General features: G+C 73.2%; 54 protein-coding genes (1 of these 54 cut by a window edge). 33 read left to right on the top strand and 21 right to left on the bottom strand.

What is annotated here, in order from left to right; translation table 11 throughout:
- A protein-coding gene (locus ACRWND_RS10470; protein WP_431948346.1) for a selina-4(15),7(11)-diene synthase crosses the window boundary here: on the top strand, positions 1 to 536 show its 3' end. The gene continues 598 nt to the left of window position 1, outside the view; only the last 536 of its 1,134 coding nucleotides appear in the window; its start codon lies off the left edge, out of view; it ends in the stop codon at positions 534 to 536.
- Between the two features lie 39 nt (positions 537 to 575).
- On the opposite strand, the gene ACRWND_RS10465 is transcribed toward ACRWND_RS10470, so the two are convergent.
- Entirely contained in the window at positions 576 to 1,808 is a 1,233-nt protein-coding gene (locus ACRWND_RS10465; protein WP_431948344.1) for a S8 family serine peptidase, read from the bottom strand.
- A gap of 175 nt (positions 1,809 to 1,983) precedes the next feature.
- On the opposite strand from ACRWND_RS10465, the gene ACRWND_RS10460 reads away from it, so the two are divergent.
- Positions 1,984 to 3,189, top strand: coding sequence for a DUF2786 domain-containing protein (locus ACRWND_RS10460; protein WP_431948342.1), 1,206 nt, complete (start codon positions 1,984 to 1,986; stop codon positions 3,187 to 3,189).
- 64 nt (positions 3,190 to 3,253) lie between these two features.
- On the opposite strand, the gene ACRWND_RS10455 is transcribed toward ACRWND_RS10460, so the two are convergent.
- From ACRWND_RS10455 to ACRWND_RS10445, 3 genes are all read right to left on the bottom strand, one after another.
- On the bottom strand, positions 3,254 to 3,766 hold the full coding sequence (locus ACRWND_RS10455) for a pyridoxamine 5'-phosphate oxidase family protein (protein ID WP_431948340.1): 513 nt from the start codon (positions 3,764 to 3,766) through the stop codon (positions 3,254 to 3,256).
- Positions 3,767 to 3,784: 18 nt separating this feature from the next.
- Complete coding sequence (locus tag ACRWND_RS10450) at positions 3,785 to 5,323, bottom strand: YfbK domain-containing protein (protein ID WP_431948338.1); 1,539 nt, start codon at positions 5,321 to 5,323, stop codon at positions 3,785 to 3,787.
- Positions 5,324 to 5,577: 254 nt separating this feature from the next.
- Entirely contained in the window at positions 5,578 to 6,855 is a 1,278-nt protein-coding gene (locus tag ACRWND_RS10445) for an APC family permease (RefSeq protein WP_431948336.1), read from the bottom strand.
- 997 nt (positions 6,856 to 7,852) lie between these two features.
- On the opposite strand from ACRWND_RS10445, the gene ACRWND_RS10440 reads away from it, so the two are divergent.
- From ACRWND_RS10440 to ACRWND_RS10420, 5 genes are all read left to right on the top strand, one after another.
- Positions 7,853 to 10,432, top strand: coding sequence for a nitrate- and nitrite sensing domain-containing protein (locus ACRWND_RS10440; protein WP_431948334.1), 2,580 nt, complete (start codon positions 7,853 to 7,855; stop codon positions 10,430 to 10,432).
- A gap of 58 nt (positions 10,433 to 10,490) precedes the next feature.
- On the top strand, positions 10,491 to 10,916 hold the full coding sequence (locus ACRWND_RS10435) for a roadblock/LC7 domain-containing protein (protein WP_431948332.1): 426 nt from the start codon (positions 10,491 to 10,493) through the stop codon (positions 10,914 to 10,916).
- A 19-nt stretch (positions 10,917 to 10,935) separates the two neighbouring features.
- Entirely contained in the window at positions 10,936 to 11,286 is a 351-nt protein-coding gene (locus tag ACRWND_RS10430; protein ID WP_431948330.1) for a DUF742 domain-containing protein, read from the top strand.
- Between the two features lie 84 nt (positions 11,287 to 11,370).
- Complete coding sequence (locus ACRWND_RS10425) at positions 11,371 to 11,991, top strand: GTP-binding protein (protein ID WP_431948328.1); 621 nt, start codon at positions 11,371 to 11,373, stop codon at positions 11,989 to 11,991.
- A 120-nt stretch (positions 11,992 to 12,111) separates the two neighbouring features.
- Positions 12,112 to 12,519 carry a hypothetical protein gene (locus ACRWND_RS10420; protein ID WP_431948326.1) on the top strand — a complete coding sequence of 136 codons (408 nt, stop codon included), beginning with the start codon at positions 12,112 to 12,114 and terminating at the stop codon, positions 12,517 to 12,519.
- Positions 12,520 to 12,681: 162 nt separating this feature from the next.
- On the opposite strand, the gene ACRWND_RS10415 is transcribed toward ACRWND_RS10420, so the two are convergent.
- A complete protein-coding gene (locus ACRWND_RS10415) occupies positions 12,682 to 13,710 on the bottom strand; it encodes a rod shape-determining protein (RefSeq protein ID WP_431948324.1) in 1,029 nt (342 codons plus the stop codon).
- 409 nt (positions 13,711 to 14,119) lie between these two features.
- On the opposite strand from ACRWND_RS10415, the gene ACRWND_RS10410 reads away from it, so the two are divergent.
- The 3 genes from ACRWND_RS10410 to ACRWND_RS10400 all read left to right on the top strand — a co-directional run bounded on the left by ACRWND_RS10410 (position 14,120) and on the right by ACRWND_RS10400 (position 18,721).
- Positions 14,120 to 15,172: a peptidoglycan DD-metalloendopeptidase family protein gene (locus tag ACRWND_RS10410; RefSeq protein WP_431948322.1), complete on the top strand. Its 1,053-nt coding sequence runs from the start codon at positions 14,120 to 14,122 to the stop codon at positions 15,170 to 15,172.
- 224 nt (positions 15,173 to 15,396) lie between these two features.
- Entirely contained in the window at positions 15,397 to 17,076 is a 1,680-nt protein-coding gene (locus ACRWND_RS10405) for a hypothetical protein (RefSeq protein WP_431948320.1), read from the top strand.
- Positions 17,066 to 18,721 (top strand): hypothetical protein, encoded by a 1,656-nt coding sequence (locus ACRWND_RS10400; RefSeq protein ID WP_431948318.1) that lies wholly within the window; start codon positions 17,066 to 17,068, stop codon positions 18,719 to 18,721. The genes ACRWND_RS10405 and ACRWND_RS10400 overlap by 11 nt, the downstream gene beginning before the upstream one ends.
- A gap of 115 nt (positions 18,722 to 18,836) precedes the next feature.
- Here the strand turns inward: ACRWND_RS10400 and ACRWND_RS10395 are convergent, their stop codons facing one another.
- Together ACRWND_RS10395 and leuE are read right to left on the bottom strand one after the other, a co-directional pair.
- Positions 18,837 to 20,294, bottom strand: a complete 1,458-nt coding sequence (locus ACRWND_RS10395; protein WP_431948316.1) for a glutamate decarboxylase — start codon at positions 20,292 to 20,294, stop codon at positions 18,837 to 18,839.
- A gap of 76 nt (positions 20,295 to 20,370) precedes the next feature.
- Positions 20,371 to 21,027 (bottom strand): leucine efflux protein LeuE, encoded by a 657-nt coding sequence (gene leuE / locus ACRWND_RS10390; RefSeq protein ID WP_431948314.1) that lies wholly within the window; start codon positions 21,025 to 21,027, stop codon positions 20,371 to 20,373.
- Between the two features lie 54 nt (positions 21,028 to 21,081).
- On the opposite strand from leuE, the gene ACRWND_RS10385 reads away from it, so the two are divergent.
- Complete coding sequence (locus tag ACRWND_RS10385) at positions 21,082 to 21,855, top strand: MerR family transcriptional regulator (protein ID WP_431948312.1); 774 nt, start codon at positions 21,082 to 21,084, stop codon at positions 21,853 to 21,855.
- Here ACRWND_RS10385 and ACRWND_RS10380 read toward each other — a convergent pair.
- The gene (locus ACRWND_RS10380; protein WP_431948310.1) at positions 21,836 to 22,207 is read right to left on the bottom strand and encodes a YbjQ family protein; all 372 of its coding nucleotides are present in this window, start codon (positions 22,205 to 22,207) and stop codon (positions 21,836 to 21,838) included. The two genes, ACRWND_RS10385 and ACRWND_RS10380, sit on opposite strands and share 20 nt — an antisense overlap.
- Before the next feature lie 193 nt (positions 22,208 to 22,400).
- Between ACRWND_RS10380 and ACRWND_RS10375 the strand changes: the two genes are divergently transcribed.
- The 3 genes from ACRWND_RS10375 (at position 22,401) to ACRWND_RS10365 (ending at position 26,377) form a co-directional block, all read left to right on the top strand.
- The gene (locus tag ACRWND_RS10375; protein ID WP_431948308.1) at positions 22,401 to 23,132 is read left to right on the top strand and encodes a DedA family protein; all 732 of its coding nucleotides are present in this window, start codon (positions 22,401 to 22,403) and stop codon (positions 23,130 to 23,132) included.
- Positions 23,133 to 23,214: 82 nt separating this feature from the next.
- Positions 23,215 to 24,837: a threonine/serine ThrE exporter family protein gene (locus ACRWND_RS10370; protein ID WP_431948306.1), complete on the top strand. Its 1,623-nt coding sequence runs from the start codon at positions 23,215 to 23,217 to the stop codon at positions 24,835 to 24,837.
- Positions 24,838 to 25,000: 163 nt separating this feature from the next.
- Positions 25,001 to 26,377 carry a wax ester/triacylglycerol synthase family O-acyltransferase gene (locus ACRWND_RS10365; RefSeq protein ID WP_431948304.1) on the top strand — a complete coding sequence of 459 codons (1,377 nt, stop codon included), beginning with the start codon at positions 25,001 to 25,003 and terminating at the stop codon, positions 26,375 to 26,377.
- Positions 26,378 to 26,588: 211 nt separating this feature from the next.
- On the opposite strand, the gene ACRWND_RS10360 is transcribed toward ACRWND_RS10365, so the two are convergent.
- On the bottom strand, positions 26,589 to 27,083 hold the full coding sequence (locus ACRWND_RS10360) for an inorganic diphosphatase (protein WP_431948302.1): 495 nt from the start codon (positions 27,081 to 27,083) through the stop codon (positions 26,589 to 26,591).
- A gap of 85 nt (positions 27,084 to 27,168) precedes the next feature.
- Here ACRWND_RS10360 and dacB point away from each other — a divergent pair, with 85 nt between their 5' ends.
- From dacB to ACRWND_RS10305, 11 genes are all read left to right on the top strand, one after another.
- Complete coding sequence (gene dacB, locus ACRWND_RS10355) at positions 27,169 to 28,635, top strand: D-alanyl-D-alanine carboxypeptidase/D-alanyl-D-alanine endopeptidase (RefSeq protein WP_431948300.1); 1,467 nt, start codon at positions 27,169 to 27,171, stop codon at positions 28,633 to 28,635.
- A 262-nt stretch (positions 28,636 to 28,897) separates the two neighbouring features.
- Positions 28,898 to 30,076, top strand: coding sequence for a zinc-dependent metalloprotease (locus tag ACRWND_RS10350; RefSeq protein WP_431948298.1), 1,179 nt, complete (start codon positions 28,898 to 28,900; stop codon positions 30,074 to 30,076).
- Positions 30,077 to 30,254: 178 nt separating this feature from the next.
- Complete coding sequence (tilS, locus tag ACRWND_RS10345; RefSeq protein WP_431948296.1) at positions 30,255 to 31,241, top strand: tRNA lysidine(34) synthetase TilS; 987 nt, start codon at positions 30,255 to 30,257, stop codon at positions 31,239 to 31,241.
- Positions 31,242 to 31,277: 36 nt separating this feature from the next.
- Complete coding sequence (gene hpt / locus ACRWND_RS10340) at positions 31,278 to 31,817, top strand: hypoxanthine phosphoribosyltransferase (protein ID WP_431948406.1); 540 nt, start codon at positions 31,278 to 31,280, stop codon at positions 31,815 to 31,817.
- 192 nt (positions 31,818 to 32,009) lie between these two features.
- On the top strand, positions 32,010 to 34,061 hold the full coding sequence (gene ftsH, locus ACRWND_RS10335) for an ATP-dependent zinc metalloprotease FtsH (protein WP_431948294.1): 2,052 nt from the start codon (positions 32,010 to 32,012) through the stop codon (positions 34,059 to 34,061).
- Positions 34,062 to 34,193: 132 nt separating this feature from the next.
- On the top strand, positions 34,194 to 34,802 hold the full coding sequence (folE, locus tag ACRWND_RS10330; RefSeq protein WP_431948292.1) for a GTP cyclohydrolase I FolE: 609 nt from the start codon (positions 34,194 to 34,196) through the stop codon (positions 34,800 to 34,802).
- Between the two features lie 107 nt (positions 34,803 to 34,909).
- The gene (gene folP, locus ACRWND_RS10325; protein WP_431948290.1) at positions 34,910 to 35,764 is read left to right on the top strand and encodes a dihydropteroate synthase; all 855 of its coding nucleotides are present in this window, start codon (positions 34,910 to 34,912) and stop codon (positions 35,762 to 35,764) included.
- Positions 35,761 to 36,246 carry a nuclear transport factor 2 family protein gene (locus tag ACRWND_RS10320; protein ID WP_431948288.1) on the top strand — a complete coding sequence of 162 codons (486 nt, stop codon included), beginning with the start codon at positions 35,761 to 35,763 and terminating at the stop codon, positions 36,244 to 36,246. The genes folP and ACRWND_RS10320 overlap by 4 nt, the downstream gene beginning before the upstream one ends.
- A gap of 230 nt (positions 36,247 to 36,476) precedes the next feature.
- Entirely contained in the window at positions 36,477 to 36,836 is a 360-nt protein-coding gene (gene folB, locus ACRWND_RS10315; RefSeq protein ID WP_431948404.1) for a dihydroneopterin aldolase, read from the top strand.
- Positions 36,833 to 37,423, top strand: coding sequence for a 2-amino-4-hydroxy-6-hydroxymethyldihydropteridine diphosphokinase (folK, locus tag ACRWND_RS10310; RefSeq protein ID WP_431948286.1), 591 nt, complete (start codon positions 36,833 to 36,835; stop codon positions 37,421 to 37,423). The genes folB and folK overlap by 4 nt, the downstream gene beginning before the upstream one ends.
- 55 nt (positions 37,424 to 37,478) lie before the next feature.
- Positions 37,479 to 37,973, top strand: coding sequence for a DUF3180 domain-containing protein (locus ACRWND_RS10305; protein WP_431948402.1), 495 nt, complete (start codon positions 37,479 to 37,481; stop codon positions 37,971 to 37,973).
- Positions 37,974 to 37,990: 17 nt separating this feature from the next.
- On the opposite strand, the gene ACRWND_RS10300 is transcribed toward ACRWND_RS10305, so the two are convergent.
- On the bottom strand, positions 37,991 to 38,335 hold the full coding sequence (locus ACRWND_RS10300; protein WP_431948284.1) for an ArsR/SmtB family transcription factor: 345 nt from the start codon (positions 38,333 to 38,335) through the stop codon (positions 37,991 to 37,993).
- Positions 38,336 to 38,519: 184 nt separating this feature from the next.
- Positions 38,520 to 39,731: an ABC transporter ATP-binding protein gene (locus ACRWND_RS10295; RefSeq protein WP_431948282.1), complete on the bottom strand. Its 1,212-nt coding sequence runs from the start codon at positions 39,729 to 39,731 to the stop codon at positions 38,520 to 38,522.
- Positions 39,732 to 39,900: 169 nt separating this feature from the next.
- Here ACRWND_RS10295 and ACRWND_RS10290 point away from each other — a divergent pair, with 169 nt between their 5' ends.
- The 4 genes from ACRWND_RS10290 (at position 39,901) to ACRWND_RS10275 (ending at position 43,416) form a co-directional block, all read left to right on the top strand.
- The gene (locus tag ACRWND_RS10290; protein ID WP_431948280.1) at positions 39,901 to 40,581 is read left to right on the top strand and encodes an ABC transporter permease; all 681 of its coding nucleotides are present in this window, start codon (positions 39,901 to 39,903) and stop codon (positions 40,579 to 40,581) included.
- Positions 40,581 to 41,291 (top strand): ABC transporter permease, encoded by a 711-nt coding sequence (locus ACRWND_RS10285; RefSeq protein WP_431948278.1) that lies wholly within the window; start codon positions 40,581 to 40,583, stop codon positions 41,289 to 41,291. Before ACRWND_RS10290 ends, ACRWND_RS10285 begins: the two co-directional genes overlap by 1 nt.
- On the top strand, positions 41,288 to 42,253 hold the full coding sequence (locus ACRWND_RS10280) for an ABC transporter substrate-binding protein (protein WP_431948276.1): 966 nt from the start codon (positions 41,288 to 41,290) through the stop codon (positions 42,251 to 42,253). The genes ACRWND_RS10285 and ACRWND_RS10280 overlap by 4 nt, the downstream gene beginning before the upstream one ends.
- Before the next feature lie 170 nt (positions 42,254 to 42,423).
- Positions 42,424 to 43,416, top strand: coding sequence for a hypothetical protein (locus tag ACRWND_RS10275; protein ID WP_431948274.1), 993 nt, complete (start codon positions 42,424 to 42,426; stop codon positions 43,414 to 43,416).
- 67 nt (positions 43,417 to 43,483) lie between these two features.
- Here the strand turns inward: ACRWND_RS10275 and ACRWND_RS10270 are convergent, their stop codons facing one another.
- Together ACRWND_RS10270 and ACRWND_RS10265 are read right to left on the bottom strand one after the other, a co-directional pair.
- Positions 43,484 to 44,626, bottom strand: coding sequence for an NADH-quinone oxidoreductase subunit D (locus ACRWND_RS10270; protein WP_431948272.1), 1,143 nt, complete (start codon positions 44,624 to 44,626; stop codon positions 43,484 to 43,486).
- Between the two features lie 20 nt (positions 44,627 to 44,646).
- Complete coding sequence (locus ACRWND_RS10265; protein WP_431948270.1) at positions 44,647 to 45,660, bottom strand: SAM-dependent methyltransferase; 1,014 nt, start codon at positions 45,658 to 45,660, stop codon at positions 44,647 to 44,649.
- A gap of 228 nt (positions 45,661 to 45,888) precedes the next feature.
- On the opposite strand from ACRWND_RS10265, the gene ACRWND_RS10260 reads away from it, so the two are divergent.
- Positions 45,889 to 46,938 (top strand): carbohydrate-binding protein, encoded by a 1,050-nt coding sequence (locus ACRWND_RS10260; protein WP_431948268.1) that lies wholly within the window; start codon positions 45,889 to 45,891, stop codon positions 46,936 to 46,938.
- A gap of 35 nt (positions 46,939 to 46,973) precedes the next feature.
- Here ACRWND_RS10260 and ACRWND_RS10255 read toward each other — a convergent pair whose 3' ends face one another.
- The 3 genes from ACRWND_RS10255 to ACRWND_RS10245 form a co-directional block, all read right to left on the bottom strand.
- Complete coding sequence (locus ACRWND_RS10255; protein WP_431948266.1) at positions 46,974 to 47,915, bottom strand: 1-phosphofructokinase family hexose kinase; 942 nt, start codon at positions 47,913 to 47,915, stop codon at positions 46,974 to 46,976.
- Positions 47,916 to 48,005: 90 nt separating this feature from the next.
- The gene (nagA, locus tag ACRWND_RS10250; protein ID WP_431948264.1) at positions 48,006 to 49,199 is read right to left on the bottom strand and encodes an N-acetylglucosamine-6-phosphate deacetylase; all 1,194 of its coding nucleotides are present in this window, start codon (positions 49,197 to 49,199) and stop codon (positions 48,006 to 48,008) included.
- Positions 49,142 to 50,056: an ROK family protein gene (locus ACRWND_RS10245; protein ID WP_431948262.1), complete on the bottom strand. Its 915-nt coding sequence runs from the start codon at positions 50,054 to 50,056 to the stop codon at positions 49,142 to 49,144. Before ACRWND_RS10245 ends, nagA begins: the two co-directional genes overlap by 58 nt.
- Before the next feature lie 183 nt (positions 50,057 to 50,239).
- Between ACRWND_RS10245 and ACRWND_RS10240 the strand changes: the two genes are divergently transcribed.
- The 3 genes from ACRWND_RS10240 (at position 50,240) to ACRWND_RS10230 (ending at position 52,204) form a co-directional block, all read left to right on the top strand.
- Positions 50,240 to 50,500, top strand: a complete 261-nt coding sequence (locus ACRWND_RS10240; protein WP_431948260.1) for a DUF3263 domain-containing protein — start codon at positions 50,240 to 50,242, stop codon at positions 50,498 to 50,500.
- 287 nt (positions 50,501 to 50,787) lie between these two features.
- Entirely contained in the window at positions 50,788 to 51,660 is an 873-nt protein-coding gene (otsB, locus tag ACRWND_RS10235; protein ID WP_431948258.1) for a trehalose-phosphatase, read from the top strand.
- 331 nt (positions 51,661 to 51,991) lie between these two features.
- Positions 51,992 to 52,204, top strand: a complete 213-nt coding sequence (locus tag ACRWND_RS10230; protein ID WP_431948256.1) for a hypothetical protein — start codon at positions 51,992 to 51,994, stop codon at positions 52,202 to 52,204.
- An 84-nt stretch (positions 52,205 to 52,288) separates the two neighbouring features.
- Here ACRWND_RS10230 and ACRWND_RS10225 read toward each other — a convergent pair whose 3' ends face one another.
- The 5 genes from ACRWND_RS10225 to ACRWND_RS10205 form a co-directional block, all read right to left on the bottom strand.
- Entirely contained in the window at positions 52,289 to 52,702 is a 414-nt protein-coding gene (locus ACRWND_RS10225) for a hypothetical protein (protein WP_431948254.1), read from the bottom strand.
- 247 nt (positions 52,703 to 52,949) lie between these two features.
- Positions 52,950 to 53,366, bottom strand: coding sequence for a PIN domain nuclease (locus tag ACRWND_RS10220; RefSeq protein WP_431948252.1), 417 nt, complete (start codon positions 53,364 to 53,366; stop codon positions 52,950 to 52,952).
- The gene (locus tag ACRWND_RS10215; protein WP_431948250.1) at positions 53,363 to 53,578 is read right to left on the bottom strand and encodes a type II toxin-antitoxin system VapB family antitoxin; all 216 of its coding nucleotides are present in this window, start codon (positions 53,576 to 53,578) and stop codon (positions 53,363 to 53,365) included. Before ACRWND_RS10215 ends, ACRWND_RS10220 begins: the two co-directional genes overlap by 4 nt.
- 50 nt (positions 53,579 to 53,628) lie before the next feature.
- On the bottom strand, positions 53,629 to 54,555 hold the full coding sequence (locus ACRWND_RS10210) for a hypothetical protein (protein WP_431948249.1): 927 nt from the start codon (positions 54,553 to 54,555) through the stop codon (positions 53,629 to 53,631).
- 108 nt (positions 54,556 to 54,663) lie between these two features.
- The gene (locus tag ACRWND_RS10205) at positions 54,664 to 54,888 is read right to left on the bottom strand and encodes a DUF397 domain-containing protein (protein WP_431948247.1); all 225 of its coding nucleotides are present in this window, start codon (positions 54,886 to 54,888) and stop codon (positions 54,664 to 54,666) included.
- Positions 54,889 to 55,558 lie beyond the last annotated feature (670 nt).

Raw genomic sequence — 55,558 nt, 5'->3', positions numbered from 1 at the left:
AGCCGCTGGAGCGGGACCTCACCGCGGTGCGCGCCGCAGCGGAGATGGCGTACTTCGTCATCTGCTGGGACAACGACATCTTCTCGCACCACAAGGAGAAGCGAGCCGGCGGCTTCTACCTGAACGCGGTACGCGTCCTCGCCGAGGAGCGGGGTCTGTCACAGGACAAGGCCCTCACCGTGGCCATCGCGCAGCGCGACCGCGTGATGAACCTGTTCCTGCGCGTCTCGGAACATCTGAGGATCTTCGGCAGCCCCCAGCTGCGGCAGTTCCTCGACAGCCTCGGCCACTTCATCCGCGGCGCCCAGGACTGGGGCGTCACCTCGATCCGGTACACCACCCCCGACGACCCGGCGAACCTTCCCTCGACCTTCTGCGACGTCCCCAGCGACGACAGTCTCGAGCCGCTGGACATTCCGGCGATCGCGTGGTGGTGGGATCTGCTCCCCGAGCGGGACCCCTCACGTCCGCACGAGTTCACCCAGGCGCCGACCGCCGACTCCCTGCTGCACCCGTTCGCCCAGCGCACGGCGTAGTGCCCGCAAGGACATGGGCGGCGCGTCGGCGGCGGGAGCTCAGAGGTCGCCGGTGAACGCCACCAGCCGCGGGGTGCCCCATGGTTCCGGGACCGCGGTCCGGGTGGCGTGGTCGAGGAGCCACTGCTTCAGCTCCGCGAAGCCGACGTCCCCATAGGTGTCCTTGTAGAGCGCCGCGATGCCGGTGACGTGGGGCGCCGCCATCGAGGTGCCGCTCATGACGGCGTAGAGGCCGCCGGGGAAGGCGGAGGCGATGTCGACCCCGGGCGCGTTCAGATTGACGCAGCTGCCGAAGTTGCTGAACGGCGCCCGGTGGTCGGCCCGGTCGGTCGCGGCGACGGTGAACGCCTCCGCCGCGCTCGCCGGTGAGATGGCGCAGGAGCTGACGTCGTCGTTGCCGGCCGCGACCACCGGGAAGACCCCGGAGCGGGCCAGCGCGTCCAGGCTCTCGTTCAGAGCCGGCGAGTAGACCCCGCCGAGCGAGATGTTGGCCACCGCGGGTCTCACCGCGTGCAGGGCGACCCAGTTGATGCCGGCGATGATCCCGGAGTTCGGGCCGCGTGCCTCGCAGTCCAGTACGCGCACGGAGACCAGCGAGACGCCCCGGGCGACGCCGGTGTTCTCGCCGCCGACCGTCCCGGCGACGTGCGTGCCGTGCCCGGCGCAGTCCGCCGCACCGCGGTCGTCGTCCATCTCGTCGATGCCGGGCCTGGCGCGGCCGCCGAACTCGGGGTGGGTGAAGTCGATGCCGCTGTCGATGATGTAGGCGGTGACCTTGGCGCCGGTCGCCCGGACGGTGTAGCCGTGGGTGGCCGGGGCGCGGTTGTTCACCCGTTCCAGGCCCCAGAACCGGCCTGTGCCGCCGGGCGGAGGGGGTGGGCCCACGGGAATGCTGCGGCTGGTCGCCACCGGGACCCGGTCCTCGAGAGGCAGGGCGACGGTGGTGTCCTGCTCGACGCCGCGCACCGAGGGCAGGGCCCGCACCCGCGCCAGCTGCGGCCCGGTGAGCGGGGCGGCGAAGCCCCGCAGCACGCTCTCGTAGACGTGAGACGGGGTCACCCCGGCCGCGCTCGCGACGGCCGAGGGGTCGCTGCCCGGGGCCACGGTGACGATGTACCGGCCGGGGATGGAGTTCGGCGACCCCGCGCCGAGCAGCGGGGCCAGGGCGAGCTGGTCGTGCGCCTGCGCGGGCGACGGCACGGGGAGGGCGGCCAGAAGGGGGGAGACGGTCATCAGCACCCCGGCGAACATCCGGCGCAGGGACACACGCATGCGTCGATCTCCTCGGGTTCCGCGTACAGCGCGACCGACGGACCGTCAGTCGGCCCTCCTCTCCACCCTGTCAGCCGGGACCGGCCGCGGGCGCGCCCTGGTACGCCATCCGGGCCCGGGGCGGGCGACGGCGCCGGTGCTCCGCGCGCGGTGTGCCGGTGCGATCCTGAACGGTGTGCGAGATGCGATGACGGTGGTCGAGGCAGCGTTCGCCGGCGTCCTGGGGTCGTCGGCGGCAGACGTCGAGACGGCGCTGGACGCCGGGGCGTCGGCCATGGCGGCGGCGGAGGCCGGATGGGACGAGGTCAGCCGGGCGGTGGGGGCCGCGGTGGGCGGACTGCTGCGGGGCTGCCGGGCGCGTGGCTGGGAGGACGCGGACCTGCTGCGCATGGTGCGCCGTGAACTGCGCCCGGAGCACGTGCGGCTCGCCGAGCGCCTGACCGCGGACGGGGACGGGGGCAGAGACGCGGACGCGGAGCCGCAGGGCCTCCTGACGGCTTTCGGGGCGGCCGAGCGGTGGGACCGCTTCACCGTGGCGACGGCCGTGCTGGAGCTCGTCCGCCTGCTGGGGCGGCTGCCCGGGATCACCCCGCTGGCCGCCCCCGCGACGGCGGCGCCCGGTGGCTCGGGGCACCCCATGCTGCGCCGCATCAGGGCGCTGCTGGCCAAGGCGGAGTCCACGGCCTTCCCGGAGGAGGCGGAGGCGCTGAGCGCGAAGGCCCAGCATCTGATGGCCCGGCACAGCGTGGACGAGGCGCTGGTCGCGGGCTCGGCTCCGGGCGCCGGCCCGGGTGCGCGGCGGATCGGCGTGGAGCGCCCGTACGAGGCCCCGAAGGCGCTGCTGCTCGACGCGGTGGCGGCGGCCAACCGCTGCCGCGCCGTGTGGTCGGCGGAGTTCGGCTTCTCGACGGTCGTCGGCTGGGAGGCCGATCTGGACGCGGTGGAGGTCCTCTACACGTCTCTGCTGGTGCAGGCCGAGGCGGCGATGCGGCACGGCGGCGCGCCGGGGCCGGCCGCGGGCACAGGAGGGAAGGGCGGCAGGGGCGGGAGGGCCGGAAAGGGCGGTAAGGGCGGGGGCCCCTCCCGGGATTTCCGCGAGTCCTTCCTCATCGCCTACGCGGGCCGGATCGGCGAGCGCCTGGCCGGCGCCGCCCGCGACGCGGCGGAGGAGGCCGCGGAGGGGCCCGAGGGCCCCGGGGTGCTCCCGGTGCTCGCCGCCCGCGAGGTCGCGGTGGGGCGGGCCGCGGACGAGATGTTCCCGCAGACGAGAACGGAGCGGCTGAAGGGCCGAGACCGCGAGGGCTGGGAGCACGGCACGGCCGCGGCCGACCGGGCGGCCTTCCACGGCCCGGTCGGCCGCTCCCGGCTTCCCCGCGAGTGAGGGGGCGTCGGCCTGGGGGAACGGCCGGCGGGTGGGCGTCGGCGACGCCCCCCGCCGGGCGCGCCTAGAACACCCACCGGGTCTGGCTGTACACGGTGCCGCGGGCGTAGGCGAAAGCGGCGGTGGGCTCCACCTGGTAGACGAGGGCCTCGTGACCGTCGCCGACGAAGACCTGGTCGCGTACGTCGAAATGCCGTGCCGAGCCGTACTTGGCTTCGTACGCCTCCGCGATCCGGCGCAGTTGCTTGTCGCTGCGCACGCGGGCGGCCTTGCCCTCGAGCACCACGTCCAGGCCCTCCTCGAGCGCGTTGTTGCCGGTGGTGAGGGCGACCCGGTGGTTGTGGGCGAGGTTCCGGGCCTTGCGCTCGTCCACACCCGTGCAGAAGTGCAGGGCGTCGTCGAACCAGACCCCGATCAGCGGGGTGACGTGGGGGCGGCCGTCCGGACGGACGGTGCTCAGCCAGTAGATCTCGGCGCCGGCCAGTTGTTCGCGGGCGTCGTGCCAGGTCGTGGGGGCCGCACCCGCGCTGCTGTGGCGGGCGTCGAGCTCGGGCTCGGGTTCCTTCTCTTCTGCCATACCTCAACTGATACCGCGTCAGCCCGCGCGGAGCGCGTACGCGCTGTCGACGGCGCGCGCCAGGTCGCGTACCGCCGGGTCCTCGGTGATCTCGGCCAGGGCGTGCGCGGTCTCACCGAGCTCGGCGAGACCGGGCGCGCCGGGCAGCTGCCTGTCTCCCGTGTCGTAGGTGCGCAGCGCGTCGGCGAAGTACGCGGCGACCGCGTCCACGCGGAGCCTCGGGGAGGTGCCGGAGTCCCACAGCCGCCCGGAGAGCCGGTCCGCCTCGACGGCGCCGGCGGCCTCGTGAGGGGAGCGGTCGTGCGGGTCGAGCCAGCGCACGGTGGCCGTGGCGACGTGGCCCCGGGCGCCCTCCTTCAGCCGCACGGCGTAGAGCGCGGTGACGGTGTGGCCGGGACCGACCTCGCCGCCGTCCACGCGGTCGTCGCGGAAGTCCTCGTCGGCGACGGCGCGGTTCTCGAAGCCGATCAGGCGGTAGCGCTCGACCGTGCGCGGGTCGAAGGAGACCTGGGCCTTGGCGTCGCGGGCGCGCAGGCCGATGTTGACCGGCAGCCGGTCCACGAACAGGGCGCGGGCCTCCGCCGGGGTGGCGACGTACGAGGTGTGGCCGTCGCCCTTGTCGACCAGTTGCTCCATCAGCTCGTCGCCGTACTCGCTGCCGACGCCGACCCCGAAGAGCGCGACGCCGTGTTGTGAGCGGGCCCGGTCGATCCGCTCCAGCAGGGCGTCGGGTTCGGTCTCCCCGGTGTTGGCGAGGGCGTCGGAGAGCAGGACGACCCGGTTGGTGGACCCGCGCCGGGCGCTCTCCAGGGCCACGTCGTAACCGGTGCGTAGGCCCGCTTCCAGGTTGGTGGAGTCCTCCGGCTCGAGACGGTCGACCACCGAGCGGGCGTGCTGCCGGGCGCCCTTGGCGCCGAGCCTGGTGTGCGGCAGGACCACCCGGGCGCGGTCGCTGAAGGCCACGACGGCGAGGGAGTCGTCGTCCCGCAGTTCGCCGATCGCGGCGCGCAGCGCCTGTCGGACGAGGTCGAGGCGGCCGGTCTCGCCCATGGAGCCGGAGACGTCCACGACGAAGGTCAGGACGGCCGGCGGCCTCTCGCCCTCGTCCGCGGGGCGGGTGGCGAGGCCGACCCGCAGCAGGGACCAGCCCCGCTCGTCGCCGATGCGGGCGCCGTCGACGGTGACGGAGAAGCCGTCCCCCCGGGGAGCGGGGTAGTCCTGCCGGAAGCTGTTGACGAACTCCTCGTAGCGCACGTCGGCCGGCGAGGGCAGCGATCCCTCGTCGAGCCGCCGCCTGGCGTAACCGTACGAGGCGGTGTCGACGTCCAGCGCGAAGGTCGACAGCCGGGCGGTCTCCGGTCCGTCGGCCGGGTTCCGCCCGCTGCCGTCGCCGCCCTGCCCGGTCCACCCCGAGCCGTACCCGGGCGCCTGGGCGCCGCGGCCGGGGCCGTGCTCGGCGCCGGAGCGGGAGCGGTTCCCGCTCTCTCCGGCGCTGCACCCCGCCACCATCGCCGCCGCCGCGACCGCCGCCACCGTCATCGCCGTGATCCGCCGCATGAATGTCACCCCCGTCGGCGCCCCGTGCGCCTTCTGTGACTGTGACGTACGCGGTCCGCACGGGGCGGCATCGGTGCCGTTGCGGAAGCGTCTCAGTTGGGCCAACGCCTCTTCGGGCGTGGGGCGATGGGCGCTGCCAGGCCCATCGTCCGGAGCGGATGGCGCGGCTTGTCCCGCCCTCCCCGGCAGGGGCCGCCGGTGCTGTGGCTGGTTCCGGCCGGCGCCGCTGTCGTGGCGACCCGAGGCGACCGGCGTCAGGTGTTCCGGCGGCTGCGTGCCGCGTACAGCGCCGCCCCCGCGACGAGCACGGCCGCGCCCGCGGCGGCGGAGGTCCAGGGCAGGGCGAAGGCCAGGACGAGGCAGCCGAGCAGACCGACGGCGGGCACGAGCCGTCGGGCGCCGGGGCCCAGGGTCCAGGCGGAGGCGTTGGCGACGGCGTAGTAGACGAGGACGCCGAAGGAGGAGAAGCCGATCGCGCCGCGCAGGTCGGCGGTGGCGGCGAGCACGGCGACGACGGCGCCGACGGCGAGTTCGGCGTGGTGGGGAACCCCGAAGCGCGGATGCACGGCGGCCAGGGCCCGCGGCAGGTGGCCGTCGCGGGCCATGGCCAGCGCCGTGCGGGAGACCCCGAGGATCAGCGCGAGCAGGGAGCCGACGGCGGCGACCGCCGCGCCCACCCGCATCAGCGGCGCGAGGCCGCCCGCGGCATCGGCCAGCGGTGCCGCCGAGCCGGCGAGTCCCTGCGGGCCCAGCACCGCGAGCAGGGCGACCGCGACGGCGGCGTAGACGGCCAGGGTGACGCCGAGGGCCAGCGGGATCGCGCGGGGGATGGTGCGCGCGGGGTCCCGTACCTCCTCGCCGAGCGTGGCGATCCTGGCGTACCCGGCGAAGGCGAAGAAGAGCAGGCCGGCCGCTTGCAGCACGCCGCCGACGGTCGCGTCGGCCCCGATGTCCAGCCGGGTCGCGTCGGCCCCGATGTCCAGCCGGGTCGCGTCGGCCCCGATGTCCAGCCGGGTCGCGTCGGCCTCGCCGCCGGTGAACGCGGCGACCACGAAGGCCGCGAGCACCGCGAGGACGACCGCGACGATGCCCCGGGTGAGCCAGGCGGCCTTCTGCACGCCGGCGTAGTTGACGGCGGTGAGCGCCACGACGGCGGCGACACCGACCGCTCGCTGCTGCTCCGGCCAGACGTACGCGCCGATGGTCAGGGCCATCGCCCCGCAGGAGGCGGTCTTGCCGACGACGAAGGACCATCCCGCCAGATAGCCCCAGAAGGGCCCGAGCCGTTCGCGTCCGTAGACGTAGGTGCCGCCGGAGGCGGGGTAGAGCGCGGCGAGCCGGGCCGAGGACATGGCGTTGCAGTAGGCGACGACGGCGGCCGCCGCGAGCCCGAGGAGCAGCCCGGAGCCGGCGGCGTGGGCGGCCGGTGCGAAGGCCGCGAAGACCCCGGCGCCGATCATCGAGCCGAGTCCGATGACGGTGGCGTCGAAGACGCCGAGCCGTCGCTGCAGTATCGCGTTTCCACCGGTCACGGCGGCAAAGGTATACCGTGCCGCCGCCGGAGGAGACGCCGGCGGACCGCCTCCCGCGACCGCCGGGAACGGCGGTGGTACGGCGGGTGGCGGCCCGGCGACGAGCGGACGACGTGCGGGCGCCGACGGCGGACGCGGGCCCCACGGCGGACCCGGCGCGGCGCAGGTCGGCCGGGACGGGAGGCGTCCGCCCGCCCGGCCGCCGCGCGCTCCCGCCCCGCGCGGTGGGACGTGACGGAAGCGGCCGCAGTCGGTCGGCCGGCCTGCTCGACACGGTGGGTGAGAGCGGGCCGGTGGGGGCCGACGACGCGCAGGATGACTCCCGCGCGTGCGTTGCGGTCGACGACGGACGTGGCCGGTCGGTTGGGAGGGAGCAGACCCGCGCAGGGCAGCGCCTCCGCACGGTCCATCCATCGCACGAGGGCGGGGGGCGGTATGCCTGCTCGGTTGCTGCCGGCCCCACCGGCGCTGACGGCGCATCGCTTCCCACGAGCTCCTCGTCGCCGACCTCCCCGCCGCTCAGCGGCCCCGAAGACCACGGCAGACGGCGCGACGCAGGACCGCAGCACGCCGCCGCCAACAAGGCTTTCCGCACGCCGAGATGAGCGTCGCGAGTCCGCGACCGTGTGCAGCCCTCACCTCGCGATCCTGGGAACGCCGCAGGGCGGGAGTCGCGCACCATGATGACCGGTCCTCGACACAGACTGGCCATGTCCCCGACATGTTGCGTGCACCTCCATCACGATATCTACGAGATGCTGGAGACCGTCTCCGCGCGGGGCGGGCCGGGGCCTCGACGGGGCCTCACATCCTGAGCCCGTGCTCACGACGACCTCTCGCCGGCCGGCGGCCGCAAGCCGTCAGGGCGCTGCTCGCGGGAGCCCCCCCCGCGAGTCGACGGTCCCCGCTCGACCTCACGTCACCGACCTCCGCCGGATCCCGGTCCGGTTCGGGTCGCACCGACTCACATGCAGTACAAGGGACTTGGCAGGCTTTCATGAGATCGCGCAGATGGACGGTTCGCCGCAAGCTGAATGCCCTGCTGCTACTCCCCCTTCTCTCGTTGACCGCCCTGTGGGCCTACGGGGCGAACCTGTCCCTGGGCAACGCCCTCACCCTCGCTCACGTGGACACGATCGGCACCCGCCTGGCCCACCCCTTGGGCGAGGTCGTCATCGACCTCCAAGTGGAGCGGCGCAACTCCCTGATCGCGCTGGCGCTGCAGGCGCCCGCGGAAAAGGGACGCAGTGACCGCGCTCACTGGCGCGACCTGGCAGCCAGCCGTGCCGCCACGGACACCTCCGTGCGGGCTTTCCTGGCCGAGGCCGAGCAGAGCAGCGTCCGCGACGTCGAGAACCCCGAAGTCCGCCGTAGCGTCGACGCCGCCGAGGACGCTCTCGCGGGGATCGGGGGGCTGCGCCGGCAGATCGACAGCCTCGCGCTGCCTCCCGCCGAGGCGCTGGCCTCGTACACGGCCGTCAACGCAGCGATCTCCGGAGCGTTCCACGCGATGACGATCCTGCCGGACGAGGAGGCGCAGAAGTTCGGACAGGCCCTCGACACGCTGGTGGTCGGCGGGGACTTCCTCTCCCAGGAGGACGCCCTGATCTCGGCCGCAGCGGTCTCCGCGCACCACCGACTTGACCCAGCCTCCTACAGTGCCGTGGTCCAGAACATCGGCGCCGCACGGCACTTCACCGCCATGGCTCTGCAGTCCCTCCCCGCACCCCAGCGGGCCCAGTTCGAGGCGCTGTCCAAGGACGGAGGCCCGCAGGCGAAGGTCACGGCGATGGAGGAGCAGATCATCGCGGCCGGCCCCGACGCACCGGGCCTGCCGTTCCCTGTCCTTGAATGGCGCAAGGCGTACGACGCGCAGTGGCGGGCCACCAACCAGCTGGCCTTGAACGACATCTCCGTGGTGTTCACCCTCACCGGTCCGCCGGCGACGCGTGCCTTCGTGGAGCTGCTGGTGAGCGGCCTGTTCGGACTGGGCCTGCTGGTGGCCTCGGGTCTGCTGTCGGTGAGAATCACCCGGTCACTCGTCAGCGACCTGGGCCGCCTGAACGAGTCCGCCCGCAGTCTCACCGACGTGAAACTGCGTGACGTGGTCGGGCGCCTTCGCCGCGGTGAGCTGGTCGACGTCGAGGACGACCTGCGCCGGCCCGACTTCGTCAACCGCGAGATCGCCGAACTGGGCGAGGCTTTTCACGCCCTCCAGTCGACGGCCGTCGAACTCGCCGCCGAGGACATCCGCCTCCGTCGCGGGATCAGCGATGTGTTCGCCAACCTCGCCAGAAGGAGCCAGTCACTGGTCAACCGGCAGCTCAGCCTCCTCGACTCCATGGAAAAGCAGGAGGAGGACCCTGCGCTGCTGCAGTCGCTGTTCCAGCTCGACCACCTCGCCACCCGGCAACGCCGCTATGCCGAAGGCCTGATCATCGTCTCGGGCTCGTCGACGGGCCGTGTGTGGCGGCACCCGGTTCCGGCGGTGGACGTGGTGCGCGGCGCGGTCGCCGAGACCGAGGGCTACGACCGGGTCATCGTCCCGCCCGTGCCACCGGTCGGCATCAGCGGTCACGCGGCGGCCGACATCGTCCATCTGCTCGCCGAACTCATCGAGAACGCACAGAACTTCTCCCCGGCCGGCAGCCAGATCCGGGTCGGCGCGGGCGTCGGCGCGGGCGGCCTGGTCGTGGAGATCGACGACCGCGGCCTCGGCATGCTTCCCGAAGACCTGCAGGCGGCCAACGAGCGGATCACCCAGTCCGTGGACGTCAGCGCCGTGGACAGCACACGACTCGGCCTGGTGACGGTCGGCAGGCTCTCCCAGCGCCATGGCGTCCATGTGACTCTCCGCTCTTCGCCCTACGGTGGCATCACCGCCATCGTGCTCATCCCGAACACGCTGCTGGAGGACCCGGCCCGCCCAGCCGAGCCGGCGGACACGAGGGCGGAACCGGGAGCCGCACCCGGTTCCGGTCCGGGCAGGCTTCCCGGGCCGGCCGGCGCACCTGCGCTGCGGGCCCGGCCTCCCCAGGCGGGGCCTGCCCCCGAGTGGGCTCCGGCCGGCCCAGCCGCGCCGACGGGCGCGTGGACACCCGCGACCCACGCGCACCCCGGTGCTCTCCCTGCGGGGACTGTGGAGCCATGGCGCCACACGGCCGGCACGTCGCCCGCCGCCGCAAGCTCGGCACAGGTGCAGGACCAGGCCGCGGCCACCGTCCCGGAGATGATCGACGGCCTGCCGCGCCGGGTGCGGCAGGCCAGCCTGGCACCGCAGCTCAAGACCGAGAACGCCGGCCCGCCGGCGCCACCCGACTGGGGCGGAGCCCGGTCGGGCGATCACACGCCGGCCGCCGGGCCGGCGCCCTACCGGGGAGGTCTCCCCGGACCGGGCGTCACCGGAGTGCTCGACCCCTGGTCCGTGCGTCAACTGGACGCGGACGCGTCCGGGGCAGCGCCGGACGGCGGTGAGGCGGTGGCGGACGGCCCGGCCACCAGCCGTCCGGCCCAAGTGCGCTCTTTGATGTCCGCCCTGCAGGCGGGAGCCGCCCGAGGCCGTCTCGAACCGCTCTGAGCCCGCCGAGATCCGGCGCTCCCCTTCAACGACCGCTCGTCCAGGAGAGGACAACTCGATGACACCGACGCCCGCCACCGAGACCACCGCGAACCTCGGCTGGCTCCTCAACGACATGGTGCAGCGCGTGCCGAGCATCGGCCACGCCGTCGTGCTGTCGACCGACGGCCTGCTGCTCGCGGGCTCCGACGGACTCGCCCGGGAGCACGCGGAGCAGCTGTCCGCCGTCGCCTCGGGCTTCCACAGCCTCGCCAAGGGCACCGGCCGCCACTTCGGCGGGGGTACGGTGCGCCAGACGATGGTCGAGATGGAGGCCGGATACCTCTTCGTCTGCGCGGCGGGGGACAACGCGTGCCTCACCGTGCTCTCGCCCGAGCAGGCCGACATCGGCGTGGTCGCCTACGAGATGGCGAGGCTCGTCCGGCAGGTCGGCCGGCACCTCTCCGTGGCTTCCCGGCCCCCGCACGAGCCCTCGGACCAGTGAAGTGGGCGGTAGCTGGTGGGTGGACGACGAGGCGGTCCCTCTCGTACGCCCCTACGCCCTGGTACGCGGCCGCACCCACGCGCGGAAGGGCGCCTTCGACCTGGTCTCCTACGTCGTCGCCGTCATGGAGCACCTGGACACCTGGCTGGAGACGGAGCCGGAGCACACCAGGCTGCTGTCCCTGTGCCGGCAACCCCTGTCGGTGAGCGAACTCACGGCCCGCAGCGGACTGCCTATCGGGGTGGTCCGGGTGCTCCTGGGCGACCTGCTGGTCATGGGCGCCATCAGGGTCCGTGAGCCCTCCCCCGACGGAGAGCGCCCCTCCCTCTCCCTCATCCGCATGGTTCTCGCCGGCCTCCAGGCCCTGTGAGCGCCGCAGGCCCGGACGGCAACGAGACGAACCGGAAGTGGCGTGTACCGCCCTCGACACGAAACGCCCAGAAATGGAACGGCGATGATTCAAGCCCTCTCGCACGAGCCCTCTGTTCCGGGGCCGGCCGAAGACCTTCCCCAAGCTGTCAAGATCCTGGTCTCGGGCGGCTTCGGCACGGGCAAGACCACCTTGGTGTCGACCGCTAGTGAGATCACTCCCTTTCACACCGAGGAACGCCTCACCCGGTCCGGTATCGGGATCGACGACACCTCCGGTGTGGGAGAGAAGACGACGACCACCGTCGCCATGGACTTCGGGCGCATCGCCATCCACGACCGGCTCGACCTGTTCCTGTTCGGCACGCCCGGGCAGGACCGTTTCTGGTTCATGTGGGACGAGCTCGCGTCCGGGGCCCTGTGCGCGGTCGTCCTCGTGGACACCCGCCGTCTGGACGCGTCCTTCGCGTCCATCGACTACTTCGAGCGGCGCCGACTGCCGTACGTAGTGGCCGTCAACGTCTTCGACGACGCCCGTGTGTACCCGGCGGAGACCGTGCGGGCGGCTCTCGATGTCGACGTGACCGTTCCCGTGCTCTCCTGCGACGCACGGCAGCGCGCATCGGTGAAGCAGCTCCTGGTCTCCGCGGTGACCCACGTGCTGAGAGTCGAGGAGCTCCTGGCCGGAGTGGGTGCGGCCGAGTAGAGCGGTGGCGGCCGCCCCCGTGTCCGTCGCGGAGGATGCGCCAATTCCAGGGCTGCCGGGACGCGAGAGGATACTCCGACGGGACGGACAGAAAGACAGCTTCGAGTGAGGGGGCCTACGTTGCCGCACCAGCACGACTCCGAGCGGGAACCGCACGCCGTGGTGCGCGTGGAGATCACACCGGACCCGGCGGACCTGATCGGGGCGTGTCTGCGTACGCTCGCGGAACGTCCGGAGTCACCGGGCACGACCACGCACGACCTGGAGTCACGCGAAAGGGCGCTGGCTGATCTGACGAAGTCGTTCCTGGACGAGGTCGCTGCCTCAGGGCTGAAGCAGACCGGAGACGACCGCGTGCCCGAGAGCACCCGCATCGAGGTCGTCGCTGATCCGGTTTTCCCCGTGGCCGCTGTCATTGAGGCCGCGCAACACCTCGTGGCCGCCATCGACCACGGCATCTGGCTGACCTACGGGCCGCACAAGGGCACCCTTCACATGTGCCCCCGCTTCATCTCACTGTGCCTCTAGCCAAGAGGCCGCGCGGATAGGCGGGCCGGCGTCGCGGGTCGACGGCTCTCGCCTGGCGGCGTTGTCGTCGGTCGCCGCAGCTCCGCTGCGTCTCCCTTCTCCGCCTTGCCGGGCTCGGCCCTCGACCCCCTCCTTTCTCCACCCCGCCGATCCGCGCGACCTCTAAGCGGTCACCGGGTCCAGCGGCGCCGGGACGGGCTGGCCCTCCATCATGGCGCCGAGCCCGCGCACCGCGCAGACGTCGGGCCGGTCCGCGATCGTGACCGGCATCCCGGTGGACTGGCGGAGCATGGCGTCCAGGCCCGGCAGCAGCGCGCTGCCGCCCGCGAGCATGATGCCGCGGTCGGTGAGGTCGGCGACCAGGTCCGGCGGGCACCGCCGCAGCACCTGGCCGATCCCGTCGACCAGCGTCGCCATGGGCATCCGGATCGCCTGCCGTACGGCCTCGGTGTCGACGCGGACCGTGCGGGCGATCCCGCTGGCGACGTCGCGGCCCTGGACCTCGGCGCTGGGCGCGAGGGGCCCGGGCGCGGAGAGGATCTCGTGCAGCGGCCGGACCGACTGGCTGGGCAGCACCAGTTCGTGCTTGTTGCGCAGGTGCTGGACGACGGCGTGGTCGATCGCGTCGCCGCCCACCGCGATGGTCTCCGCGGCGACGATCGAGCCCATCGAGATGACCGCGATCTGCGTGGTGCCGGCTCCGGCGAGCATGATCATCGTGGCTTCGGGCTCGTCGACCGGCAGCCCGGCCCCGATGGCGGCCGCGATGACGGAGTCCACGAGTTCGACCCGGCGCGAACCGAGGCCGTACAGCGTCTCGACGGCGGCCCGCTGGGCCAGCGGCCCGCTGCCGGTGGGGGTGCAGACGGCGGCCCGCAGCATCGGCTTGCGCCGCCACGCTTTGCGGAGCTGACCGCCCAGCAGGTGACGGAGCATACGCTGGGCCATCTCGATGTCGACGACCATCCCGGCCTGGATGGGGCGGACCACGCGGATGTGCTCGGGTGTGCGGCCGGTCATCTTCTCGGCGAGCGAGCCGACGGCGACGAGGGCGCCGCTGTGCGCGTTGACGGCGGCCACGCTCGGCTCGTCCACGACGAGTCCCTGGTGCTTGAGGTAGACACGGGTGCGCGACGCCCCGAGGTCGACGGCAACGGAGCAACGACGCAGATGCGCCAGACTGACGGTCACGGCAGATCCTCCCCGAGGGGCCGGTTCCCGGGACCGCCCCTGCGGCGGCCCGTCTGATCATCGTGCGGGCGCAAGTCGAAATCCGCCTGTTGTGATACTCCGAGCGGTTGATCCGTCTATCGCATGATCCGTGCCGCGAGGATCGCGATGCCACCTCCGGCTCCTTCAGGACCCGCGCGGACGGGACCGGGTCGACCGGGCCGCCCACATCACCGTCGGCGTGCGGACGCAACCCGGCGAGCCGGGCGGGCGAGGCGCCGATGTCCTCCTCGCGCCACTCCACGAGGCCGTCGGACGGTCGGCGCGACTCGACCCGGCCGCCCGGACGCGGTCACCCCGCCGGGTGGCCGCGGCCGGGCGGGGCGTGTCGTCCGGGCGCTGCGGTGACCAGGCCCGACAGGATCGGGCGATGCGATGGAGGACGGCGGCCGTGGCCCTGTGCCTGCTCCTGGCCGGTGCGCCGGCGATGGCCGACGAGCACCCCCGGCCCGGCCCGCCGGCCCGGGCGGAGCGGCTGTACGCGCAGGCGGCCCGTGCGGTGCAGGCGTACGAGGACACCGAGCGGGCGGCCCGCCGCAAGCGCGCCGAGCTGCGGCTGCTGCGCCGGGCCGCGGCGGTGGAGCGGCGGCGGCTGACGGCGGTGCGGGACCTGATCGGGGCGATGGCGCGCAGCGAGTACCGCAGCGGGTTGATGGGGCCGTCGGCACGGCTGCTGCTGGCCGACCGGCCCGAACGGCTGCTGGAGGGCGTGGCGCTGGCCCGGCAGGGCCAGCACGCGCAGGCGGCGCTGCTGGCCCAGCGGATGCTGGCGGAGCGCCGGCTGGAGGCGAAGACCGAGGCCGTCAGGCGGACGCTGAAGGCGCTGGCCCGCGAGGCCCGCCGCAAGGACGCGCTGCTCCGGCGCATCGAGGCGCGGCTGCTGCGCGCCCGTGCCGGGCTGTCCGCCCGGGACCTCGCCCTCATGTCCCACGGGGGGCTCTCGGCGGACTGCCCGCGCGAGGCGCCCCCGGCCCCGTCACGGTCCTCCGCCGCATCACGTCGCCCCGAGGCGCCGCGCTGGGTGCGCCCGGTGGCGCATTACACGCTCACAGCCGGCTACGACGCCTCCGGCGCGCACTGGGCGCACCGCCACACCGGTCAGGACTTCGCGGTGCCGCCGGGCACCCCGGTCCGGGCGGTGGGCGGCGGCACGGTGGTGGTGGCCGCGTGCGGCGACGGCTTTGGGAACCAGATCGTCGTCCTGCACGACGGCGGCTACTGCACCCACTACGCCCATCTGTCCGTCCTGGAGGTCGCCCCCGGTCAGCGGGTCCGCGCGGGCGAGCGGATCGGCCGGTCCGGCAACTCCGGCAACTCCACGGGTCCCCACCTGCACTTCGAGGTCCGCGTGACGCCCCAGATGGGTTCCTCGGTCGCCCCGCTGCCCTGGCTGGCCCGGCACGGCGTGCGCATCCGCCACTGACCTCCCCGGGGGCGCGGGCTACGGGACGCGGCCCACGGGACGCGATCCAGGGAAGCGGTGCCGGAAGGCGTGTCCCACCCCGTCCCGTCCGTGCTCCATGGCACCCCGCCCCCGCCTGCACCGCACCGCCACCCCTGCACACAGGACGCACACAGGTCCGCTAAGGTTCGGCCTCCGGCGTTTGATCATTTCGGCGCCGTTCTCTGACCTGTGGGGGGTCTTGCATGCGCATCTCGCGCGCACATCGGCCTGCCGTCCTCCGAAGCGCGGCCGTCCTTCTACTCACCACCGGCCTCGCGGCCGGACCGCTGACCGCCTGGCCTGCGTACGCCGACGATGCGACGGTCAGCGGGCTGGCGACCGGCGACGACGGCACCCTGGCCGTGGACCTGGCCGACGGCGAGGCCCTGTGGGTCAAGGTGAGTGTCCGGGCGTCCGCCGCGCCCGACGCTCCCGTGCTGGCCTCGACCGACAACCTGTCCTTCTCCTGGCAGCGCGGCTGGTACACCGACCGGCCCATCGGCCTGCCCGCGGGGACCGCGTACGGCGACTACCCGGTGGACGTCGACTACCGCCTGCCCGGCGGCACCGTCCAGCACTGGAGCGGGGCCGAGCACGGCGCGGCGGGACTCTTCGGCTACCGGCTGCACACCGGTGTCGGCAGGCTCGCCTACGACCGGGACCACACCGACTTCGACCACCGGACGGCGGTGCTCACCGGCACCGTCACGACCTTCGACCCGGCGACCGGCACCACCGGTCCGGCCGCGCCCGGCACCACGGTGCGGGTGAACTGGACCGCCCGCGTCGGGGTGGACGCCAGGCAGGGCTCGGCGACGGCGACGTCCGCGGCCGACGGCACCTTCTCCCTCGGCGTGACGCCCGGCGGCACGCTCACCGCGGGCGCCGCCGTGGTGACCGGCGGGGCCGACACCGACCCGGGGGCCCCGGTCGCCCTCCCGCAGCTGCCGGCGGAGGCGGTGCAGTACCGGATCAGCGCCGACCCGTCGGCCAAGCGGGTCCACAAGGGCAAGACCTTCACCGTGCGGGGCACCGTCCAGCGGCTGACCGACGCGGGCTGGAAGCCGTTCGCCGGGGCGCCCCTGGTCACCACACCGCAGCCGCCGGACGTCTACCGCTACACCACGTCCGGCCTGATGGGCACGGGGACGGCGGACACCTCCGGCACCTTCGCCTTCGCGGCGACGGCGACCAGGACGACGCACCACTACACCTATGTCAGGCCGTCGGAGTACGTGTCCGGCTTCGCGTACACCGAGCACCTGGTCAACGTGCCGACGCCCGGCGCCTATTCGGGCGTCTCGATGTCGCTGGACGCCTACGGGAAGGTCACCGCCAAGGGCAAGCTGGCCGGCTCCTGCTGGAGGGCACCGGTCTCCCTCCAGTACTCCAAGAACGGCAGCACCAGCTGGAGGACCCTCAAGTCGGGCTCCGCCGGGGAGTCCTCGGGCGGCAAGTGCTCCTTCTCGGTGAGCGCCTACGGCTACACCGACGGCTACTACCGCCTGTACCACCCCGAGTCGGACGGCATGCTCGCGGTCACCTCGGCCAAGAAGCGGCTGTACCGCACCGTCACCCGGATCGTCTCCTTCGACATGACGCCCAACAGCCCGCGCGTGGGCGGCGCGCTGAAGGCCCGGGGCACGCTGCAGTACAAGTCGGGCAGCAAGTGGAAGGCGTACAAGGGCGGGAAGGTCGTGATCGTCTTCCGGCCCAAGGGCAAGAGCACCTGGTACTGGACGGTCATGGGCCGCACCGACTCGGCCGGACGCTTCAGCCTGAAGACCAAGGCCTACGGCGACGGCACCTGGGCCGCCTGTCTGGAGGCCGACTCCAAGCACTTCTACAGCGAGTCGAAGACGGAGTACGTCAATGCCCGTTGATTCCCGGCGCGCTCTCGCGCTGATCGTCTCGGTGGCCGCGCTCTCCTCCGGATTCGCCGTCACCCCCGCCCTCGCCGACGACGCCGGCCCGCTCGGCATCGGTGTGGCCCGCACGGCCGACGCCGAGCGCGGCTCCTTCACGGTGCCGGTGTGGACGGACGAAGCCGGTTCGGCGATCACCTCGGTCACGGCGACCGTGCGCGACGGCGACTCGGTCGTCGTGGACGCGCTCGCGCTGTCCGGCGTGGGGGAGCGGTGGTCGGTGCCGTCCGGCGCCCCGCTGAGGCTCACCGAGGACGGCGGCGCCATGCCGCACCTGGGCCGGTACGCCATCGACGTCACCGCCACCGACGACCAGGGCCGCACCGTCACCCGCACGGACGCCGGCATCCTGGACTTCACCCTGCGCCCGGTCCTCGCCGGCACCGGCCTGACCCGTACGGAGCTCGACAAGGACCACCGCACGACGGCCGTCACCGGCACGCTCCTCGGCGTCCAGCCGGGCAGCGGCGACCAGGTGCCCATCGAGGGCGCCACCGTGGATGTGACCTGCGTCTACGACTCCTCCGCCGGGCGGCCCGACGGCATTGGGCAGGCCGTGACCGGGGCGGACGGCTCCTTCACCTCCCCGCAGTTCCCGATCGGTTCGTGGGCGGAGCTGAAGGCGGCGTTCTCCGCGAACGACGAGCGGGTCCACGGCGCCGCGACCGAGGGCGCGGGCTCCCCCCGGCTCCGGCAGACCTCCGTGGTCGTCACCGCCAAGGCCGACCGCACCCGCGCGGTGCCCGGCCAGGCGGTGACCATCAGCGGCAGCGTCAAGGACTCCGCGGGCGCCCCGGTGGCGGGCGTGCCCGTGCGGCTGTGGCTGACCGCGGGCACGGCGGTCACGGTCACCAGCAACGCGTCGGGCGCCTTCAGCGGCAAGGTGATCGCCGCCCCGTACGCGTACGGGGCCTGGTCCGCCGCCGAGGCGGACCCGTACCTGACCGCGTCCGGCGCCGCGAGCGGTTCGATCGTCCTCCCGGCGGACTCCCTCTTCACCGAGGTCAGCGCCAAGATCGGCGCGGACGCCAAGGTGACCATGTCCGCCCGGCTGTACTCCGCGTACGACCGGGTGACATCGATCTACCGTCCCCAGGTGGTGCACCTGGAGTACTCCAAGGACGGCAGGACGGGCTGGCAGGACCTCGGCAAGGCGAACGCGGCCGACAACGGCAGTGTCGTGACGATCGCGAAGTGGGGCAACCTCGACGGCTACTACCGGCTGCACCACTACGTCTCCGACCAGTTCGCGGAGAGCGCCACCAAGCCGGTCCGGCTGACCCGCACCAACACCCGGATGTACTCGATCAAGGCGTCCGCGACGAAGAAGGTCAAGAAGGGCGCCACCGTCACCTTCACCGGCACGCTGAAGGAGTACGTCTCCAAGTCCTGGCGGCCGTACAAGGGCCGCCACGTCGAGCTGTTCTTCCAGAAGAAGGGCTCGACGAAGTGGACGTACGTCTCCTCGGGCACGACGAGTTCGACGGGCAAGGCCACGCTCAAGGGCAAGCCGTCCTCCGACGGCACGTGGCTGATCCAGTACTTCGGTGACTCCAAGCACTTCAACAGCGACGGCACTCCCGTCTACGTCGACGTGCGCTGACACAACGCACCACCCGCGCGAGGCGGGGGTGGGCCGGGCGACCGGCCTGCCCCCGCCCTCGCCCGTACCGGCCTCGACGCGCGGCGTCCACCGGAGCCGGTGGGCGGCGGGCCGCTCAGTGGTGGAAGGCGGTGGGCGCCTCGCCGGGCGGGTGGAGCGGGTGCTCCTGGGCCCGCAACTGGGGGAGGAGGCGCTCCAGGTCGGCGAGGAAGAGGTCGGCGAGGTCCTCGGAGAAGCCGTTGCGGACCACGATGCGCAGCACCGCCAGGTCCTCGCGGTCCGGCGGGTAGGTGTAGGCGGGGACCTGCCAGCCCCGCTCGCGCACCCGCCGGGAGACGTCGAAGACGTCGTACGCGGTGACGTGGTCGGCGGTGGTGAAGGCGAAGACCGGGAGCTGGTCGCCGCGGGTGATCAGCCGGAAGTCCCCCAGGTCCTCGATCCGCGCGGCCAGGTAGGTGGCCACGTCGCGGGCGGTCTGCTGGACGGTGCGGTAGCCGTCCCGACCCAGCCTGAGGAAGGTGTAGTACTGGGCGACGACCTGGGCGCCCGGCCGGGAGAAGTTGAGGGCAAAGGTCGGCATGTCGCCGCCGAGGTAGTTGACCCGGAAGACCAATTCCTCGGGCAGCGCCTCGGTGTCCCGCCACAGCGCCCAGCCGACGCCGGGGTAGACCAGCCCGTACTTGTGCCCGGAGGTGTTGATGGACGCCACCCGCGGCAGCCGGAAGTCCCAGACCAGGTCCTCGTCGAGGAAGGGGGCGATCATCGCCCCGGAGGCACCGTCGACGTGGACGGGGATGTCGAGTCCGGTCCGCTCCTGCAGGGCGTCGAGGGCGGCGCAGACCTCGGCCACGGGCTCGTACGAGCCGTCGAAGGTCGAGCCGAGGACGGTCACGACGCCGATGGTGTTCTCGTCGCACAGCGCGACGGCGGCGTCCGCCTCCAGGTGCAGCCGCTCGCCCTCCATCGGCACCAGGCGCGGCTCGACCTCCCAGTAGTCGCAGAACTTCTCCCAGCACACCTGCACGTTGCCGCCCATGACCAGGTTGGGCCGGGCACTGCCGGGATGGCGTCCGCCGCCGGCGCGCCTGGTCAGGCGGCGCGTGAGGGAGGCGCGGGCGGCGCCGTCCCCGGCGCGCTTCGCCCAGCGGCGCTTCAGGGCCATCCCGGCGAGCATGCAGGCCTCGGAGGAGCCGGTGGTGGAGCAGCCGACGGCGCTCTCCGGATCGGGCGCGTGCCACAGGTCGGCGAGCATCGACACGCACCGCCGCTCCAGTTCCGCGGTGCGCGGGTACTCGTCCTTGTCGATCATGTTCTTGTCGAGGCACTCGCCCATCAGCACCCCGGCCTCCGGCTCCATCCACGTGGTGACGAAGGTGGCCAGGTTGAGCCGGGCGTTGCCGTCGAGCATCAGCTCGTCGTGGACGAGCTGGTACGCCGTGCCGGGCGTCATCGGGCCGTCCGGGAGCCGGTGCTTCGGCGGCGCCTCGCGCATTCCGGCGACCGGGTCGGCCCCGGCGTAGAAGGGGTTCACGGCGAGTTTCGGAAGGCCTTCGGCACCCTTGTGTAGCGACATAACGTCACGATACGGGCGGAATCCGTCACCGGCAGGTCGGCGGCGGGTCGGCGGCGGGGGCTTCAGGGAGCGCCGGTCAGCCCGCAGAGGACAGCGACAGCTTGGCCGCGAAGCCGAGGAAGAGCGCCGCGGCACCGGAGGTCAGCCCCGCCGCCAGGCGCTTGCGACGGCGGAACTGGGCGGCCAGGCGGGTGCCGCCGAAGATCAGCAGCGTCAGGTAGCAGAAGCTGAAGAGCTGCGCGATGGCGCCCAGTGCAAGGAAGGACAGCGCGCGGTGCGCGTAGGCGGGGTCCACGAACTGCACGAAGAAGGAGATGAAGAACAGGATCGCCTTGGGGTTGAGCAGGCTGATCACCAGTGCCCGCCGGAACGGCCGCTCGGCGTCCCCCGCCTCATCGGCCGTCGCTGAGGCCGCCGGCTCCGCGCTCCGCGACCGCCACATGCCCCAGGCGGCCCGCGCCATCCCGAACGCGATCCACGCCAGGTAGCCGGCGCCGGCGTACTTCACGATGCCGAAGAGCACGGCGTTGGCCTCGAGCAGCCCGGCCACGCCCGCCGCAGAGGCGGTCATCAGGACGGTGTCACCGAGGAAGACGCCCATGGCCGCGCGGTACCCCGTCCGGACGCCGCGGCGCGCCGCGACGGAGAGCGTGTACAGCGAGTTCGGCCCGGGCAGCAGCACGATCAGGACGGTGCCCAGCACATACGTCGGCAGGTCGGTGATTCCCAGCACGCGCATCAATATGGCACTTGCACCTCACGCGGCGTGAGGCTTCAGGGTGTGGTCATGAACGCGAGCACGGGCTACCCGGTCGGGCAGGTGGCGGGTTTCGCCGGCGTGACCGTCCGCACGCTGCACCACTACGACGAGATCGGGCTGCTCTCGCCGAGCGCCCGCAGCCACGCGGGCCACCGGCGCTACAGCGACGCCGACCTCGACCGGCTGCAGCAGATCCTCTTCTACCGGGAGCTCGGCTTCCCCCTGGAGCAGGTGGCGGTCCTCCTCGACGACCCGGACGCGGACCCGCGGGAGCACCTGCGGCGCCAGCACGAGCTGCTGAGCGCGCGCATCGGGAAGCTGACGGAGATGGCCGACGCCGTCCAACGAGCCATGGAGGCACGCACGATGGGCATCAACCTCACGCCCGAGGAGAAGTTCGAGGTCTTCGGGGACTACGACCCCGACCGGCACGCCGAGGAGACCAGGGAGCGCTGGGGGAACACCACGGCGTACGAGCAGTCGCAGCGCCGGGCCGCCTCCTACACCAAGGAGGACTGGTTGCGGATCAAGGCCGCGCAGGACGACTGGAGCGCCCGGCTGGTCGCGCTCCGCGAGTCCGGCGCCCCGGCCGACGGCGAGGCCGCGATGGACCTGGCCGAGGAGCACCGGCGCTTCATCGTGGACCACTACTACGACTGCTCCTACGAGATCCACACCGGTCTCGCCGGGATGTACCTGGCCGACCCGCGCTTCAACGCCTACTACGAGTCGATCGCGCCGGGCACCGCCCAGTACGTGCACGACGCGATCATGGCCAACGCTAGGCGTGCCGGGGTGTGATCACCGCCGCCGTGCCGTAGGCGCACACCTCGGTGCCCACGTCGGCCGCCTCGCTGACGTCGAAGCGCATCATCAGCACCGCGTTGGCGCCGCGCGACTGCGCCTGCTCCACCAGCCGCTCCATCGCCTCGGTGCGGGTCTGGGCCAGGGTCTTGGTGAGTCCCTTCAGCTCGCCGCCGATCAGGGACTTCAGGCCCGCGCCGATCTGGCTGCCCAGGTGGCGGGAGCGCACGGTGAGGCCGAAGACCTCGCCGATGACCCGCTCCACCCGGTAGCCCGGCACATCGTTCGTCGTGACCACCAGGACGGCGGACCGGGCCGACTGTCCGCCGCCGTACTCGTCGATACCCATACCGGCATCGTCGTCCCTCCGCCGCGCTCCCGCGCGGTCTGGCGTCGTGGCGGACGGCCGCAGTGCGGACGGAGGCGGTGCGGGAGTGGCGGACGGTGCTCGATGGTGCGCGTTGACGTGCCCAAAAGGGCCGTAGCCGATCGTTCCCGGTCGGGGAACCGTTCGGTCGCGATCGCGTTGGTACTTTTGGCGCGTGACGACTCTCGCCCTGGGCCCGCAATGGCTCGACCCCGATTACCTCATCTCGTCCGCGGGCCTCATCGGCCTGCTGGCGATCGTCTTCGCCGAGTCGGGTCTGCTCATCGGCTTCTTCCTGCCGGGTGACTCCCTGCTCTTCACCGGTGGCCTGCTGGTCGCGGGCGGCAAGCTGGACTGGCCGATCTGGGCGGTGTGCCTGCTGGTCGTGCTCGCGGCGATCGCCGGCGACCAGGTGGGCTACCTCTTCGGCCGCAAGGTCGGGCCCGCGCTCTTCCGGCGTCCGGACTCCAAGCTCTTCAAGCAGGAGAACGTCGAGAAGGCCCACGAGTTCTTCGAGCGGCACGGTGCCAAGTCGATCGTGCTCGCCCGCTTCGTCCCCATCGTGCGGACCTTCACCCCGATCATCGCCGGCGTCAGCCGCATGAACTACCGCGTCTTCGTGACGTACAACATCGTCGGCGGCCTGCTGTGGGGCGCCGGCGTCACCCTGCTCGGCTACTGGCTGGGCCAGATCGAGTTCGTCCGCACGCACATCGAGCTGATCCTCGTCGGCATCGTGCTGCTCTCGGTCGTCCCGATCGCCATCGAGTTCCTGCGGGCCCGCGCCGCCTCCCGGAAGGCCGCGCCGTCCCGGGCGTCCGACTTCGAGGCCGCGCCCGAGGGCGAGGCCGGCCCGCCGCCGCTCCAGCGCGGCACCGGCGGGCGGCACCGCGCGAACCGCCGTTAGCGGACGGGGACCGGGCAGTCGCCGCTGAGCCGAGGGGGAGGGCCGCCGAGCCCTTCCCCTCGGCACGCCCGCACCCGATCACATGCCGAAAGGAGGACGTGTGGCGCATCCCGAGGAGCCCGAGCAGCAGACAAGCGGCTCGGAGTTCACCGCGCCCCTGGGAGTGGAGCTGCCCAGAACCGAACCGCGGGGTTCCGCCTTCTCCCGCCCGGGGGCACGGACCTCCCCGCAGCTGTCCCACCCGGCCTTCACGCCGCCCGACGGCATCCCCATCGTCAGACTCTCCAAGGAGACCCCCTGGCCCGACCGCATGCGCACGATGCTGCGCATGCCCGTCGGCGAGCGTCCCGCCCCCGAGCAGCCGGCCCGGCGGCCGGAGGCGGAGGCCGGCCCGCCGATCCCGCGCGTGCTCGACCTGGCGCTGCGCATCGGTGAGCTGCTGCTGGCCGGCGGCGAGGGAGCGGAGGACGTCGAGGCGGCGATGCTCGGTGTGACGCACGCCTACGGGCTCGGGCGGGTCGAGCCGACCGTGACCTTCACCCTGCTGAGCATCTCCTACCAGCCCTCGCTGGTGGACGCGCCGGTCACCGCCAACCGCACGGTGCGCCGCCGGGCCACCGACTACACCCGTCTCGCGGCCGTCTTCCGGCTGATCAACGACATCACCGCGGCGGATCTCAGCCTGGAGGACGCCTACCGGCGGCTCGCCGGGATACGCCGCAACCGGCACCCGTACCCGGGCTGGCTGCTGACCCTGGCGGCCGGGCTCCTGGCGGGCGCGGGCAGCGTGCTCGTCGGCGGCGGCGGTCCGCTGGCCTTCGTGATCGCGGCGCTCGGCGCGATGCTGGGCGACCGGCTGGCCTGGCTGTGCTCCGGCCGGGGGCTGCCGGAGTTCTACCAGTTCGTCGCCGCCGCGATGCCCGCCGCCGTGATGGGGGTGCTCGTCGCCCGCTACGGCCAGTACCTGCCCGGTGCGGGCACCCTGCAGGCGTCCGCGGTCATCACCGGTGGGCTCTTCGCCCTGATCCCCGGGCGGCCCCTGGTGTCGGCCGTGCAGGACGGCCTGACCGGCTTCTACATCACCGCCTCCGCGCGACTGCTGGAGGTGATGTACCTCTTCACCGGCATCGTCGTCGGCGTGACGCTGGTTCTGTACGCCGGGGTCAGCCTGGGCGCTCAGCTCGACCCCGACAAGGGCTTCCGGGCCTACGAGAACCCGCCGGTGCAACTGGCGGCCGCGATGGTGCTCAGCCTCGCCTTCGCCGTGCTGCTCCAGTGCGAGCGCGGCGTGCTGGCGGTCGCCGCGCTGGGCGGCGGTGTCGCGTGGACGGTCTACGCGGCGCTGCACCAGGACAGGATCGGCGTCGGCATGTCGCCGGTCGCGGCCACCGCGGTCGCCGCCGGCGTGGTGGGCCTCCTCAGCCAGGTGCTCTCCCGCTATCGCCGGGCCTCCGCGCTGCCGTACGTCACGGCGGCCATCGGCCCGCTGCTGCCGGGCTCCGCGACGTACTTCGGACTCCTCGGGCTGACCCGAGGTCACCTGGATCAGGGATTCACCTCGCTGACGAAGGCGGCGGCGCTGGCGCTCGCCGTGGCCATCGGGGTGAACCTGGGAGGGGAGATCGCGCGGCTGTTCATCAGGCTGCCCGGTGGCGCCCACCAGGCACGACGCCGCGCGGCGGCCAAGCGGACGCGCGGTTTCTGAGCCTTCCGGACCGCGCCGCCTCGCCGTCCGGCGGCCGCGCGGGCAACCTGATGTTAACTGTCCGTATCGTGGTCGTAGTTGACTGTAATCGGTTTTAGGGGTTTCACTTCATCAACTGGAGTCCGTTCCGGGGCAAACCCCGACCTTTCGGAGGCATGAAGCCTTGGCTGACGAGCACCTGAGCCCGCTGGACCTCGCCTTCTGGAACCTGGACTCGCCAGGCCACCCCATGCACCTGGGCGCCGTGGCCGTCTTCGACCGCGATCCGGAGCGTGCGGTGGACGCCGACGGGCTCGCCGCGCTGCTCACCGCCCGTGCCGAGGCCGTACCGCGGATGCGGCAGCGCGTGAAGGACGTCTGGTACGGCGTGGGAGGCGCAGCCTGGGCGGCGGACGCGTCCTTCGACGCGCGGCACCACGTCCACGCGGTACGGAGCGCCGACGACCGGGCCGCCGTCGCGGAACTGATGGCCCGGCCGATGGACCGGCACCGGCCGCCGTGGGAGGTCTACGTCATCGAGGGCGCCCCCGACGCGCCCTTCCGTGTCCTGGTCAAGCTGCACCACGCCCTCGCCGACGGACTGCGCGCCGTGGAGTTCGGAGCCGCGCTGCTCGACCAGGGGGCCCGCGACCCCGCGCCGACCCGGGCCGCCCCCTCCGCCGCGAGTCGCTCCGCCGCGGACCGCGGCCCGAGCCCCGGCAGCCACCTGCCCGCGCTGCCGCTGCCCGATCCCCGGCAGGTCGTCGCCTCCCTGCCGGAGCGGGTGCGCGAGGCCGGGCGCGTCCTGGGCATCGGGTCGGCCGTGCTGCGCGCGTCCCTCGACCCCGGCGGGCCCGCCGCGCTGGGCGCGGCCTGGACGCCCGGCGGCGCCGAGCGCCGCTTCGCCACCGCCTCCCTCGACGTCGACGACCTGCATCACGTCCGCAAGACCAGCGGAGGCACCGTCAACGACGTCGTCATGGCCGTCGTGGCCGGCGCGCTGCGGCACTGGATGGAGGCCCGTGGCGACGACCCGGCGGGCCCCGGACCGCGCGCCCTGATCCCGGTGGCGCGGCGCCGCCGCAGGGGCGTGCGCGGCGGCCGGGGCAACAGCATCTCCGGCTACCTGCTGCGCCTGCCGGTCGGCGAGCCCGACCCGCTCGCCAGGCTGCGCGACGTGCGCGCGGGCATGGACCGCAACAAGGACGCCGGGCCCGACACCGGTCCGGGCGCCGTGGCGCTGCTGGCCGACAGCGTGCCGCCGCTCGCGCACCGCTTCGCCGCCCCACTGCTCGCGGCCTCGGCGCGGCTGCTGTTCGACGTGCTGGTCACCAATGTGCCGATGCTCGACGTGCCGCTCTCGCTCGACGGCTGCCGCATGACGGAGCTCTACCCGATCGCCCCGCTCGCGCGCGGCCAGTCCCTCGCGGTCGCCTGCTCCACGTACCGCCGCCGGGTCCACATCGGGCTGCTCGCGGACGCCGGGTCGCTGCCGGACGCCGACGCGCTCGCCGCCGCCCTGCACGGCGCACTGGCCGAACTCCTCGACGCCTGCGGGTGAGGCGGCAGCCCCGCGAGGACGGCCCTCCCGGGAAGGGCGTGCGCGCAGCGCGCGGGGCAGGCCGAAGCGGCAGGACGCGCGAACAGCGAGGCTCCCCGGCACGGGAGTCGAGACGTCAGCCGTCTCGCTCGTCCGCGGGGGAGCCTCGCTCGTCCGCTACGGGTCGCCGACCGGCGGGCCGCCGTCCGATCGGCGGCCCGGCCGGAAGGGGTCAGTGACCGCCGTGCTCCTTCAGGCGCTTGTAGGACGCCTCGATCTCGGCCTCCGCCTCGGCGCGGCCCACCCAGTTGGCGCCCTCGACGGACTTGCCGGGCTCCAGGTCCTTGTAGACCTCGAAGAAGTGCTGGATCTCCAGCCGGTCGAACTCGGAGACGTGGTGGATGTCACGCAGGTGCTCGACCCGGGGGTCCGCGGCGGGCACGCACAGCAGCTTGTCGTCGCCGCCGGCCTCGTCCGTCATGCGGAACATGCCGATCGCGCGGCAGCGCACGAGGACACCGGGGAAGGTCGGCTCGTCGAGCAGCACCAGCGCGTCCAGCGGGTCGCCGTCCTCGCCCAGGGTGTTCTCCACGAAGCCGTAGTCGGCGGGGTAGACCGTCGAGGTGAACAGGTGCCGGTCCAGGCGGATACGACCGGTCTCGTGGTCCACCTCGTACTTGTTGCGGGAACCCTTCGGGATCTCGATCGTTACGTCGAACTCGAGCACAGCCTGTCCTCCATGATCAGCACATACTTCTGGTGATTAAGTGTCTCCCACGCTTGTGTGTGGTCGCGAAAGGGGCTGGTCCCGGGTGCCCGTCACGAAGAACTGGCAGGTGGTGGCAGGATCTGCCGCCGCGGGATTCGCCGTGGCGCTGACGGCCGTGGCCGCGGCGGGACCGTGGGAGTCAGGTCAGCGTACGGCTGAACGGGCGATCGCCGCCTCCCGGGACGGTCAGGGGAAGCAGGCCCGTGCCCTCAACAAGGGCGGGCCGGGAGGCCGCGACGGGGCGGTCGCTCCGGTGCCGCCCGCCGCTCCCGAGGTGCTCGCCGCCGTCTCCGGGCCGCAGAGCGCGCCGGCGCCGACCAGGGCCGGACTGTCCGGGCGGCTCGGCCCGCTGCTCGACGACCGCGCGCTCGGCGCGCTGACGACGGGCGCCGTCGTCGACGCCGTCTCGGGCCGGACGGTGTGGGGGCAGGGAAACGGCACACCCGCCGTCCCCGCCTCCACCACGAAGGTCGCCACGGCCGTCGCGGCCCTGTCGCTGCTCGGGCCCGACCACCGGCTCACCACCTCCGTGGTCGCCGCGGGCAAGGACCGCGTCGTCCTGGTCGGCGGCGGCGACCCCACCCTCACCGCCCGGGCGAAGCCCGGCGGCGGCTGGAGAGCGGCCTCGCTGCGCACCCTCGCCTCCGACACCGCCCGCGCGCTGCGCGCCGAGGGCGTCCGCTCCGTACGGCTCGGCTACGACACCTCGCTCTTCACCGGCCCGGCCGTCCATCCCATCGGGATCAACGAGAACATCGCGCCGGTCGCCGCCCTGATGGCCGACGAGGGCCGCAGCGACGGCCGGAGCACCAAGGGCCCGGCGGCCCGCCAGTGGGACCCGTCGGCCGAGGCCGCGGCGACCTTCGCGGACCTGCTGGGCAAGCAGGGCATCACGGTCGTCGGCGCGGCGAAGGCCGGCAAGGCGCCTACGGACGCGTCCGCGGCCGACCGGCTGGCGGAGGTGCGCTCCGCGCCGCTGGCCGACCTGGTCGAGCGCATGCTCACCAACAGCGACAACGACATCGCCGAGGCGCTCGCCCGGCACACCGCCCTCGCCGCGGGCCGCCCGGGGTCCTTCTCCGGAGGCGCCAAGGCCATCGGCTCCACGCTCCGCGAGCTCGGCCTCCCGCTCGAGGGAGCCCGTTTCACGGACGGCAGCGGTCTCAACCGCGCCGACCACCTCACGGCGGAGCAGCTGGCGCAACTGCTGGCCCTGGCGGCCGACCCGGACCACCCGGAGCTGCGCCCCGTCCTGACCGGACTGCCGGTCGCCGGCTTCACCGGGTCCCTGCGGGAACGCTTCACCTCCGCGGGCCGGGGCGCGGGCCTCGTGCGTGCGAAGACGGGGACGCTGACCGGGGTCAACGCACTCGCCGGGACGGTGGTGGACGCGGACGGCCGGCTGCTCACGTTCGCCTTCCTGACCAACGGCACGACCGACCCCGTGGCCGCGCAGTCCGCCCTCGACCGCCTCGCCGCCGAACTCGCCACGTGCGGCTGCCGCACGTAGTGCGGTCGGCGACGCGCGACGTGGCGATGCCGCGGCGTTCGGGCTCGGGAGGAGGTGAGGGGTCGTCCCGCCGTCTCGCGCCCTTCGGGCGCACAGCGCCGGCAGCGGATGAGGAGGGCGGCGGTACGGGGCAGGTCGGCGCGGTGCGGCGGGTGTGCGGCGGATGTTCAGGCGCCGGACCGGGTGCCTTTCCGGTGGCCGGAACCCGTGCCGCGGGCGGGGAACGCTCCCGTCGCGGGGGCCGAGCACGTACCGTGAAGGAATGACGAGCATCGGTGGTGCGGAGATGGTCGACTGGAACCTCGCGGTCGCGACCGCGACCCGCCTCGTGCGGCCCGGCCCGGAGGTCAGCCGGGACGAGGCGCGCGCGGTGGTGGCGGAGCTGCGGCGGCACGCAAAGGAGTCCGAGGCGCACGTCCGGACCTTCACCAGGATGTTCGGCGATCAGGAGGACCCGGCCGACGCCGGGACCCCGGTGCTCATCGTGGACCGCCCCGGGTGGGTCAAGGCCAACGTCGCCGGCTTCCGCGAGGTGCTGAAGCCGCTGCTGGACAAGATGCAGGCCCGCAAGCCGGGCGGCCCCGGCGGCGCCGTGCTGGGCTCCGTCGGCGGCAAGGTGACCGGGGTCGAGGTCGGGATGCTGCTGAGCTTCCTGGCCTCGCGCGTACTGGGTCAGTACGAGACCTTCGCCCCCGCGACCCGCGACATGCCGGCCGGTCCCGCCGCGCCCGGCGCCGGCGAGCCGCGCACCGGGCGGCTCCTGCTCGTGGCGCCCAACATCGTCCACGTGGAGCGCGAACTCGACGTCGACCCGCATGACTTCCGGCTGTGGGTCTGCCTGCACGAGGAGACCCACCGCACCCAGTTCACGGCCGTGCCGTGGCTGCGGGACCACATCGAGCAGGAGGTCCAGGCCTTCCTCGCCGAGACGGAGATCGACCCCTCGACGCTGATCGAGCGGCTGCGCGAGGCGTTCCAGACGTTCGCCTCCGGCGGCAGGCCCGACACGGAGGAGGCCGCGGTCGACGCGGACGGCGGCGAGGGCCGCAGTCTGATCGACCTGGTGCAGACCCCGGACCAGCGGGAGATCCTGTCGCGGCTGACCGCGGTCATGTCGCTGCTGGAGGGGCACGCCGACTACGTCATGGACGGCGTGGGTCCGGACGTCGTGCCCTCCGTCGCGGAGATCCGCGAGAAGTTCCAGCGCCGCAGGCAGAGCGGCGCCGGGCGGCTGGACATGGCCCTGCGCAAGCTCCTGGGCCTGGACGCCAAGCTGCGGCAGTACCGTGACGGCGAGCGCTTCGTGCGGGCCGTGGTGGACGAGGCCGGGATGGACGGCTTCAACCGGATCTGGACCTCGCCCAACACGCTCCCGACCAAGCAGGAGATCGCCAAACCCGCGGACTGGGTCGCACGGGTCCACGGGCGTACCGAAAGCTGAGGGGAGCCCGGGGTCATCGTGGCCCCGGAGCCCTCCGGTTCACCCGTCCGAGGGACCGTGGGCGCAGGGTAGGCGTGCGATGCTCGAGTATCGCACGCCTTCTGTCACCATCTAGCTACCCTGCGTCATCTTCACCGTCCTGACGCCTCCCCCAGCCTCTCCAGGAGGGAAACCGGACATGGGTCCCCACCCCGCGGTCGCGGCGATACGCCTGGCGGTCCGCCGCGCACTCCACGACGTCCTGACCGACCGACCCGGCGGCAGCCCGCTCGTGCTGGCCGCCTGCAGCGGCGGAGCCGACTCGATGGCCCTCGCCACCGCCCTCGCCTTCGAAGCGCCCAAGCTCGGTGTCCGGGCCGGCGGTGTCACCGTCGACCACGGCCTGCAGGAGGGCTCGGCGGCCCGTGCCGTCGACGTCGCCGACCGCCTGCGCGGCCTCGGGCTCGACCCGGTGCACGCCGTCGCGGTCACCGTGGGCCGCCAGGGCGGTCCGGAAGCCGCCGCCCGCGACGCGCGCTACGCGGCGCTCGACGCCGTCGCCGAGCGCGCCGGCGCCTCCGCCGTACTGCTCGGGCACACCCGTGACGACCAGGCCGAGACGGTGCTGCTCGGGCTGGCCCGCGGATCGGGCATCCGGTCGTTGTCCGGCATGCCCGCCGTCAATGGGCGCTACCGCCGCCCCTTCCTGCTGCTGGACCGGGACACCGTCCGCAAGGCCTGCCTCGTGCAGGGCATCGACGTGTGGGAGGACCCGCACAACCGCGATCCCGCCTACACCCGCTCCCGGGTCCGCCACGAGGCGCTGCCGGTGCTGGAGAAGTCCCTCGGCAAGGGCGTCGTGGAGGCGCTGGCCCGTACCGCCCAGCTCTCCCGTGACGACGCCGACGCCCTCGACCAGTGGGCGGCCCAGGCCGAGCGGACGGCCGCCGACGCCGACGGCGGACTGGACGTCGACCGGCTGCTGACCCTTCCCGCCGCCGTGCGCCGCCGGGTGCTGCGCCGAGCGGCCCTCGCGGCGGGCTCACCCGCCGGTTCGCTCTTCGCCCGGCACATCGAGGAGACGGACCGCCTGCTCACCGGGTGGCGAGGGCAGAAGCCGCTCAACCTGCCGGGCGGCGTCGTCGTCGGCCGGCGGAATGGCAGACTGTTCTTCCAGGCCCTGTAGACCGAGCCGGAAGTAGTACGGGTGAACGAGAACGACATGGGCACCGACCTCGAGAAGGTGCTCATCTCCAAGGAAGAGATCGACGCGAAGCTGGCGGAGCTGGCTGCGCAGATCGACAAGGACTACCAGGGCAAGGACCTGCTGATCGTCGGCGTGCTCAAGGGCGCCGTCATGGTGATGGCCGACCTCGCGCGTTCCCTGTCCTCCCAGGTCACCATGGACTGGATGGCGGTGTCCTCCTACGGCGCGGGGACCAAGTCCTCGGGTGTCGTGCGGATCCTCAAGGACCTGGACACCGACATCGCAGGCCGGGACGTGCTGATCGTCGAGGACATCATCGACTCCGGCCTGACGCTGTCCTGGCTGATCAGCAACCTCGGCTCGCGCCGGCCGGCCTCGCTCGAGGTCTGCACGCTGCTGCGCAAGCCGGAGGCCGCCAAGGTCGAGATCGACGTGAAGTACGTCGGCTTCGACATCCCCAACGAGTTCGTGGTCGGGTACGGCCTGGACTTCGCGGAGAAGTACCGGAACCTGCCGTTCATCGGCACCCTTGCGCCGCACGTGTACGGCGGCTGAGGCGCCGGGAACCCCTGCGCCCTCCGCAGCGTTGGAGGGTGGTAACGCTGTTTGTTTACGGTCTCCGGCGACTTCGGGTGACAATGCTGGGGTACCGTCCGAAGGTCGGTTCATACACCGGATGCACCGGCGGCCCCCAGGCCGTCGTGCCTCACTGTGGCAGGAGGGACGGGGCGTGATCGCCCCGCATGGATGGACGTGAAGCGCTATTTCCGTGGGCCAGTCATGTGGATCGTGCTGGCTGTCCTCGCCGTGGTCGTATTGATGCAGGTCGTCGGTTCGTCCGGTGGCTACAAGACGGTGGACACCGGCCAGGCCATTGAGGCGATCAACAGCAACCAGGCCAAGTCCGCCGAGCTGACCACCGGCGACGAGAACACGATCAAGGTCGAGCTCAAGGACGGCGCCAAGATCGGCGGCGAGGACCTGGGCTCGAAGATCAAGGCGAGCTACATCGGCGACCAGGGCGTCGAGGTGGCCAAGGTCCTGCAGAGCAAGGTCGACGACGGCGACAAGAGCACGCTGCCCGACGGCTACACCGTCGCGCCCTCGAAGCAGAACGCCTTCGTCGGCATCCTGCTGTCGCTGCTGCCCTTCGTCCTCATCGTCGTGGTCTTCCTGTTCCTGATGAACCAGATGCAGGGCGGCGGCTCCCGAGTGATGAACTTCGGGAAGTCCAAGGCCAAGCTGATCACCAAGGACACCCCGAAGACCACCTTCGCGGACGTCGCGGGCTCGGACGAGGCCGTCGAGGAGCTCCAGGAGATCAAGGAGTTCCTGCAGGAGCCGGCGAAGTTCCAGGCCGTCGGCGCCAAGATCCCCAAGGGTGTGCTGCTCTACGGCCCGCCCGGAACGGGCAAGACCCTGCTTGCGCGCGCCGTCGCCGGCGAGGCGGGCGTCCCGTTCTACTCGATCTCCGGTTCCGACTTCGTCGAGATGTTCGTGGGTGTGGGCGCCTCGCGTGTCCGCGACCTGTTCGAGCAGGCCAAGGCGAACGCCCCGGCCATCGTCTTCGTCGACGAGATCGACGCCGTGGGCCGGCACCGCGGCGCGGGCCTCGGCGGCGGCCACGACGAGCGCGAGCAGACGCTCAACCAGCTGCTGGTCGAGATGGACGGCTTCGACGTCAAGGGCGGCGTCATCCTGATCGCCGCCACCAACCGCCCGGACATCCTGGACCCGGCGCTGCTGCGCCCGGGCCGCTTCGACCGGCAGATCGCCGTCGACCGCCCCGACCTGCAGGGCCGCCTGGAGATCCTCAAGGTCCACCAGAAGGGCAAGCCCGTCGCCCCGGACGTCGACCTCAAGGCCGTCGCCCGCCGCACCCCCGGCTTCACCGGTGCGGACCTGGCGAACGTCCTCAACGAGGCGGCGCTGCTGACCGCGCGCAGCGACAAGAAGCTGGTCGACAACGCGATGCTGGACGAGGCCATCGACCGCGTCGTGGCCGGCCCGCAGAAGCGCACCCGGATCATGTCCGACAAGGAGAAGAAGATCACGGCGTACCACGAGGGCGGTCACGCCCTGGTCGCCGCGGCTTCTCCCAACAGCGACCCGGTCCACAAGATCACGATCCTGTCCCGCGGCCGCGCCCTCGGTTACACGATGGTCCTGCCGGACGAGGACAAGTACTCGACCACCCGCAACGAGATGCTCGACCGGCTCGCCATGACGATGGGCGGCCGCGCGGCGGAGGAGCTGGTCTTCCACGACCCGACCACCGGTGCCGCGGACGACATCGAGAAGGCCACTGCCACGGCCCGCGCGATGGTGACCCAGTACGGCATGACGGAGCGGCTGGGCGCGATCAAGTTCGGCACCAGCGACGGGGAGCCCTTCCTCGGCCGCGAGATGTCCCACCAGCGGGACTACTCGGAAGAGGTCGCCGGGCTCGTCGACGAAGAGGTCAAGAAGCTCATCGAGACCGCGCACAACGAGGCGTGGGAGATCCTCGTCGAGAACCGCGACGTCCTCGACAACCTGGTTCTGGCGCTCCTGGAGAAGGAGACCCTGAACAAGGAGGAGATCGCCGAGATCTTCAAGCCGATCGTCAAGCGTCCGCCGCGTCCGGCCTGGACGGGTTCCTCGCGGCGCACGCCGTCGACCCGCCCGCCGGTGCTCTCGCCCCGTGAGCTCGCCCTGACCAACGGCACCCAGCCGACGGCCAACGGCAGCGCCACGGCGTCGCTGAGCAAGCCCGCCGAGACGGTGGAGCTCCCCGAGGAGCCGAACCCCGAGGCCTGACAGCCTCGACGTGGCCTTGGTCACGGACAACGGAATGCGTGCCGCGCCCCCCGGGTTTCCTATCCTGGGGGGCGCTGCGTTTCCGCGGTTCGCGCGGAGACGCATTCGGCACGTCTGAGGAACGAGGCACACATGACCGACCCGGTGACCCTTGAGGGCGAGCTTCGTCCCGTCGGCGAGTTCGACGAGAAGCGTGCCGAGAACGCGGTCCGTGAGCTGCTGATCGCGGTCGGGGAGGACCCGGACCGGGAGGGTCTGCGGGAGACCCCCGCGCGCGTGGCACGGGCGTACCGGGAGATCTTCGCGGGGCTCTACCAGCAGCCCGAGGACGTCCTGACGACCACCTTCGACCTCGGCCACGACGAGATGGTGCTGGTCAAGGACATCGAGGTGCTGTCGAGCTGCGAGCACCACCTGGTGCCGTTCGTGGGCGTCGCCCACGTCGGCTACATCCCCTCCGCGGACGGCAAGATCACCGGCCTGTCGAAGCTGGCCCGCCTGGTCGACGTCTTCGCCCGCCGCCCGCAGGTGCAGGAGCGGCTGACCACGCAGATCGCCGACTCGCTGATGCGGATACTCGAACCGCGCGGCGTGATCGTGGTCATCGAGTGCGAGCACATGTGCATGACGATGCGCGGGGTCCGCAAGCCCGGCGCGAAGACCATCACGTCGGCGGTGCGGGGGCAGCTGCGCGACTCCGCGACCCGCGCCGAGGCGATGAGCCTGATCATGGCCCAGTGAGCCGGCGGGGCCGGGGGTCCCGTCATGGGGCGGCCCCGCGCTCACCCCGGCCCCCCGCCCGGGCCCTCTCTGCGCCCGCGCCGCGCGGCCGGCTCTAGGCTGAGTCCATGCGTACGATGCGCGGCCACGTGGCCGGATTGCCGTCCTGGGACCGGTGCGCGGTCATGGGCGTGGTCAACGTCACCCCCGACTCGTTCTCCGACGGCGGCGAGTGGTTCGACACCGAGCTGGCGGTGAAGCACGGCCTGGACCTCGTCGCGGCCGGCGCCGACCTGGTGGACGTCGGTGGCGAGTCGACCCGTCCCGGGGCGGCGCGGGTGGACGAGGCGGAGGAACTGCGCCGGGTCGTCCCGGTCGTCCGGGAGCTGGCCAGGGCCGGGGTCGTGGTCAGTGTGGACACGATGCGGGCCACGGTCGCGGAGAAGGCCGTCGAGGCGGGTGCGGCCCTGGTCAACGACGTGAGCGGCGGCCAGGCGGACCCGGCGATGATCCCCGTCGTCGCGGCGACGGGCAGCCCGTTCATCGTGATGCACTGGCGCGGCCAGAGCATCGACATGAACAACCGGGCGGTCTACGGGGACGTGGTGGGCGAGGTCACCGCCGAGCTGCGGCGCGGTTACGAGCACGCGGTGGCGGGCGGCATCGACCCGGAGCGGATCATCCTCGACCCGGGGCTGGGCTTCGCGAAGAACGCCGAGCACGACCTGACCCTCCTCTCCCACGTCGAGGACCTGCTGGCGCTGGGCCGCCCCCTGCTGATCGCGGCCTCCCGCAAGCGGTTCCTCGGCCGGGTGCTGGCCGGAGAGGGCGGCGATCCGCCCCCGGCCAGGGAGCGCGACGCCGCGACGGCCGCCGTCACCGCCATCGTGGCGGGCCGCGGCGCCTGGGCGGTCCGGGTGCACGAGGTGCACGACAGCGCCGACGCCGTGCGGGTCGCGCGGGCACTGGAGGGGGCGCGATGACGCCGCGTACGGCCGAGGCCGCGCAGGTCGAGCAGGCGAACCAGGCCTTCTACGACGCGGTGGAGCGCTCCGACCTGGACGCGCTGGAGGAGCTGGTGCTGACCGGCCCGCTGGCGGAGACGGTGTCCGTGGTGCACCCGGGCTGGCCGGTGCTGCGGGGGCGCCGCGAGGTGATGCGCTCGTACGCGCTGATCATGGCCAACACCGAGTACATCCAGTTCTTCCTGACCGATGTCGAGGTGGCGGTCGACGGCGACACGGCCCTGGTGACCTGCACCGAGAACATCCTCACCGGCGGCCCCGCCGAGGAGGAGGGCGAGATGGGCCCGCTCGTGGGCGGTCTAGTGGTCGCCACCAATGTGTTTCGGCGCACACCGGAGGGCTGGCGGCTGTGGGTGCACCACGGCTCGCCGGTGATGGCCGAGGGGATCGACGAGGACGCCGCTCGGGACGCCGACAACGGCGGCGAGGGGGCTTCCTGAGGCCGTGTCGCCACTCGTTCGTGGCAAGAACCGGCAAGAAGTGGTGAAGCTCGGAGTAACCGGTTCCGTCCCCGGGTAAGCGCGCTGCGGTCGGCCGCCTCGCAGCCCGGTGCTGGGGACTGTCGGTGGTCGAAGGTAGATTCGAGTAAGGGCGGTGCGGCCCTCCCCTCCCGCCGGGCGGGTGGCCGCGCCCGCCTGTCCGTCCGTCCGTCGACCAGCGGGAGTGAATGGTGGATCGTGTCGCGCTGCGCGGCCTGAAGGCGCGTGGCCACCACGGCGTGTTCGAGCACGAGCGCCGCGAGGGCCAGGACTTCTTCGTGGACCTGGTCCTCGGCCTGGACACCGCTCCCGCCGCCGCCACGGACGACCTGACCAGGACCGTGCACTACGGCGTCGTGGCCGAGGAGGTCACGGCCGTCGTCGAGGGCGAGCCCGTGGACCTGATCGAGACCCTGGCCCAGAGGATCGCCGACCAGGTGCTGGGGCACGACCTGGTCCAGGAGGTGGAGGTGACCGTGCACAAGCCGCAGGCCCCGATCACCGTCCCGTTCACCGATGTATCCGTCACCATCACCCGGAGGCGCCCGTGAGCTACGACCCCACCGTGCAGCCGGTCCCGGCCTCCGTCGTCGCGCAGGTCGACGCCGCGGACTCGACGCTGCAGAATCCGAAGGTCGCCGTCATCTCGCTGGGCAGCAACCTCGGCAACCGCCTGGAGACGCTGCAGGGCGCCGTGGACGCCCTGGAGGACACCCCGGGTGTCCGGGTCAAGAAGGTCTCCCCGGTGTACGAGACGGAGCCCTGGGGCGTCGAGCCGGGCTCGCAGCCGAACTACTTCAACGCCGTCGTCCTGATCAGGACGACGCTGCCGCCGTCCTCGCTGCTCGAGCGCGGCCGGGCGATCGAGGACGCCTTCGCCAGGACCCGCACCGAGCGCTGGGGACCGCGCACCATCGACGTCGACATCGTCGCCTACCAGGGCGTCGTCTCCGACGACCCGGAGCTGACGCTGCCCCACCCGCGGGCGCACCAGCGGGCCTTCGTCCTGGCCCCGTGGCTCGACATCGACCCCGCGGCCGAGCTGCCGGACCGGGGCCCGGTGGCCGGTCTGCTGGCGGATGTGGGCCGGGACAGCGTCTGGGCCCGGGGCGACGTGGAACTCAGGCTGCCGGAGTAATCGTTACGATCCCGTCGGTACGTTCGTCGATGGTGATGTGAGGAGCGAGCACTCGGTGAAGGCGCTGCGCATCAGGACCCTGGTCGGACTGTTCGCGGTCGCCGGAGTGCTCTCGTGGGCGGGCGCGAAGCTGTGGGACTCGTTCGGCACCCTGCCGGGCGTTCCCGTGGCCGCGCCCATCGTGCTGGCGCTGATCGCCGCGGTTCTGGCGGCGACGGCGCTGTCGTTGCGCTCGCGGCTGCGCGCCCAGCGCGAGCGGCGCCCGGGCGCCAAGCCCGTGGATCCGCTCCTGGCCGCCCGCGCGGTGGTCTTCGGTCAGGCCAGCGCCCTGGTCGCCGCCGTGGTCTCGGGGGTGTACGGCGGCACATGCGTCTTCCTCGCCATGTACCAGATGGACAACGACCCCCGCCGCGACCAGGCGATCTACGCGGGCGCCGCGGTGGTCGCCGGCATCGCGGTCTGTGCCGCGGCGCTCTTCCTGGAGCGGGTCTGCCGCCTTCCCGAGGACGGGGACGACAACCGCACCGGCGCGGTGGGCGGGCGGGCGTAGGGGCGTACGGCGCCGCCTCAGGAGCGTCGGCGCGGCCCCGCGGCGGGTTCGCCCGCCAGCAGGGCCGAGCCGAGCGGGGTGAGGCTGTGCAGGACGGAGGCGCCGGTCCGGGTGGTGTGCACCAGTCCGGCGTTCCGCAGCACCCCGGCGTGCTGGCTCGCCGCCGCGAGGGAGACCCGCACCCGCTCGGCGAGCGCGGTGGTCGTGGCCGGCTCGCGCAATGCCCGCAGCACGGCCGCCCGGGTCCGTCCGAGCAGCGGCCCGAGGGCGGCTCCAGGCGGTGCGGCCGTGGTGCCGTCCGGCTCCGGCACGTGCATCGGATGGGCGAGCACGGTGGGTTCGTCGGAGCGGTAGCGGATCAACGGCCCGGTACGGCTGCCGCCTCTACGTCGTGAACAGCCAGAACGACGAGCCGCCGGGCCGGCCGCCCTACACCGTGAGCGCGATTGACGACCCGGTGTGCGCCCGGCCGCGCCGCTGACCGTCCCGCCGCCGGTTGCCGCCCGCCGACCGCGCCACAGGGCGCCGGGGGGCCTCGGTGGGGCGTCAGGAGGCAGTGGCGTCCGGTTCCGCCTGGCGGCCGCCGACCGCCCGGTCCTCGTCCGCCCCGGCCCCTGCCGCGTCCGGCAGCCCCGTGCTCCCGTTCCGCCCGTCCGCGCCGTCTTCGTTGACCGAGCGGCGCAGCGCGGCATGGAGCGTGGCGGGCGTCAGCACCCCGGCGTAGCGGTCGCCGTCGACGACGGCCGTCCAGCCCGCGTCGTGCTGGAGCATCGCGCTGAACGCCTGCTTGAGGGGGGCGCCCACCGGCACCCGGGCCTCGACGCGGAGGGTGTGGTCGTCCACGGTGCCCGAGGTGGGGCCGCCCGCGGCGACGTAGCCGCGCAGCCCGCCGTCGGCATCGAGGACGACCGCGTAGGGGGCGCCCCGCTCCGCCAGGAGCGCGGCGGCCTCAGCGGCGGGCGAGCCGGCGCGGACGACGGGCGGGTGCTCCAGGCCGCCGGCTTCGACCGGGGTGACGGACAGCCGCTTCATGCCGCGGTCGGAGCCGACGAAGTCGGCGACGTACGGGGTGGCGGGGGAGCCGAGCACGGTCGCGGGGGTGTCGTACTGCTCGATCCGGCCGGGGCCGAAGACCGCCATGCGGTCGCCGAGCCGGACCGCCTCCTCGATGTCGTGCGTGACGAACAGCACGGTCTTGCGCACCTGTTCCTGCAGCCGCAGGAACTCCGACTGCAGCCGCTCGCGCACCACCGGGTCGACCGCGCCGAAGGGCTCGTCCATCAGCAGCAGCGGCGGGTCGGCCGCCAGCGCGCGGGCCACGCCGACCCGCTGCCGCTGCCCGCCCGAGAGCTGCCCGGGGTAGCGCGAGCCGTGCACAGACGGGTCCAGGCCGACGAGTTCCAGCAGCTCGGCGGCGCGCGCCCGGCGCTTGGCGCGCGTCCAGCCGAGCAGGTGGGGCACGGTCTCGGTGTTCTCCAGCACGGTCCTGTGCGGGAACAGGCCGACGTTCTGGATCACGTAGCCGATGCGGCGGCGCAGCCTCACCGGGTCGGTGCGGGCGATGTCCTCGCCGTCCAGCAGGATCCGGCCCGCGGTGGGCTCGATGAGCCGGTTGACCATCTTCATGGTGGTCGTCTTGCCGCAGCCGGACGGCCCGACGAGGGTGACGAGTTCGCCCTCGCGCACGTCGAAGGACAGGTCGTCGACGGCGGTGGTGCCGTCGGGGTAGCGCTTGGTGACGTTCTCGAAGCGGATCATCGGGACCTCTCGTCGGCGCTAGGCGGTGCGGCTCACCCCCCAGCTTGGTACACGCTCGGCGACGGATGTGAAGGGGGTGTTGCCGTGTTGTGGCGGGAGGCCGGGAATGTCAGAGGCACGGTTTACGCTCCCTTGCATGATCTGATCGCGGCGGGGGAGGTGGCATCGCATGGCGGGACAGGACTGCCTCGCGGCGAACCAGTGGATCTGCGGTGAGTATGTGCGCACACGCAGTCAGGAGTTGCTGGACGCCGGGGTGGAACACCTGTGGATCACCGCTGCGTCGGTGGCGGCGGGTGTGCTGCTCGCGCTGCCGCTGGCCCTGCTCGCCCGGCGCTGGCGGGCGGCCGAGGGGCCGGTGCTGGGGGTGACGACGGTGCTCTACACCATCCCGTCCCTGGCCCTCTTCTCGCTGCTGGTCCCGGTGTTCGGGATCTCCGCGTCGGTGGTCGTCACCGGTCTGACCCTGTACTCGCTCACCATCCTCGTCAGGAACTTCCTGGCCGGACTGGACGCCGTGCCCGAGGACGCGCGGGAGGCCGCGCGCGGCATGGGCTACGGGCCGGTACGCCTGCTGTGGGAGGTCGAGCTGCCGCTGGCGCTCCCCGCGGTGATGGCGGGCGTGCGCATCGCCACGGTCGCCACGGTCTCCCTCACCACGGTCGGCGCGATCGTCGGCTACGGAGGTCTCGGCAATCTCATCAAGGACGGCATGCAGAGCTTCTTCAAGGCGGAGGTGCTCACCGCGTCCGTGATCTGCGTGGTGTTCGCCCTCGTCGCCGATCTGCTGCTGCTCGGGGTGCAGCGGCTGCTCACGCCGTGGACCAGGGCCGCGAAGGCGGTGGGCTGATGGGGGCGATCCCCGGCGCGTGGGACTGGCTGACCACGGGCGCCAACTGGACCGGCACCGACGGGGTCCTGCAGCGGCTCGGCGAGCACCTCGTGCTGACCTCCGTGTCCTTGGCCATCGCCTGCGCCGTGGCCCTGCCCGTCGCGATCCTCCTCGGCCACCTCGGCAAGGGCGGCGCGCTCGCTGTGAACCTCTCCAACGTCGGGCGTGCGGTGCCCACCTTCGCCGTCCTGGTGCTGCTCATCGTCGCGACGAACTCGGCGCGCTACTGGCCGACCGTCATCGCCTTGGTGCTGTTCGCCGTCCCGCCGCTGCTCACCAACACCTACGTCGGCATGCGCCAGGTCGACCGGGACGCGGTGGAGGCCGCCCGCGGCATGGGGATGTCCGGCGGCCAACTGCTGGCCCGGGTGGAGCTGCCGCTGGCGGCGCCCTTCGTCATGAGCGGGGTGCGTTCGGCCGCCGTCCAGGTCGTCGCCACCGCGACCCTCGCCGCCCTGCCCGGCGAGGGCGGCCTCGGCCGGATCATCACCGCGGGCTTCGCCCAGTACGACACCCCGAAGGTCGTCGCGGGCGCGGTGCTGGTGGCCGCGTTCGCCCTGCTCGTGGAAGGAGTCTTCCTGTTGCTGCAGCGCCTGGTGTCGCCCGCGCGGAAGTCCCCGCCCGCCCGAAGACCTGCCCGTCCCACCCATCAGATGGAGTTCACATGAGCAAGGCCCTGCGCACCGCCACCGCCGTGGCCGCCGCGACGGTCCTCGCCGCCGGCCTGGCGGCCTGCGGCGGCGACAGCCTGGAGAAGAGCGGGGGAGGGGGCAGCTCGTCGGCCGGCGGCGGCAAGGGCTCCCTGACCGTCGGCTCCGCCGGGTTCACCGAGAGCACGGTCCTCGCGCAGCTGTATGCGCAGGTGCTGACCGACGCCGGCTACACGACCACGATCAAGACCGTCGACAATCGCGAGCTGTACGAACCCGCTCTGGAAAAGGGCCAGATCGACGTCGTTCCGGAATACGCGGCCACCCTCGCGGAATTCCTCAACGCGAAGGTGAACGGCAAGGACGCCGCGCCCGTCGCCTCTTCCGACGTCGACGCCACCGTCAAGGCGCTCACCGAACTCGCCGCCCCGCGCGGACTGAAGGTGCTGCCGGCCGGAGAGGCCGTCGACCAGAACGCGTTCGCGGTCACGAAGGACTTCGCGACGGAGCACAACCTCAAGACCCTTTCCGACCTTGGTAAATCCAAGATCAAAGTCAGGCTGGCCGCGGGCGAGGAATGCTCCGTCCGCCCCTTCTGCTCGCCGGGCCTGAAGAAGACCTACGGCATAGACGTCACGTCGGTGGACGCCAAGGGCGTCGGGACCGTCCAGTCCAAGCAGGCCGTCAAGGACGGCACCGACCAGCTGGTGCTCACCACGACCACGGACGCCACTCTCGACCAGTTCGGCCTGGTGCTCCTGGCGGACGACAAGGGCCTGCAGAACGCGGACAACGTGCTGCCCGTCGTCAACGCGAAGGAGGCCGGCGGGGCGGACGTCGCCGCCGCCCTCGGCAAGCTCACCGAGGTGCTCACCACGGCCGACCTCACGGAGCTGAACCGGAAGGTGGACGGCGAGCGCAAGAAGCCCGCGGACGTGGCCGCGGACTATCTGAAGGCGAAGGGTCTGCTGAAGAGCTGAGACCGCGGGACCGCCGCGACCCGCCAATCAAGATCAATAAAGGGCGGGGAAGGGCGTTCACGTGACGTTTTGTACGCGCGTGGACGCCCTTCGTATTTGTCGTTGTGTGTTCGCTCGGAAAACGCATGCCGCGGCCCCACACGGCTCACCGGCACGCTAAGTTCCCTTTCATGCCCCGTGGACGACACCGCCATTCCCAGCCGCTGCACCGGCTGCTCCCGCCCGTGACGGTCGCCGGCTCCGCCGCGGTCCTCGCCGTGGGCGCACTGGTGACCGGTGATCCGGTGCTGCTCCGTGTCCTCGTCGTCGCCGCGGCTGGCGCCGCCGGCGTCGGCGCCTACCTGCTGCGCAGCTGGGACCGCGCCGCCGGCAAGGAGGTCGCCGACCTCAAGGCCGCGCGGGTGCGCGACGAGTGGCGTGCCGACGAGCGGATCGCGGAACTCGAGGTGGACCTCGAGGACTCCCGCGAGCTGCGCGGCAAGCTGGAGAACAAGCTGCGCGCCAAGCGCGCCGAACTGGCCCGGCTGCGCACGGAGCACGCGGACCTGCTGCGCCGCTACGCCACCGCCGAGTCCGAGCGGGCCCGCGCGCTGGAGGAGGGCCGCGTCGCCAAGAAGGCGGTCGCCCCCGCGCTCCCCGTGCCCTACACGGGACCGGTCAGCCCGGCCGCGTACCTGCAGGCGTCGGCGGCGCTGCGGGACCTGTCGCGCAACGGCGCCCGCCAGCAGGCCGCGCTCACCGTCGAGGAGGCGCGCCGCCGCGATCTCGCCGCCACCGACGAGCCGCAGGGCAGGCACGCGCTGGACGCGGCGCGGGACCGCCCGGCCGACGCGGGCGCCCACCCCGGCGACAGCGGGGAATCCCCGGCGCTGCCGGTGCGCCAGCCCAAGCTCGTCCCGGCGGTCGCCGCGGCCGTGCTGCCCTACGCCAGCCCGCAGCGGCAGGCCAGCCGCGCCCTGGGCGGCTTCGACTTCTTCGGGACGAAGAGCGGCAAGGCCCGCCCCCAGGAGCTGGAGGCGGCGCCCGCGGCCCCGGCCCTCGCGGACCTCGCCGACGTCGTCGGGGACGAGGCCGTGGCCGAGCAGACCGAGGTCATCGATCTGACCGCGCACGACGAGACCGAGCAACTGGACCTCAGCGAGCTGCGCGCCCGCACCTCCTGACGCCGGCCGGGCCCACTTCCCCGGAGCCCGCGCCGGCCGGGCCGCCCGCTCGCGGGCGGCCCACCGGTCACTTGTCGATGTCGCCGACGACGAAGAACATCGAGCCCAGGATCGCCACCATGTCGGCGACCAGGGTGCCCGGCAGCAGCACGGCGAGCGCCTGGACGTTGTTGTAGGACGCCGAGCGCAGCTTCAGCCGGTACGGCGTCTTGTCGCCCTTGGACACCAGGTAGTAGCCGTTCAGCCCGAGCGGGTTCTCCGTCCAGGCGTAGGTGTGGCCCTCGGGGGCCTTGAGCACCTTCGGCAGCCGCTGGTTGATGGGGCCGGGGGGCAGTTCGGCGAGCCGGTCCAGGCACGCGTCGGCGAGGTCCAGAGCGTTGTGGGTCTGCTCCAGCAGCACCTCGAAGCGGGCCAGGCAGTCCCCCGCGGTGCGCGTGGGCACCTTGAGGGTGTCCGCCAGCTCCGCGTACGACAGGTAGGGCTCGTCCCGGCGCAGGTCGAAGTCGACGCCCGAGGCACGGGCGATCGGCCCGCTCACCCCGTAGGCGTGCACGTCGTCGACGGAGAGGACGCCGACACCCCGGGTGCGGCCGCGGAAGATCTCGTTGCCCAGGACGAGGTCGTCGAAGGTCTGCATGCGCGAGCGCACACCGGCGACGGCGGCGCGCACCCGGCCGTGCCAGCCGTTGGGAAGGTCCTCCTTGAGGCCGCCGACGCGGTTGAACATGTAGTGCATGCGGCCGCCGGAGACCTCCTCCATGACCGCCTGCAGGTCCTCGCGTTCGCGGAAGGCGTGGAAGATCGGGGTGATCCCGCCCAGTTCGAGCGGGTAGGAGCCGAGGAACATCAGGTGGTTGAGCACCCGGTTCAGCTCGGCGAGCAGCGTGCGCGTCCACACCGCGCGCTCGGGGACCTCCATGCCGAGCATGCGCTCCACGGCGAGCACGACGCCGAGTTCGTTGGAGAAGGCGGAGAGCCAGTCGTGCCGGTTGGCCAGCATGATGATCTGGCGGTAGTCCCGGGCCTCGAAGAGCTTCTCCGCGCCGCGGTGCATGTACCCGATGATCGGCTCCGCCGAGCTGATCCGCTCGCCGTCCAGGCTCAGCCGCAGGCGCAGCACGCCGTGCGTCGAGGGGTGCTGCGGGCCGATGTTCAGCACCATGTCGGTGCCCTCGGCCGCGCCGCCGATGCCGATCGTGGTCTCCGTCATGGCCCCAGTTTCCCACCCCCTCACCCTTCCGGGGGCGTGCCCCCCGGGGCTTGTCCGGCCGCCCGGACCGGCTGTTCCAGCCACAGGAAGCCGCCGAGCCCGGACGGGTCGGTGACCTCGGCCGCCTCGCCGGCGCGGGCCAGGGCGCGGACGTACCCGGCGGGGTCGGAGGAGGCCAGCGAGAGCGGCGGACGGGCCCCGGAGACCCCCAGGGCGCCCAGGGCCTCGCGCTGGGTGCGCAGGACCGCCCCGGGGCCCGCGCAGGCGTCCATCGCCACATGCGCCGTGAGGTCGCAGGAGCCGTCGGGCACCGGGGGCGAGACCTCGCGGCCCGCCCGGAACGCGGTCAGCGTCCCGTAGGGCGGGCGGCCCCCGGCCAGGTGCCCGTAGTCCACCGCGACGGCGAGCCCGGCCTCCAGACAGGCCACCGCCGCGGCCCAGGCGGCATCCCGCCCGCGGCCGATCTCCGCCCGGGTCCCGGCCGGCGCGCCCTCGACGGGCCACCACCGCCGAAGCCAGGCCGCGTCCTGTCCGACCACCGGGTCGCCGAGGCGTTCGGCGCCGTCGGCGGCGCGGACGAGGACGTGGCGGGGCACCCCTTCGGTGTCGGTCTCCACGACCTCGACGGGCACGTTGTCCAGCCACTCGTTGGCGAACAGCAGGCCCGCCAGGCCCCGGGGGAGCTCGCCGCACCAGGCCACCCGGGCGTCCAGGCCCTCGGGCCGCGGTGCCTTCTCCACCGCGTACGGCCGCAGGCGGGCGCCCAGCGTGGCGGGAACCACATCGAGCACCCCCGTGAGCAGTTCCCCCTCGCCGGCGCCGACGTCCACCAGGGCCAGTTCCGCGGGGTGCCCGAGCTCGGTGTCGACGCGTTCCAGCAGGCGTGCGACGGCCGCCGCGAACAGCGGCGAGGCATGGACCGACGTGCGGAAATGCGCGGCCGGGCGCTCCCGCCGGAAGAACCCTCCGGGGCCGTAGAGGGCCCGCTCGGTGGCTTCCCGCCACCCCGTCCACGCCGCTGTGCTGTCGATCACGCCACCACCGTATGCGCACCCCCGGGGCTTCAAACGGTTGAGCGGCCCATCACCGGTTCCAGGTAGGCTGCCGTGGTCAGAGGTGTGCCCGCCCGTGACGGCCGCGGACGAACTGATCATGAACATCGGTCATCGGGAGAGCGCACGCCTTTCGCCGGATGGCCCGGTGCTGATAGGTGCTTCACAAGCGACAGGCAGTGGCGGCAGGCAGTGAAAGGTGAAGAGCGGATGACGGCCGGCAACAACGGTGCTCCCGAGCCCGAGGGTGACGACCCCTTCGCGTACCTGTACCGCCAGGACGGAGACGAGCCGGGTCAGCCGGCTGCCGCCCAGCCCGGCGTGCCCCGTACCTCGTACAACCAGGTGCAGCGCGTCGGTGAGCGGCGGCCGCAGCAGCCGCAGCAGCCGCAGCAGCAGCCGGGATACGGCTACCCCCAGCAGCAGCCCGGATACGGTCAGCAGCAGTCCGGCCATGGCCAGCAGCAGCCTGGCTACGGCCCGCCGCAGCCGGGGTACGGCCAGCAGCACCAGCAGTTCCCCCAGGGCCCCGGCGGCCCGTCCGGCCCGTCCGGCCCGGGCGCCGGCGGCCCGTCCGGCCCGTCCGGCCCGGGCGCCGGCGGCAGCCGCCGCGACGCGGCCCCGCGTGCCGGCGGCCCCAACAGCAAGAGCCTGCTGATCGGCGCCGTCGCCGTGGTCGCCGCCGTGGCGATCGGCATCGGCGTCGCCATGGCGGGCGGCGACGACGACAAGCCGCAGGCGGGCGGCGCCACCTCCTCGCCGACGGCCCCCGCCGACACCGGCACGGACGACACCACCACCGAGCCCTCGGCGCCGGCGACCGCGACCGCGCCCGGTGTCGTCGACGCGGCGACGCTGGTGCCGGCGGGCGGCGCGCGGGTCGGCTCCCAGTACAAGGGCACCATGGCGGCCGGCGGCAAGTACATCGAGAACATGAACGCGGTGGGCGCGTCGGTGACGTGGAAGGTCGAGGTCCCGAAGGACGGCTCGTACGACTTCTGGCTCCGCTACAACAACGCGGAGAAGGACTCGGCCAGCGCCACGATCGTGGTCAACGGGTCGCCCCAGAGCTACAAGCCGGACCTCAGGAACTACGGCAAGAAGGGCGACTGGAACCACTGGTACCGCTCCTACGCCACCCTCGACCTGAAGCAGGGGACCAACACGCTCGCCGTGACCTGCGCTCAGGGCGACGCCTGCCACTTCAACCTGGACCAGCTGGCACTGCTGGACAAGGGCCAGGCCCCCGAGGGCTGGTGAGGCCGCTCCCGTCGTGGCCCGCGGGCCGCGACGGGCTACTGCCGTGAGTCGCCCGCACTGATCACGTCGACCCGCCCCAGCAGGTCTCCGTACACCGCGCGGTCGAACTCGCCCGCGACGGGCGCCGCCACGGTGGCCGCCGAGAGGGCGACGGCGCGGATGAGCCGCCCCGGCCAGTCCAGGCCCTCGACGAGCCCGGCGAGCAGGGCGGCGACGGCCGAGTCGCCGGCCCCGGCGGGATTGCCCGACACGGGGGCGGGGGGCCGGGCGGTCCACACGGTGCCGTCCTCGGCGAGGGCCAGCATCCCGTCGGGGCCGAGCGAGGCCGCGACGGCCCGTGCGCCCCGGCGGCGGGCGTCGCGGGCGGCGCGCATCGGCTCCGTCGCGCCGGTGAGCCCGGTCAGCTCGGCGGCGTTGGGCTTGACGAGGTCGGGACGGGCGGCCAGACCCCGCCGCAGTGGCTCGCCGCTGGTGTCCAGCAGCACAGGGACGCCCGCGGCGCGCGCGTCCCGCACGAGGTCGGCGTAGCAGCCGACGGGCAGCCCGGGCGGCAGGCTGCCGCACAGCGCCACGGCACGGGTCGTGCCGCCCTCCAGGAACGCGCGGTACGTGCTGAGGAGGGCCGCCCACTCCTCCGAAGTGATGGTCGGCCCGGGCTCGTTGAACATCGTGGTGCCGCCGCCCGACTCGTCCACGACGCCCACCGTCCGCCGGGTGCTGCCGGAGATCGGCACCAGGGCGTCCGTGACGCCGTCGACGCCCGTCAGCCAGGCGCGCAGCCGGTCACCGGGCGGGCCGCCCGCGAAGCCGGTCGCCACGGCCTCATGGCCGAGCGCGGCGAGGACGCGGGCGACGTTCAGCCCCTTGCCGCCGGGGCGTTCCGCCGTCTCCGACACCCGGTGGGTGGTGTGCGGGCGCAGCCGGGGGACACGGTAGGTCACGTCGACGGCGGCGTTCAGCGTGACGGTGAGGATCACCGCTCGATCCCTTCCAACAGCGTGTTGCGACGGGAAGGGATCATGCCAAAGGAACGCCCGCAGGCACAGACCCCGGCGCCCCAGGGCCGGTCAGGGCTCGACGACCCAACTGCCCTTCCGCATCACGCCCACGAGGTCGAACGACGCGTCGAGGACCACCAGGTCGGCGTCCTTGCCCGGCTCCAGGGAGCCGATCCGGTCGTACGCGCCCAGCAGCCGGGCCGGGTTGGCGCTGAGCGCGCGCACCGCGTCGCCGACGGGCAGCCCGTCCACGGTCACCGCCCGCTTGAAGGCCGTGTCCAGGGTGAGGGTGGAGCCCGCGATGGAGCCGCCCTCGACGAGCCGGGCGACGCCGTCGACGACGTCGACCTCCATCGGGCCCAGCAGATAGCGGCCGTCGCCGAATCCGGCCGCGTCCATGGCGTCGGTGATGAAGGCGACCCGGTCGGCCCCGGCGCTGCGGAACGCCAGCTCCAGGACCGCCGGGTGGAGGTGGACGCCGTCGTTGATGAGCTCGACGGTGACCCGCTCGTCCTCCAGCAGCGCGGCGATCGGGCCGGGTTCGCGGTGCAGCAGCGGGGGCATGGCGTTGAACAGGTGCGTCGCCACGGTGGCGCCCGCCTCGACGGCCCGCAGGGTGGCCTCGTAGGCGGCGTCGGTGTGGCCGACGGCGGCGATGACGCCGTGCTCCGCCAGCATCCGCACCGAGTCGAGCCCGCCGGGCAGTTCCGGGGCGAGGGTGACCATGCGCGCGGCGCCCCGGGCGGCGTCGAGCAGCTTGCGGACGTCCGAGGGGTGCGGCTCCCGCAGCAGCGAGGGCTTGTGCGCGCCGCGCCGGTGCGGGGAGATGAAGGGCCCCTCGAAGTGGATGCCGGCCAGGTCGCCCTGCTCGACCAGCTCCGACAGCAGCGCGGCCTGCCGGGACAGGTCGTCCAGGTCCCCGGTCACTGTGGAGGCGAGCAGGGTCGTGGTGCCGTGCCGCCGATGGGTCTCGATCCCGGTGAGGACGGCCTCCGCGTCCCCGGAGGAGAAGGAGGCGCCGCCGCCGCCGTGCACGTGGATGTCGACGAAACCGGGCACGATCCAGTGCCCCGTCAGATCGAGGGTGGACGCCTGGCGCGGGTCGTCGGCGACGATCGAGCGGCCCGCGACGGTCACCCGGCCGTCCTCGGCCACGCCGTCCGGCAGTACCACATGGGCGCCGGTCAGCACGCTGGTTGCCGCGGTCACGCGGTCACCTCCAGGGAGAGAAGATCCCAGGCGAGCAGCCCTGCGCCCAGGCATCCGGCGGTGTCCCCGAGGGCCGCCGGCACGATTAGGGGGAGTTGCTGGAAGGTCAGCCGCCGCTCGACGGCCGCCCGCAGCGGTGCGAGGAGGGTGTCGCCGGCCTCGGCGAGTCCGCCGCCCACGATCAGCGTGCCCGGGGCGAGCAGGGTGATCCCGGTGACCAGGCCGTCGGCGAGGGCGGCGACGGCCTCGTCCCACACGGCCGCCGCGCGGGGGTCGCCCGCCTCGACCGCGGCGGCGCAGCCGGCGGCGCCGGCGTCCGGGCCGCCGCCCGCGGCCTCCCAGGCGCGGGCCACGGCGGCGGCGGAGGCCGCGGCCTCCAGGCAGCCCCGCCCGCCGCAGGCGCAGGCCGGTCCGCCGGGGCGGACGACGACGTGCCCGAGCTCGGTGGCCTCGACCCGGTTCTCGATGCCGGTCGCGCCCGCGATGCCGGTGCCCAGCGCCACGAACAGGAAGCGCTCGGCGCCCTGCCCCGCGCCCAGCCGTCCCTCGGCGAGGCCGCCGACGCGCACGTCGTGGCCCAGGGCGACGGGAGTGCCGCCGAGCCGGCGGGCCAGCAGGTCGCGCAGGGGCGCGTCGCGCCAGCCGAGGTTCGCGGAGTAGAGCGCGACGCCGGCCCGCTCGTCGACCAGACCCGGCACGGCGACTCCGGCCGCGGCGGCGGGCCGGCCGTAGGCGCGCTCACCGTGGGCCCGCAGGTCCGCGGCGAAGCGGAGCACGGACTCGACCACGGCGTCCGGGCCGCGCTCCCGGCCGGTCGGGCGGCGCGCCTGGTGCAGCAGCGTGCCGTCCGCCGCGACCAGGGCGGCCTTCATGCCGGTGCCGCCGACATCGAGGGCGATGACGTGTTCCACGGGGGACAGTGTCGCGCGGTACCCGGCAAAAGGTCTAGTCCACTTGCCGGAAAGAGATCACGTGCCTCGCGTGTCGGACTGCCCGGGGCGCTGGGGCGGACACACATGGCGCGATCGGGGCGTCACGCAGCGGTCCGAAGGGACGGGGAGGGGCGGCGACCCGGGCGCGGATAGGGTGGTCGGATGGAACGGGACGAAACCGGGGCGGACACCCCCGCCGAGGGGCTGACGGAGCAGGACCGCGCGGTCCTCGACATCGCCCGCCGCAGCTGGGCCGGCCCCGGCGCGAAGGAACGCGCCGTCCGCGAACGCCTCGGCATCTCCCCGACGCGCTACTACCAGCTCCTCAACGCCCTCCTGGACGACCCCCGCGCCCTCGCGCACGACCCGGTCACGGTCAACCGCCTCCGCCGCACCCGCGACACCCACCGCACCCTTCGTTGACGCCGGTGCCTGGCGGGGCCCCGGTCGTCCCGCGGCGTCAGCGGGTGCTGCCGGTGAGGACGGCACGTCGGCTGTCCCGCCGTCTCGCGCCCTTCGGGCGCACAGCGCGGGCTGCGGACGGGGCCCGCGTCTTCGCGCCCGAAGGGCGCGAGATGAACCGCACCCGCCCACCGGGAGTGCCGCACAGCCCACCTCACGCACACCGACCGGTCCCGGAGGACACCGCCGTGGCGGAATGCCTCCGTACGCCGGGCACGCCCCCCGCAGGGGTCGGTATGGTCGGTGTCATGAGCCGCAGCCGCAGGGACGAAGTGCCGGTACCCACGACGCCCGAGGGCAAGGACGGCCTGGCCGCACTGCTCGCGGAGCCCCGCAGGGCCGTGCTGGCACTGGACTTCGACGGGACGCTGGCGCCGATCGTGCCGGATCCGGACGCCGCGCGGGCCCACCCCCGCGCCGCCGCCGCGCTGGCCCGGCTGGCCCCGCGCATCGGGTCCGTCGTGGTGGTGACCGGCCGTCCCGCGGGCGTGGCCGTGCGGTACGGCGGCTTCGCCGGCGTACCCGCGCTGGAGCACATGGTCGTGCTCGGCCACTACGGCGCCGAGCGCTGGGACGCCCGTTCCGGCCAGGTCAAGGCCCCCGGTCCGCACCCCGGTGTCAACGCGGTGCGGGCCGAACTTCCGGGCGTGCTGGACGCGATCGGCGCGTGGCACGGCACCTGGGTGGAGGACAAGGGCCGCGCGGTGGCCGTCCACACGCGCCGCACGGAGGACCCGCAGGCGGCGTTCGAGGCGTTGAGCGGGCCGCTCCGTGAACTGGCCGACCGCCACGGGCTGATCGTGGAGCCGGGCCGGATGGTGCTGGAGCTGCGGCCGCCCGGCATGGACAAGGGCGTGGCCCTCAACGACTACCTGCGCGAGGTCGGCGCCGGTCCCGTGCTCTACGCCGGAGACGACCTGGGCGACCTGGCCGCCTTCGGGGCCGTGGAGAAGCGGCGCGCCGAGGGCCTGCCCGGCGTGCTGGTGTGCAGCGGCAGCGCGGAGGTGGCCGAACTGGCGTCGCGGGCCGACCTCGTCGTGGACGGCCCGGAAGGCGTCGTCGCGCTGGTCGACGCCCTCGCGGACGCCCTGGAGGAGCGCGACGCCGAGGACAGGGCATAGAGGCCGCGCGCATAGGCGGGCCGGCGTCGCGGGTCGATGGCTCTCGCCTGGCGGCGTTGTCGTCGGTCGCCGCAGCTCCGCTGCGTCTCCCAGTCAGGTGCTGCACTCAGGCGAGCACCGCGCGGACAGCACGGAGAAGGCCGCCGCACCGAGGAAGACCGCGATGTCGGCGACGGTGTCCTTCGGTGCGCGTCGCATTCCTCCGAATGCACGGATCCGGGGCCGCCGCACCAGCCCGCGTCCCAAGGGGAGACTTTCGGACGACAACCCGCGCGTGATCGGCGACCTTCGCCGACAGCCGGCGCGGGCGGCCGCTCCCTAACCTCGTGGCGTGAAGGGATTCCTCGGCTTTCTCGGCTTCGTGCTGCTCTCCCAGGGCATCGGCGGCATCGTCCACCAGCTCACGGGCGGCTGGTTCCGGCTCTGGGCGCTGACGTACCGGATCGGCTTCCTGGACGGCTACGAGATATACGCGTGCGTCCTCCTGGTGGTGCTGGGCGTCGCGGTCTGCCGCGCGGCGGAGGCGGCGGGCAAGCGCTCCTGACGCCGGTCGGGCTGGGCCCGCCGCCCCGGTCCGCCGTTCCCGTGCGACGGGCGGCCGGGGCGGTGGCCCGGGGGAAGGGGGGGGTCACCAGTTGTTGTTGTCCCGCACGATCGCGGCGCACTCCACGACGGCGCGGGCGGTGGGGCTGGTCAGCGTCGAACCGCCGATGTTCCGGACGGTGACCGTCCAGCCGTTGCCGGACCGCTGACTCGTCAGCACGTGCAGGTCGCTGCTGCTGAGGACGAAGCCGCCACCGGTGACTTCGGTGCGCGAGGGGCACCGTGCCGAGACGGTCTGGGTGGTGTTCATGGGGACGACGGCGGAGACACCGAGGAACTCGGCGGTCCTCAGCCGCCAGTCGTCGCGGTTGTTGCCGCCCTTGACGGGGTTCGAGGCGGCGGCGTCGGCGACCGCGGCGGTGCGCGCGGTGGCGGAGGCGGTGGCGTTCACGGGGGCGACGAATGCGGTGGTCGTGACGACCGCGGCGGCGGCCGCCATGGTTCCGGCGACACCCCAAAGCACCTTATGACGGGGTCGACCGGACATGGTCTTCTTCGCTCGTATGTTCATCTCTCTGCCTTCGAAGATGACGGAAGGAGCTCGCTCCAGGTCGAAGCGATTGCGCCCATCGTCACCCTGTGCGAGGCACACCGCACTTCGGGTGACCGAAGAGGATGAACGGTCGAGGACAGCCATCTGACGGAGCGGCGGCAGGCGGTGCGTCAGGTCGGTGTCAGGCGAGGCGTCAGTCGGCCGTGCCGGACGGGACCACCCAGCGCACGGGCTGGCCGGTCACGTCGGCGATCATGTCGAAGTCGCCGTCGTAGTGCAGGACGGTCGCGCCGTGCCGTTCCGCGGTAGCCGCGATGATCAGGTCTGCCAGGGAAAGCGCCTTCCAGTTCCCGGCGGCAATGAGGTGCGTCTGCACGTCCAGCGCGCGGTCCCATGCCTCGTCCGGCGTGGGCAGCCAGTCGAAACCCCGCATGCCGTCTCGGATGCGGTCTGCGTCCGCCTTGGACCGTGCGCTGTGGAGCACCTCCAGTTCGACGGCCCCGCAGACGGCGAGCAACCCGGCGTCGTGGAGGGGTTCGATCACCGCCCTCACCGAGGGTTTCGGGTAACGGGCGAGAGCGGACTCGTCGATGAGGAAGCGATCTCTCATGCGACTCGGTGCGGGTCGTGCGCCGCCCCGACCTCGCCGGTGAGGCCGGGAAGTCCGCCTTCCGCAAGCCAGTCGAGGAACGAGGCGCGCTTGCGGCGCTTGATCGCGTCTGCCAGGGCTGCGTTCACGGTGGCGACTTTGGTGGTGGTGCCGAAGATCTCGGCCGCCTCCGCCAGCATCTGGTCGTCGACGTCGATGACGGTGCGGGTCATGCGAGCCTCCTCGGGCGTGGATGCTTCCTTCTGAGATATCAAATTGGGTCTCAGTTGATATCGGCGGACGCTCGCGCCCCCGCGCCGGGCCGCTGCCGCACGATGCCCGCGCGTACCAGGGCCGCGCCGCGCCGTGCGGCTGACGGGGCGCCGGAAGCGGGGTCGGGGGCGGGGTCGGCGGCGGACGCGATGGTGGCGCAGGGCAGACAGGGGCCGGTGGCGCCGTGGGGCAGCGGGTCGCCGCAGCCGGGGCATTCGGGGAGCGGGGCCGCCGGGGCGGCGGGGTCGCGGGCGGGGCGAGGCGCGGGGAGCTTGTCGCGCAGACGTCGGGCGATGAAACCGGCGGGGGAGTGCACGGTGCGCGGCAGCCCGGCGGACAGGGCGGTCCCAAGCTCCAGCTCGCTCGTCCCGTGGGCCAGCCAGCGGGCCGCGAGCGGAGCGAGCCGGGCCGCCTCGGCGACGCCCAGGGTGAGCCTGGCCTCGCGCCGCCCGAGGCGCTGCAGCGCGGCCGCCGCGCGGGCGACCAGCGGCTCGCCTGTGGGGGGTTCGGGGTGGGAGGTGTTCTGCTCCTCCCTGTTCTCCCCCTTGGGGGATGCGCCGACGGCCCGTACGGACGGCGCACCGGCCGTCAGCGCGCTGCCACTCGGAGCCGCGAAGGCGGCGTCGATCTCGGCGGGGTCGCGCAGCGGCACGTTGGAGACGAGCACCCGGGTCGTCCAGCGGCCGGTCTCGGGGCTCTGGGTGCGGCGGGTGTGGACATAGCCCTCGGCCTCGAGCTGCTGCCGGGCCCGGCGCAGGGCGATGCGCCCCTCGGGCATCTTCTCGCCGATGCTCTGCAAGGTCTCCCGCGAGTCCTCCGGCAGGGAGAGCGCCCACTGCAGCAGCCGTACGGCGGTGCCGTTCAGACGCGGATGGCGGATGAGGTCGTTCGGCGTCTGGGAGAAGAAGCGGGACGGCGAGATAACATGGCGCATCATTTGCGGGGCTCTTTCTTAGGGGTAGGCCTCGTGGTGTAGGCCCCCTGCCGGTGTTGGCGCACCGCTGGGGGCCGCTTCATGCCTCAGGCACGAAGAGTGATCGGCTGGTTACTCTACTCGCGTCCCGGTGGTGTGTGCGACGAAGTGGATGAACGCTGTCCACTCCTCGGCGGCCGGTTCCTCGGAGTCCCGCACAGGGACGGCGCCGGGCGCGTGGGCGCCCTCGACGCAGGCACCGCCCTCGCCGAGCCGGACTGTCGTAGCTCCCCCGCGATCCGCTCGATCATCTGGGCGCAGTCCCCACGCTGAAGGTCTGTGAGCAGATTGACGCATAGCGCGGGTGGAGTTCGCCGACCTCGTTCCGGCCCTTCACCAGCACGCTGCGGCCCCGCACTTCGAGACGGGCGAGCAGGCACAGACAGGGGTCTGCGGCAGGCGCGTGGGGCCGTCGAGGGCCGGGTGCGCCTCGTTGGGGAGCGGCATCATCCGGACGGTGACAACCGGCACGCACGCTCCCCGGAGTGCGAGCTGCCCCGGGACGACCTGGCCGCCGAGGGGTGCGGGCCGCCCGTCAGCGACCGCTCGCCCGTCCTGCCGTGGTGGCTCCCGTCCTGCCGGGCCGGGCGGCCCAAGCGGGCGCGGCCGGCTGATCGCCGCGGCGGCACACCGGTGGGGCGTGCTCCCGGACCCCGGAGGGCAAGCGGGTGTGGGTGCTGCCGCGGAGGGCCGCCGCGTGGGCGACGCCCGCGTCCAGCACGCTGCTCGTGCGTCGGAACCCCGGGTCGTGTCGTGCCGGACGTCCACGCCCCGCTCGGCGCGGGGCGTGGGCGGGCGCCCGGGAAGGCGGGGTTCGCCGGGGCCGGCGGTCCGTGTCGGGAAGCCCCGCCGCCGGCGGTACTTCGCTTCGTTCCGACAGGGATCTGATGCACTTCATGGTGGCGGCGGGAGGCGTACCGCGGTGACCCGGAAACCCACCGCAGGGGTCCTGCGGCCGTCTCCGCGT

The sequence above is a fragment of the Actinacidiphila sp. bgisy167 genome (assembly GCF_965342175.1).
GTDB lineage: Bacteria > Actinomycetota > Actinomycetes > Streptomycetales > Streptomycetaceae > Actinacidiphila.
The sequence above is the reverse complement of the archived record's forward strand: the minus strand, read 5'-3'. Positions and strand labels throughout refer to the sequence as shown.

Excerpts from the sequence above, each read along its gene's own strand:
- ACRWND_RS10465 (WP_431948344.1), bottom strand. The coding sequence starts at position 1,808 with ATGCGTGTGTCCCTGCGCCGGATGTTCGCCGGGGTGCTGATGACCGTC.
- ACRWND_RS10455 (WP_431948340.1), bottom strand. The coding sequence starts at position 3,766 with ATGGCAGAAGAGAAGGAACCCGAGCCCGAGCTCGACGCCCGCCACAGC.
- ACRWND_RS10450 (WP_431948338.1), bottom strand. The coding sequence starts at position 5,323 with ATGCGGCGGATCACGGCGATGACGGTGGCGGCGGTCGCGGCGGCGGCG.
- ACRWND_RS10440 (WP_431948334.1), top strand. The coding sequence starts at position 7,853 with ATGAGATCGCGCAGATGGACGGTTCGCCGCAAGCTGAATGCCCTGCTG.
- ACRWND_RS10435 (WP_431948332.1), top strand. The coding sequence starts at position 10,491 with ATGACACCGACGCCCGCCACCGAGACCACCGCGAACCTCGGCTGGCTC.
- ACRWND_RS10425 (WP_431948328.1), top strand. The coding sequence starts at position 11,371 with ATGATTCAAGCCCTCTCGCACGAGCCCTCTGTTCCGGGGCCGGCCGAA.
- ACRWND_RS10410 (WP_431948322.1), top strand. The coding sequence starts at position 14,120 with ATGCGATGGAGGACGGCGGCCGTGGCCCTGTGCCTGCTCCTGGCCGGT.
- ACRWND_RS10405 (WP_431948320.1), top strand. The coding sequence starts at position 15,397 with ATGCGCATCTCGCGCGCACATCGGCCTGCCGTCCTCCGAAGCGCGGCC.
- ACRWND_RS10400 (WP_431948318.1), top strand. The coding sequence starts at position 17,066 with ATGCCCGTTGATTCCCGGCGCGCTCTCGCGCTGATCGTCTCGGTGGCC.
- ACRWND_RS10395 (WP_431948316.1), bottom strand. The coding sequence starts at position 20,294 with ATGTCGCTACACAAGGGTGCCGAAGGCCTTCCGAAACTCGCCGTGAAC.
- ACRWND_RS10385 (WP_431948312.1), top strand. The coding sequence starts at position 21,082 with ATGAACGCGAGCACGGGCTACCCGGTCGGGCAGGTGGCGGGTTTCGCC.
- ACRWND_RS10380 (WP_431948310.1), bottom strand. The coding sequence starts at position 22,207 with ATGGGTATCGACGAGTACGGCGGCGGACAGTCGGCCCGGTCCGCCGTC.
- ACRWND_RS10370 (WP_431948306.1), top strand. The coding sequence starts at position 23,215 with ATGCCGAAAGGAGGACGTGTGGCGCATCCCGAGGAGCCCGAGCAGCAG.
- ACRWND_RS10350 (WP_431948298.1), top strand. The coding sequence starts at position 28,898 with ATGACGAGCATCGGTGGTGCGGAGATGGTCGACTGGAACCTCGCGGTC.
- tilS (WP_431948296.1), top strand. The coding sequence starts at position 30,255 with ATGGGTCCCCACCCCGCGGTCGCGGCGATACGCCTGGCGGTCCGCCGC.
- hpt (WP_431948406.1), top strand. The coding sequence starts at position 31,278 with ATGGGCACCGACCTCGAGAAGGTGCTCATCTCCAAGGAAGAGATCGAC.
- ftsH (WP_431948294.1), top strand. The coding sequence starts at position 32,010 with ATGGACGTGAAGCGCTATTTCCGTGGGCCAGTCATGTGGATCGTGCTG.
- folE (WP_431948292.1), top strand. The coding sequence starts at position 34,194 with ATGACCGACCCGGTGACCCTTGAGGGCGAGCTTCGTCCCGTCGGCGAG.
- folP (WP_431948290.1), top strand. The coding sequence starts at position 34,910 with ATGCGTACGATGCGCGGCCACGTGGCCGGATTGCCGTCCTGGGACCGG.
- ACRWND_RS10320 (WP_431948288.1), top strand. The coding sequence starts at position 35,761 with ATGACGCCGCGTACGGCCGAGGCCGCGCAGGTCGAGCAGGCGAACCAG.
- ACRWND_RS10295 (WP_431948282.1), bottom strand. The coding sequence starts at position 39,731 with ATGATCCGCTTCGAGAACGTCACCAAGCGCTACCCCGACGGCACCACC.
- ACRWND_RS10290 (WP_431948280.1), top strand. The coding sequence starts at position 39,901 with ATGGCGGGACAGGACTGCCTCGCGGCGAACCAGTGGATCTGCGGTGAG.
- ACRWND_RS10285 (WP_431948278.1), top strand. The coding sequence starts at position 40,581 with ATGGGGGCGATCCCCGGCGCGTGGGACTGGCTGACCACGGGCGCCAAC.
- ACRWND_RS10280 (WP_431948276.1), top strand. The coding sequence starts at position 41,288 with ATGAGCAAGGCCCTGCGCACCGCCACCGCCGTGGCCGCCGCGACGGTC.
- ACRWND_RS10275 (WP_431948274.1), top strand. The coding sequence starts at position 42,424 with ATGCCCCGTGGACGACACCGCCATTCCCAGCCGCTGCACCGGCTGCTC.
- ACRWND_RS10270 (WP_431948272.1), bottom strand. The coding sequence starts at position 44,626 with ATGACGGAGACCACGATCGGCATCGGCGGCGCGGCCGAGGGCACCGAC.
- ACRWND_RS10260 (WP_431948268.1), top strand. The coding sequence starts at position 45,889 with ATGACGGCCGGCAACAACGGTGCTCCCGAGCCCGAGGGTGACGACCCC.
- nagA (WP_431948264.1), bottom strand. The coding sequence starts at position 49,199 with ATGCCTGGGCGCAGGGCTGCTCGCCTGGGATCTTCTCTCCCTGGAGGT.
- ACRWND_RS10240 (WP_431948260.1), top strand. The coding sequence starts at position 50,240 with ATGGAACGGGACGAAACCGGGGCGGACACCCCCGCCGAGGGGCTGACG.
- otsB (WP_431948258.1), top strand. The coding sequence starts at position 50,788 with ATGAGCCGCAGCCGCAGGGACGAAGTGCCGGTACCCACGACGCCCGAG.
- ACRWND_RS10225 (WP_431948254.1), bottom strand. The coding sequence starts at position 52,702 with ATGGCGGCCGCCGCCGCGGTCGTCACGACCACCGCATTCGTCGCCCCC.
- ACRWND_RS10220 (WP_431948252.1), bottom strand. The coding sequence starts at position 53,366 with ATGAGAGATCGCTTCCTCATCGACGAGTCCGCTCTCGCCCGTTACCCG.
- ACRWND_RS10215 (WP_431948250.1), bottom strand. The coding sequence starts at position 53,578 with ATGACCCGCACCGTCATCGACGTCGACGACCAGATGCTGGCGGAGGCG.
- ACRWND_RS10210 (WP_431948249.1), bottom strand. The coding sequence starts at position 54,555 with ATGATGCGCCATGTTATCTCGCCGTCCCGCTTCTTCTCCCAGACGCCG.
- ACRWND_RS10205 (WP_431948247.1), bottom strand. The coding sequence starts at position 54,888 with ATGCGTCAATCTGCTCACAGACCTTCAGCGTGGGGACTGCGCCCAGAT.